At 43.9% G+C, this 51,795-nt stretch carries 66 protein-coding genes and 1 pseudogene (1 of these 67 only partly in view); 8 read left to right on the top strand and 59 right to left on the bottom strand.

The features are described 5' to 3' along the window. Positions 1-298 precede the first annotated feature (298 nt). Positions 299-985 carry a KinB-signaling pathway activation protein gene (locus DP120_RS17055; protein ID WP_112224834.1) on the bottom strand — a complete coding sequence of 229 codons (687 nt, stop codon included), beginning with the start codon at positions 983-985 and terminating at the stop codon, positions 299-301. Positions 986-1,223: 238 nt separating this feature from the next. After that, positions 1,224-2,291, bottom strand: a complete 1,068-nt coding sequence (locus tag DP120_RS17050; RefSeq protein WP_112224833.1) for an Mrp/NBP35 family ATP-binding protein — start codon at positions 2,289-2,291, stop codon at positions 1,224-1,226. 192 nt (positions 2,292-2,483) lie between these two features. On the opposite strand from DP120_RS17050, the gene DP120_RS17045 reads away from it, so the two are divergent. Further along, entirely contained in the window at positions 2,484-2,744 is a 261-nt protein-coding gene (locus DP120_RS17045) for a hypothetical protein (protein WP_112224832.1), read from the top strand. Between the two features lie 90 nt (positions 2,745-2,834). Here the strand turns inward: DP120_RS17045 and rpsI (DP120_RS18840) are convergent. Continuing rightward, positions 2,835-2,894, bottom strand: a pseudogene (rpsI, locus tag DP120_RS18840) (30S ribosomal protein S9); the annotation flags it as partial. A gap of 570 nt (positions 2,895-3,464) precedes the next feature. Between rpsI (DP120_RS18840) and DP120_RS17040 the strand changes: the two are divergent. After that, positions 3,465-4,943, top strand: coding sequence for an RNA-binding domain-containing protein (locus DP120_RS17040; RefSeq protein ID WP_112224831.1), 1,479 nt, complete (start codon positions 3,465-3,467; stop codon positions 4,941-4,943). Between the two features lie 28 nt (positions 4,944-4,971). Here DP120_RS17040 and DP120_RS17035 read toward each other — a convergent pair whose 3' ends face one another. From DP120_RS17035 to DP120_RS16940, 21 genes are all read right to left on the bottom strand, one after another. After that, positions 4,972-5,373 carry a YhjD family protein gene (locus tag DP120_RS17035; protein ID WP_112224830.1) on the bottom strand — a complete coding sequence of 134 codons (402 nt, stop codon included), beginning with the start codon at positions 5,371-5,373 and terminating at the stop codon, positions 4,972-4,974. An 842-nt stretch (positions 5,374-6,215) separates the two neighbouring features. Beyond that, a complete protein-coding gene (locus tag DP120_RS17030; protein WP_112224829.1) occupies positions 6,216-7,217 on the bottom strand; it encodes an N-acetylmuramoyl-L-alanine amidase in 1,002 nt (333 codons plus the stop codon). A 1-nt stretch (position 7,218) separates the two neighbouring features. Continuing rightward, positions 7,219-7,644, bottom strand: a complete 426-nt coding sequence (locus DP120_RS17025; protein WP_420812456.1) for a phage holin family protein — start codon at positions 7,642-7,644, stop codon at positions 7,219-7,221. A 204-nt stretch (positions 7,645-7,848) separates the two neighbouring features. Then, positions 7,849-8,124: a hypothetical protein gene (locus tag DP120_RS17020; RefSeq protein ID WP_112224828.1), complete on the bottom strand. Its 276-nt coding sequence runs from the start codon at positions 8,122-8,124 to the stop codon at positions 7,849-7,851. A 72-nt stretch (positions 8,125-8,196) separates the two neighbouring features. Beyond that, positions 8,197-8,457 (bottom strand): hypothetical protein, encoded by a 261-nt coding sequence (locus tag DP120_RS17015; protein WP_112224827.1) that lies wholly within the window; start codon positions 8,455-8,457, stop codon positions 8,197-8,199. Between the two features lie 87 nt (positions 8,458-8,544). After that, positions 8,545-8,718, bottom strand: coding sequence for a hypothetical protein (locus tag DP120_RS18550; RefSeq protein ID WP_165843824.1), 174 nt, complete (start codon positions 8,716-8,718; stop codon positions 8,545-8,547). After that, positions 8,719-9,024, bottom strand: a complete 306-nt coding sequence (locus tag DP120_RS17010; protein WP_112224826.1) for a hypothetical protein — start codon at positions 9,022-9,024, stop codon at positions 8,719-8,721. It lies immediately after the preceding gene. 13 nt (positions 9,025-9,037) lie between these two features. Next, complete coding sequence (locus DP120_RS17005) at positions 9,038-12,895, bottom strand: phage tail spike protein (protein ID WP_112224825.1); 3,858 nt, start codon at positions 12,893-12,895, stop codon at positions 9,038-9,040. After that, positions 12,892-14,325 carry a distal tail protein Dit gene (locus DP120_RS17000; protein WP_112224824.1) on the bottom strand — a complete coding sequence of 478 codons (1,434 nt, stop codon included), beginning with the start codon at positions 14,323-14,325 and terminating at the stop codon, positions 12,892-12,894. The genes DP120_RS17005 and DP120_RS17000 overlap by 4 nt, the downstream gene beginning before the upstream one ends. After that, positions 14,322-18,416, bottom strand: a complete 4,095-nt coding sequence (locus DP120_RS16995) for a peptidoglycan DD-metalloendopeptidase family protein (protein WP_112224823.1) — start codon at positions 18,414-18,416, stop codon at positions 14,322-14,324. The genes DP120_RS17000 and DP120_RS16995 overlap by 4 nt, the downstream gene beginning before the upstream one ends. A gap of 362 nt (positions 18,417-18,778) precedes the next feature. Next, positions 18,779-19,264 carry a hypothetical protein gene (locus DP120_RS16990; protein ID WP_112224822.1) on the bottom strand — a complete coding sequence of 162 codons (486 nt, stop codon included), beginning with the start codon at positions 19,262-19,264 and terminating at the stop codon, positions 18,779-18,781. An 18-nt stretch (positions 19,265-19,282) separates the two neighbouring features. Beyond that, a complete protein-coding gene (locus tag DP120_RS16985; RefSeq protein ID WP_112224821.1) occupies positions 19,283-20,098 on the bottom strand; it encodes a hypothetical protein in 816 nt (271 codons plus the stop codon). Beyond that, entirely contained in the window at positions 20,098-20,334 is a 237-nt protein-coding gene (locus DP120_RS16980; protein ID WP_112224820.1) for a hypothetical protein, read from the bottom strand. The genes DP120_RS16985 and DP120_RS16980 overlap by 1 nt, the downstream gene beginning before the upstream one ends. Positions 20,335-20,346: 12 nt before the next feature. Beyond that, positions 20,347-20,700, bottom strand: coding sequence for a hypothetical protein (locus tag DP120_RS16975; RefSeq protein ID WP_112224819.1), 354 nt, complete (start codon positions 20,698-20,700; stop codon positions 20,347-20,349). A gap of 11 nt (positions 20,701-20,711) precedes the next feature. Continuing rightward, positions 20,712-21,134 carry a hypothetical protein gene (locus DP120_RS16970; protein ID WP_112224818.1) on the bottom strand — a complete coding sequence of 141 codons (423 nt, stop codon included), beginning with the start codon at positions 21,132-21,134 and terminating at the stop codon, positions 20,712-20,714. Continuing rightward, positions 21,127-21,498: a hypothetical protein gene (locus DP120_RS16965; protein ID WP_112224817.1), complete on the bottom strand. Its 372-nt coding sequence runs from the start codon at positions 21,496-21,498 to the stop codon at positions 21,127-21,129. Before DP120_RS16965 ends, DP120_RS16970 begins: the two co-directional genes overlap by 8 nt. Next, positions 21,495-21,908, bottom strand: coding sequence for a head-tail connector protein (locus tag DP120_RS16960; RefSeq protein WP_112224816.1), 414 nt, complete (start codon positions 21,906-21,908; stop codon positions 21,495-21,497). The genes DP120_RS16965 and DP120_RS16960 overlap by 4 nt, the downstream gene beginning before the upstream one ends. A 1-nt stretch (position 21,909) precedes the next feature. Next, positions 21,910-22,269: a hypothetical protein gene (locus DP120_RS16955; RefSeq protein ID WP_112224815.1), complete on the bottom strand. Its 360-nt coding sequence runs from the start codon at positions 22,267-22,269 to the stop codon at positions 21,910-21,912. Positions 22,270-22,282: 13 nt separating this feature from the next. Continuing rightward, positions 22,283-23,374, bottom strand: coding sequence for a phage major capsid protein (locus tag DP120_RS16950; RefSeq protein WP_112224814.1), 1,092 nt, complete (start codon positions 23,372-23,374; stop codon positions 22,283-22,285). A 13-nt stretch (positions 23,375-23,387) separates the two neighbouring features. After that, positions 23,388-23,795, bottom strand: coding sequence for a hypothetical protein (locus DP120_RS16945; protein WP_112224813.1), 408 nt, complete (start codon positions 23,793-23,795; stop codon positions 23,388-23,390). Beyond that, positions 23,795-25,015: a hypothetical protein gene (locus DP120_RS16940; protein ID WP_112224812.1), complete on the bottom strand. Its 1,221-nt coding sequence runs from the start codon at positions 25,013-25,015 to the stop codon at positions 23,795-23,797. Before DP120_RS16940 ends, DP120_RS16945 begins: the two co-directional genes overlap by 1 nt. A gap of 74 nt (positions 25,016-25,089) precedes the next feature. Here DP120_RS16940 and DP120_RS16935 point away from each other — a divergent pair, with 74 nt between their 5' ends. Continuing rightward, positions 25,090-25,359 (top strand): hypothetical protein, encoded by a 270-nt coding sequence (locus tag DP120_RS16935; RefSeq protein WP_112224811.1) that lies wholly within the window; start codon positions 25,090-25,092, stop codon positions 25,357-25,359. A 33-nt stretch (positions 25,360-25,392) separates the two neighbouring features. Here the strand turns inward: DP120_RS16935 and DP120_RS16930 are convergent, their stop codons facing one another. From DP120_RS16930 to DP120_RS16815, 25 genes are all read right to left on the bottom strand, one after another. Continuing rightward, entirely contained in the window at positions 25,393-27,609 is a 2,217-nt protein-coding gene (locus DP120_RS16930) for a phage minor head protein (protein WP_112224810.1), read from the bottom strand. A gap of 4 nt (positions 27,610-27,613) precedes the next feature. Then, positions 27,614-29,038, bottom strand: a complete 1,425-nt coding sequence (gene terL, locus DP120_RS16925; RefSeq protein ID WP_112224809.1) for a phage terminase large subunit — start codon at positions 29,036-29,038, stop codon at positions 27,614-27,616. Then, positions 29,019-29,600, bottom strand: a complete 582-nt coding sequence (locus DP120_RS16920) for a helix-turn-helix domain-containing protein (protein WP_112224838.1) — start codon at positions 29,598-29,600, stop codon at positions 29,019-29,021. The genes terL and DP120_RS16920 overlap by 20 nt, the downstream gene beginning before the upstream one ends. Positions 29,601-29,676: 76 nt before the next feature. Next, positions 29,677-29,907, bottom strand: a complete 231-nt coding sequence (locus DP120_RS16915; protein WP_112224808.1) for a hypothetical protein — start codon at positions 29,905-29,907, stop codon at positions 29,677-29,679. 93 nt (positions 29,908-30,000) lie between these two features. Further along, positions 30,001-30,186 (bottom strand): hypothetical protein, encoded by a 186-nt coding sequence (locus DP120_RS16910; protein WP_112224807.1) that lies wholly within the window; start codon positions 30,184-30,186, stop codon positions 30,001-30,003. 175 nt (positions 30,187-30,361) lie between these two features. Further along, positions 30,362-30,850 carry a helix-turn-helix domain-containing protein gene (locus DP120_RS16905; protein ID WP_112224806.1) on the bottom strand — a complete coding sequence of 163 codons (489 nt, stop codon included), beginning with the start codon at positions 30,848-30,850 and terminating at the stop codon, positions 30,362-30,364. A gap of 11 nt (positions 30,851-30,861) precedes the next feature. Then, entirely contained in the window at positions 30,862-31,056 is a 195-nt protein-coding gene (locus DP120_RS16900) for a hypothetical protein (protein WP_112224805.1), read from the bottom strand. Positions 31,057-31,144: 88 nt separating this feature from the next. Further along, complete coding sequence (locus DP120_RS16895; protein ID WP_112224804.1) at positions 31,145-31,348, bottom strand: hypothetical protein; 204 nt, start codon at positions 31,346-31,348, stop codon at positions 31,145-31,147. Positions 31,349-31,429: 81 nt separating this feature from the next. Then, on the bottom strand, positions 31,430-31,933 hold the full coding sequence (locus DP120_RS16890; RefSeq protein ID WP_112224803.1) for a hypothetical protein: 504 nt from the start codon (positions 31,931-31,933) through the stop codon (positions 31,430-31,432). Positions 31,934-32,018: 85 nt separating this feature from the next. Continuing rightward, the gene (locus DP120_RS16885) at positions 32,019-32,564 is read right to left on the bottom strand and encodes a hypothetical protein (protein ID WP_112224802.1); all 546 of its coding nucleotides are present in this window, start codon (positions 32,562-32,564) and stop codon (positions 32,019-32,021) included. Then, positions 32,564-32,755, bottom strand: coding sequence for an XtrA/YqaO family protein (locus tag DP120_RS16880; protein WP_112224837.1), 192 nt, complete (start codon positions 32,753-32,755; stop codon positions 32,564-32,566). Before DP120_RS16880 ends, DP120_RS16885 begins: the two co-directional genes overlap by 1 nt. Positions 32,756-32,835: 80 nt before the next feature. Then, positions 32,836-33,003 (bottom strand): DUF6011 domain-containing protein, encoded by a 168-nt coding sequence (locus DP120_RS18545; RefSeq protein WP_165843823.1) that lies wholly within the window; start codon positions 33,001-33,003, stop codon positions 32,836-32,838. Positions 33,004-33,015: 12 nt separating this feature from the next. After that, positions 33,016-33,825: a DNA adenine methylase gene (locus DP120_RS16875; RefSeq protein ID WP_112224801.1), complete on the bottom strand. Its 810-nt coding sequence runs from the start codon at positions 33,823-33,825 to the stop codon at positions 33,016-33,018. Between the two features lie 272 nt (positions 33,826-34,097). Beyond that, the gene (locus DP120_RS18540; protein WP_165843822.1) at positions 34,098-34,454 is read right to left on the bottom strand and encodes a YopX family protein; all 357 of its coding nucleotides are present in this window, start codon (positions 34,452-34,454) and stop codon (positions 34,098-34,100) included. Then, positions 34,441-35,418 carry a DnaD domain protein gene (locus tag DP120_RS16865; protein WP_112224799.1) on the bottom strand — a complete coding sequence of 326 codons (978 nt, stop codon included), beginning with the start codon at positions 35,416-35,418 and terminating at the stop codon, positions 34,441-34,443. Before DP120_RS16865 ends, DP120_RS18540 begins: the two co-directional genes overlap by 14 nt. A gap of 28 nt (positions 35,419-35,446) precedes the next feature. Further along, positions 35,447-36,148 (bottom strand): MBL fold metallo-hydrolase, encoded by a 702-nt coding sequence (locus DP120_RS16860; RefSeq protein WP_112224798.1) that lies wholly within the window; start codon positions 36,146-36,148, stop codon positions 35,447-35,449. After that, entirely contained in the window at positions 36,148-37,128 is a 981-nt protein-coding gene (locus tag DP120_RS16855) for a recombinase RecT (protein WP_112224797.1), read from the bottom strand. The genes DP120_RS16860 and DP120_RS16855 overlap by 1 nt, the downstream gene beginning before the upstream one ends. Position 37,129: 1 nt before the next feature. After that, positions 37,130-39,103, bottom strand: coding sequence for an AAA family ATPase (locus DP120_RS16850; RefSeq protein ID WP_112224796.1), 1,974 nt, complete (start codon positions 39,101-39,103; stop codon positions 37,130-37,132). A gap of 100 nt (positions 39,104-39,203) precedes the next feature. Then, on the bottom strand, positions 39,204-39,560 hold the full coding sequence (locus DP120_RS18730) for a YqaI family protein (RefSeq protein ID WP_240612026.1): 357 nt from the start codon (positions 39,558-39,560) through the stop codon (positions 39,204-39,206). Positions 39,561-39,688: 128 nt separating this feature from the next. Further along, positions 39,689-39,880, bottom strand: a complete 192-nt coding sequence (locus DP120_RS16840) for a hypothetical protein (protein WP_112224795.1) — start codon at positions 39,878-39,880, stop codon at positions 39,689-39,691. Positions 39,881-39,892: 12 nt separating this feature from the next. After that, on the bottom strand, positions 39,893-40,156 hold the full coding sequence (locus DP120_RS16835; RefSeq protein ID WP_165843821.1) for a hypothetical protein: 264 nt from the start codon (positions 40,154-40,156) through the stop codon (positions 39,893-39,895). A 234-nt stretch (positions 40,157-40,390) separates the two neighbouring features. Then, positions 40,391-40,921: a helix-turn-helix domain-containing protein gene (locus DP120_RS16830; protein WP_112224793.1), complete on the bottom strand. Its 531-nt coding sequence runs from the start codon at positions 40,919-40,921 to the stop codon at positions 40,391-40,393. Positions 40,922-40,983: 62 nt separating this feature from the next. Further along, a complete protein-coding gene (locus tag DP120_RS16825; RefSeq protein WP_112224792.1) occupies positions 40,984-41,289 on the bottom strand; it encodes a hypothetical protein in 306 nt (101 codons plus the stop codon). A 42-nt stretch (positions 41,290-41,331) separates the two neighbouring features. Then, positions 41,332-41,568, bottom strand: coding sequence for an ORF6C domain-containing protein (locus tag DP120_RS16820; RefSeq protein ID WP_112224791.1), 237 nt, complete (start codon positions 41,566-41,568; stop codon positions 41,332-41,334). 16 nt (positions 41,569-41,584) lie between these two features. Further along, positions 41,585-41,833 carry a helix-turn-helix domain-containing protein gene (locus tag DP120_RS16815; RefSeq protein WP_112224790.1) on the bottom strand — a complete coding sequence of 83 codons (249 nt, stop codon included), beginning with the start codon at positions 41,831-41,833 and terminating at the stop codon, positions 41,585-41,587. Between the two features lie 160 nt (positions 41,834-41,993). Here DP120_RS16815 and DP120_RS16810 point away from each other — a divergent pair, with 160 nt between their 5' ends. From DP120_RS16810 to DP120_RS16790, 5 genes are all read left to right on the top strand, one after another. Continuing rightward, positions 41,994-42,347 carry a helix-turn-helix domain-containing protein gene (locus DP120_RS16810; protein ID WP_112224789.1) on the top strand — a complete coding sequence of 118 codons (354 nt, stop codon included), beginning with the start codon at positions 41,994-41,996 and terminating at the stop codon, positions 42,345-42,347. Between the two features lie 78 nt (positions 42,348-42,425). Next, entirely contained in the window at positions 42,426-43,154 is a 729-nt protein-coding gene (locus DP120_RS16805) for a PH domain-containing protein (RefSeq protein WP_165843820.1), read from the top strand. A gap of 91 nt (positions 43,155-43,245) precedes the next feature. After that, positions 43,246-43,704, top strand: a complete 459-nt coding sequence (locus tag DP120_RS16800) for an ImmA/IrrE family metallo-endopeptidase (RefSeq protein ID WP_112224788.1) — start codon at positions 43,246-43,248, stop codon at positions 43,702-43,704. A gap of 16 nt (positions 43,705-43,720) precedes the next feature. Beyond that, positions 43,721-43,906, top strand: coding sequence for a hypothetical protein (locus DP120_RS16795; protein WP_112224787.1), 186 nt, complete (start codon positions 43,721-43,723; stop codon positions 43,904-43,906). Between the two features lie 62 nt (positions 43,907-43,968). Then, complete coding sequence (locus tag DP120_RS16790; protein WP_112224786.1) at positions 43,969-45,108, top strand: site-specific integrase; 1,140 nt, start codon at positions 43,969-43,971, stop codon at positions 45,106-45,108. 93 nt (positions 45,109-45,201) lie between these two features. On the opposite strand, the gene rpsI (DP120_RS16785) is transcribed toward DP120_RS16790, so the two are convergent. The 10 genes from rpsI (DP120_RS16785) to rpsM all read right to left on the bottom strand — a co-directional run. Beyond that, on the bottom strand, positions 45,202-45,594 hold the full coding sequence (gene rpsI / locus DP120_RS16785) for a 30S ribosomal protein S9 (protein ID WP_033542771.1): 393 nt from the start codon (positions 45,592-45,594) through the stop codon (positions 45,202-45,204). A gap of 29 nt (positions 45,595-45,623) precedes the next feature. Beyond that, a complete protein-coding gene (rplM, locus tag DP120_RS16780; RefSeq protein WP_112224785.1) occupies positions 45,624-46,061 on the bottom strand; it encodes a 50S ribosomal protein L13 in 438 nt (145 codons plus the stop codon). 196 nt (positions 46,062-46,257) lie between these two features. Beyond that, on the bottom strand, positions 46,258-47,001 hold the full coding sequence (gene truA / locus DP120_RS16775; protein WP_112224784.1) for a tRNA pseudouridine(38-40) synthase TruA: 744 nt from the start codon (positions 46,999-47,001) through the stop codon (positions 46,258-46,260). 11 nt (positions 47,002-47,012) lie between these two features. Next, entirely contained in the window at positions 47,013-47,810 is a 798-nt protein-coding gene (locus DP120_RS16770) for an energy-coupling factor transporter transmembrane component T family protein (RefSeq protein ID WP_112224783.1), read from the bottom strand. Then, positions 47,807-48,679: an energy-coupling factor ABC transporter ATP-binding protein gene (locus DP120_RS16765; protein ID WP_112224782.1), complete on the bottom strand. Its 873-nt coding sequence runs from the start codon at positions 48,677-48,679 to the stop codon at positions 47,807-47,809. Before DP120_RS16765 ends, DP120_RS16770 begins: the two co-directional genes overlap by 4 nt. Further along, positions 48,655-49,503 (bottom strand): energy-coupling factor ABC transporter ATP-binding protein, encoded by an 849-nt coding sequence (locus DP120_RS16760; protein WP_112224781.1) that lies wholly within the window; start codon positions 49,501-49,503, stop codon positions 48,655-48,657. Before DP120_RS16760 ends, DP120_RS16765 begins: the two co-directional genes overlap by 25 nt. 311 nt (positions 49,504-49,814) lie before the next feature. Beyond that, positions 49,815-50,189 carry a 50S ribosomal protein L17 gene (gene rplQ, locus DP120_RS16755; protein WP_112224780.1) on the bottom strand — a complete coding sequence of 125 codons (375 nt, stop codon included), beginning with the start codon at positions 50,187-50,189 and terminating at the stop codon, positions 49,815-49,817. Between the two features lie 45 nt (positions 50,190-50,234). Further along, on the bottom strand, positions 50,235-51,179 hold the full coding sequence (locus DP120_RS16750; RefSeq protein ID WP_084242171.1) for a DNA-directed RNA polymerase subunit alpha: 945 nt from the start codon (positions 51,177-51,179) through the stop codon (positions 50,235-50,237). Positions 51,180-51,308: 129 nt separating this feature from the next. Next, entirely contained in the window at positions 51,309-51,698 is a 390-nt protein-coding gene (gene rpsK, locus DP120_RS16745; protein ID WP_006828953.1) for a 30S ribosomal protein S11, read from the bottom strand. A 25-nt stretch (positions 51,699-51,723) separates the two neighbouring features. After that, positions 51,724-51,795 carry the 3' portion of a 30S ribosomal protein S13 gene (gene rpsM / locus DP120_RS16740; RefSeq protein WP_033542779.1) on the bottom strand. The gene runs 294 nt beyond the window's last position, so only the last 72 of its 366 coding nucleotides appear in the window; its start codon lies off the right edge, out of view; its stop codon occupies positions 51,724-51,726.

Genomic DNA, 51,795 nt, shown 5'->3' with positions numbered 1-51,795 from the left:
ATCGCAAAAGCCGTTCTCGCGCCGAGGCGCTCGTGACGTCTTTCGTTGACGTTTTGCTGTTCAGTTTTCAAGGTTCATGTTTGCCGTCTGTGTTGCTTGGCGACTTTTATTATATTAAAGCATCTTCAATTCACTGTCAACAGATTTAGAAAAGTTTTTTTAAAAATACTTTTTTCCTTCTGTAATTCCTTTCCCGCTCCAGGAACCGTCCATCAAAAACCCCCTTTAAAACTTCCCCCTTTCACTGAAGGTAACACCGATAAAAAAATGCCTGCTTCATCAGCAGGCATTTCACAATCTATGATTTTTTTACAGCCGGTTTAGCATTTGCTTTCCGGGCTGCACGACGCTCTTCAAGTTTTTCCCGATCTGCATCGGACTTGGCATTGTATTTCGGCAGCACCAACAATTGATATGCATTCACTGCCAGGAATGGAAACAGCAGCAACGTAACCCAGCTGTCAGCATTTCCTGCTTGCACCATCAACGCTGGAAGCCATTCGAGCGTAGTTACTGCGATCATAAAGAATAATGCAGAAATGAACGTGGATTTTGTCGTCCACTTTGCTTTGAAATAAGCTGTTACAACAGCTGTTACGATTAAAATCGCCAGAAGCCCTGCATACAGCCAGCCTTGAGCCGCCGTATCAGCATTCGGCATAAAACGGAAAACGATCAGATCAAAAATCACTACCGCGATGATTAATAGTTGCACCCAATTCCACAGTGTAAGGGTACGGAACATATTGATTCCGAACTGATGGATGGTTAAATACGCGAAAAAACCCATCTGCGCGATCAAACTCATCGTCATCCCCACAACTACCAGCCAGACAAAGCCGGCAATGAACTCTCCCCAGGCACCATTTGCGAACGGTGCGGCGAAAACATCATTCCATCTTATAAATAAACCGAGTACCCCGGTTATCGCTCCACCTATCAGCATTGCATTTATAAAGAATTTTACCCAATTTCGTATTGTCACTTTAAAGCCTCCGTTATTTGAAGTTCTTTTAAGATTGTACCAATCAGAAGTGTAAAAATCCATAAACGAAACTGAGGAGATGTGAACAAACCTTGAAGTCACAGTATCTATTCGCAGTTTCGGCACAATTAAGAACAGCGGATATTATCAAAAGGGGTTTCTTTCTATTACAGCCATAGAAAGAAATCCCTTGCCAAATAAAAAATCCGGAACCCCTTTAAAGGTTCCGGATCCATTATTATTGGCGTTTTGCCGCAAATTGCTTAAGAATGGTTTCTGCGATATCACCATATATTTTTCCTGTAGGATGATCTTCAAGATAAACAGAAGGCGCAAAATCCGCTTCATTCCAGTCAGGCTGGCCGAGAGGAATCTGTCCGAGCAACGGAACTTGCAATTCTTCTGCAAGCTTCGGTCCGCCGCCTTGTCCGAATAGATACTCTTTTTTGCCGCTTTCCTTGCTTTCAAACCAGGACATGTTTTCAATAACACCCAATACTTCGTGGTCTGTCTGCAAAGCCATCGCTCCGGCGCGCGCTGCTACAAAAGCAGCTGTCGGGTGAGGAGTTGTAACGACAATCTCTTTGGATGCCGGCAGCATCTGGTGGATATCAAGCGCGACATCCCCTGTTCCCGGTGGCAAGTCCAATAGAAGATAGTCAAGATCTCCCCACTCCACATCGCGGAAAAATTGATCAAGCACTTTACCGAGCATTGGCCCACGCCATACGACCGGCATATTCTCTTCAACGAAGAAGCCCATCGAAATGACTTTGATACCAAAACGTTCGACCGGAATGATGGTATCTCCGCGCACAACAGGTGTTTTCTCGATGCCCATCATATCAGGAACACTGAACCCGTAAATATCCGCATCGATCAATCCAACTTTTTTCCCTAGACGCGCAAGCGCAATCGCCAGGTTGACAGAAACAGTCGATTTCCCGACCCCGCCTTTACCGCTGGCAATCGAGATGAATTCAACTTTATTCATTGGAGACAATAAATCCTGTGCTTCAGATTCATTTGCCGTTCCACGGAATTTCGCCATTGCTTCCGGCGCCAACTCTTCAAAACGAATCCCGACTGAATCCGCTCCTGCACCTTTTAGAATTTCAACCACTTTCATCTGCAATTGCATCTGTTCAGGGGTATTCACTTTGGCGATCGCCAATTTTACACTTACATGGTTTTTTTCTTCTTTTATCTTCACAGAAGTAATACCATCTGTTTCTGCCAGCGATCTATGTAAAAACGGATCTTGAACTTCTCCGAGTAACTCGCGAACTTGTACTTCAGTCAACATATATATACACTCCTTATCACTTTTGCTCAACGTAAAGTATAACATAGCGACATTAGTTTTAAATCAATTCTGTCTTTTAAATAAAATCTGCACAAATCTGCGCTGCGCAAATAAATTCTTCCATATAATATAACTCTTACTGCTTAGCTCAAAATGATATGATGATATAAAATCCAGGTAAAAGGAGCAGTAATGAAAACTAGAGAAATGTTCTATAAAACAGCGGTTATCCTATGGTTCATCACAGCAGTATATCTTGTTTATAAATTCTCATTGCAAGCCGGCTACTGGAAGAACCCTCTATACGCCAATTTATTCTTTTACGGAATGATCCTGATAGCCAACAAGGGATTCAATAAGCTTACTTTATATATGATTTTATTCTACATTGGAATGGGCGTCTGGTTCATCTTCAGCCTGATGCTGTATATGGGGAAAATCCTTGGTGGCTAATAATTGAAATCCGAACACCGCATGCTTGCCTGATTAATAAATAAAAAAAGCCCTTTCTCTGTAAGAGAAAAGGGCTTTTTGATTGATAGATTAACGTTTTGAGAACTGTGGTGCACGACGAGCTGAACGCAAACCTGGTTTCTTACGTTCTTATATGCCCTCATAATATCGTCTAATACAGGTACATATTTCATCCAATATTATTTTTGTCTCATCAAGTACAAAATGAGTTTCTACTATATAATACTATTAACAAGTATTTTTATGGAGGTCAAAAGGTGGTCAAATCTTCTGACCACGAATTGCAGATGAAGTTTTTATGATTTTCTAGACTAGCGGATCTGTAATTTTACTTTTCTTTATCATTCAGAAGTTACGTTTAAGGGTTTTAAAAAAATGAGTTTTTTGATACCGTACTATACTTGATATTTTGTTCTTAAAACACCAATATAACCACTACATATAGATATGCCTTTTTTAGCGCTTTAATTAGGTGCCACTTTATAAACGATTTATAAACGATTTTTCGTTAAAAAAACCTTGTTAAATCTTATTTTATTGTTTACATTCTCCTTTCATAAACGATTCATAAACGATTCGTAAACGATTCCGCTTAAACTATCTACTATATATAGTGTCTATTTTTGAAAATCATAGTTTTTCCCTCTTATATCGAAGAATTAAATATACTTACAATCAACTAGTAATGGAGGTTTTAAAATGGTTTATCAACCAGAAAGTGTAAACATAGAATATAAAAAGTCTACAAATAGTTTATCAAAAGAATTTTGGCTAACCTATTCCGCCTTTGCCAATACGCTAGGAGGGCAAATAATATTAGGAGTAGAAGAGACTAAAGATAAGCAATTTATAGCATCTGGAGTTAATGATCCGGATAAAATAATCAAAACCCTTTTTGATACACTACAAAGTAATAAGGTAAGTATAAATTTAATCACTGAAAACGATGTGAAAATTGAAACTTTAAAAGATAATATAAAAATCATTATTGTTACTGTTCCCGAGGCCCCTTATGCAATAAAACCTGTATATTTGAATGGCGAGCTTACTCATTCATATATTCGCCGTGGTGAAGGTGATTATAAGTGTACAACGCAAGAATTAGCCGAACTGATACGAAATACAAGAGATATATTAGATGATGAAATTATAGAAGGTTTTACTATTGATGATATTGATCCAGAAACTCTCAAAGATTATAGGATTAGGATCAGCAATTTAGATACACAAGAATTCCATGCCCTTCAAAGTGACACCGAGTTTCTAATTTCAATTGGAGCTATGAGAAAGAATAGAAGCACCGGCAAAGAAGAATTAACGTTCGGAGGACTTTTGTTTTTCGGAAAGTATATTTCAATAAAAGAAGAACTTCCTCATTTCCATCTAGAATTTTTAAATTACATAGATGCTGACGAAAAAAGATGGAGTGACAGAATAGCAACAGGAGACATGAAATATCCAAATTTAAACTTGTATAAGTTTTTCATTGAAACCTTACAAAAATTAAAAGGAACTGTTAAAGATTCTTTTGAGTTAGATGAAGATTTAAGCAGAAAAAGTGATGTTGATATAGAAGTCGCGTTAAGAGAAGCATTAGCCAACTCTATAATACATGCTGACTATAGACATCAGAGTCCTATAAAAATTTCTGCATTCAAAGACTACTACGAATTTGAAAACCCAGGAAAAATGAGAGTTAGTATAGAAGAGTTTGCGATGGGTGGGAAATCTTTACCACGAAATCACGTAATAGAATTACTTTTTCGAAAGATTGGATTCTGTGAGAGAGCTGGTAGTGGTGGGCAGAAAATTTTTCAGACTGCAATAAAAAGAAACTATAAAACACCAGATATAGAACTATCCCCATCTTTAACACTACTACGTTTTTGGAATGTAGGATTAATAGAATCTTTTAACGGCTATGATGAAGATACTAAAGAGATACTTGCTATTATGAAAAAGGGCTTTACAAGTACTTCTAGAGCTATTGAAGAACAAACCAACCTTAAAAAAAATAGAATAATAAACATCTTAAATATGCTTATTGAAGATGGAGTTATATTCAAACAAGGCCAAGGTAGAGCAACAATATATATAATAAAGGAAACTCCTACCGAAAGTATCGCCAAGCTGGATCATTTAGTGAGGCAAATTCAAAAATCTATAAGCAACAAATAATATTTTTAAGCTATCAAGTATATTGATTTTATACAGATCCCCAACTATTTTTACGGTTGGGGTTTTCTTCTATCGTTACCTGATGGAAATATACACTAATCAATTCTTCTGTTCGATTCCGCAATTGATAGTGAAGATACTTCCGGTGATCTTCATAGCCGTTGTAGTAAAACACGTATTCAGTGAAAAGCTTATCTTTCGTCCCTTGCAGTATTTTATATTGTTGCCTCTTCATGTAAATCCTAGTATTCCTTAAATCACTTTCTGCACATTTAATCGCCTGGTCTACCAGCTGGAGATATGGACGCTTCAATTTAAAAGGCATATTGTCGATAGTTTCCCGGTCTTTATTCAAGATTGTGAGCAAAAATGGAAGATAGATCATATTTTCGAAATGTAATATTAGCTCTTTTGTCATCAGCGAAGACATGAAATACCCCTCCTTTTTAAGAACTCTTGTTCTTATATTACCCTTTCTAAGCTGCCTGTTCAAGGAGAATTCAAATAAAAAAGCCCCTCTTCTATTTCAGAAGAGGGGTCAAACAAAATAATACGGAGAAAATAAAACTCTTTAATATTATTACCAGAATAATATATTATTAAACATTTTCAGATAATAGACCCCCGGCCATATACGCGCGGGGGGCCTTTCTTACCTTCCAGGAGGCAGGCAAGATATATCTAGGCACCGGCACTAATGTCCGGAACCCTTATTATTTGGATACCATTTTTATATCGAATCAAACTTCTTTTTAATAATAATGATAAGAATAATTAAAAAGGCCTCCCTTCTATTTCAGAAGGGGGGAAAGTATAACTAAGGGAGAATACACTCGTGCAGTATTCATATTTCCCAAACAGAAAAATGTTAAACGTAAATTCTGAAAATTAAAAACCCTCAGTGTTTCCGCACCGAGAATCCCGTTTGCTCCAAGGAGACAAACTAGATACACCTATGCACCGTGCTATAGTCCAGCATAGTCCAGCACACACACTATTTTTATAGCCAGATTAATAAAAGGATAAACCTGAAAATAAAATCTTAGCAATTTCGGCAACCCAGACATGTGTCAATCGTGGATAATCTGCCAGGAGTGTATCTGGGTGCCGAAAAGCTAAGACTGTGAAGGGAAATCAGAAAATAGGGGTAGACCGATTTTTCCCTTCGATAATCATTATATCCTTATTTGATCGAAACGTAAAAAAGCCCCGCAGTTTCCGCTGCGAGGCTTTTTGCGTATTAATACTATGGTCTGCTCTTAGGTGACCATATTATTTTTTCGGTTTTTCAAATCGTGCTTTGCGTGCTTCTTCATCATTGATTAATTCTAACAGGTTCTTGCGCAGCCGGTTATTAGCAACAGCATATTCTTGGCGCGTCATGGCATCATGCGGACGTGTGCCATCCAGATAGCCATTTGCTTTCATTTCTTCCCAGTGTTCCTTTGCCAAGTCAGACGGTTCGTTGGGATCCGTTTTTTTAATTGGATTTACCACTACTTTCACCTCCTTCGGTTTTTCAGCGGGTTTCACAACCGGCTTGGTTGCTGGCTTCCCGACTACCAGAAAGCCCAGCAGTTTAATGTTTTGTTCTTCACTACCTACGTAGCCTTTGATTCCGTATGCTGCAGCCAGTTTGGCTCGAGCAGTGATACTTGAATCCTGCCCCTGGGCATTCAGGTAATCTACAATTGATTGTGGCTTAGATGGCTTTCCTGCAGCGCCGGATTTAAAGGCAGCTTCAATCTTATTCCGGAATGGTAAGAAAGAACCGTACTTATTCAAGATAAGCGCCGGACAATACTTTCCACTCCAATATTGATGCGGGCGGATCCAGTTGATTGGAAAGTCCATTTCCTTCATCAGGAACGCATACAAGGCAATCGCGTTCTCCTCGATTTTTGTTCGATTGGCACCTTCGTGCATGCACTTTTCGAAGCCGATTGTGTTCCGATTCCCTGAATTCAATCCCCACCCATCACCGCAGTGAAAACCAGGTTCGTCAAACGGCAAGTGCTGAATGATATAGTCCTCATCTATTGCTCCATGCCAGGATACATGTGTCGTATCTCTTACCGGCAACTTACCCCAGTTATGCAGCAGTTTGTTGTGTGCAATGGCATCTGCGCCTCTGCCTTTATTTCCAGTGTCGTGATCCGTAATCCCTCGAGCTTTCATCGGAATACCTGGGCGAATCTCCGGATTGCCTTTTGGTACGATATCAACGATAACAGTGGCATGACCAATTTTCATTCCATGTGGTAATAAGCGCATATTAATTTACCTCCTCTTTCTTCGCTTCTTGCAGTTCGTGCTCCACTTTGCTGCCGGTCAGTTCTTCCTTGAATTGGCTTCCCAGCGAAGCTGTTTCGCTCGGTTGCATGACTTTCAATTTATCGGCCAGCTCCTTAGGGACAAGTACGCCGACCTGCGCCAAGTTCTCTATAATCGATAACACTTCATTTGCGATATAGAAAATGACAGTTGCGTATGTGATCGCCCCGTTCAGCCCCAAAATCTGATCGATGATATTGGCGACAATGATCACACCAAAAATAAGAATCTTCCGGGCGTAGCCGAACAGACTCTTTCTCGACCACAGGTTTCCGTTTTTTATTGCCTTGAAAATTCCGGTCAGGATATCCAGCGCCATCAGCAGCATCAAGAAATCCAGGAACTTCACCGGTCCGAATAAATACATACGTGCAACTTCTAAGTGTTCCAAATCAGCACCTCCAACTGTTAGTAAAAATAAAATGTCCATCATGATCTTCCTCTCTTCGTTTTAGGATGGACCCCCTAATGCTTTCTTTTCTCTTATTTGATATATAAAAAGAGCTCCCTAAAGGAGTCCTTACGTTTTATTGCACAGAAAAAAGAGCGCCCAATTGGACACTCTTTAGAATTATTTATAATCTACTACTCTGATGTCTCGATCTAAAATATCGCGCCAACAGCAATTCTCTATAGAGAAATCAGACTGTTTGTCATGTCGCTCTAAAACTACACTTCTTGGATAGTCCGTATTCATATCCTCAAAAAAATTTTCAAAATTCGCCCAAGAAGATTGATACCCTATCCCTATAGCTCCGTAATTTTTATAGAGTGGATCTTTACTATCATCACAGCGTTTCTTCATGTATGACCATATCTTGTGCATTTTCATTCTATTCACTTTCATCTCTCCCTACTCCCATTATACGGCAAGGAGAACGGGAAATCCTGCAAAAAAAGAACGTCCGGGAGGACACTCTCAAATCTCTCTTTCTCTGACGCTACAAAACTTCTTCCATGCTTCCTGTCGTTTAGATATCAAAAATTTCTCTTCTTCTTCGTAAGATTCAAAGCCCATGAAATGTTTTAGTGTATCGTCTAATTCGTCCGGTTCTCCTTTAGCGAAATTAAAAACCAACCTAACCACTAATATTCCATTATAGCGATAATGAATAATCGCACTTCTTTTAGGCAGATCAATAAAGGTTAAACCTTCTTTGAAATTCGGATGAGGGTTCATGCACTATTCTCCTTTCTCCATTACTTTAATTATACAGGAGAGAAGAGAATACCTTTTACAAAAAAAGAGAGCCCGGATGGACACTCTTTACTTTTCGCCTTTTAGCTTTCCGATTTCTTCCTTGTATGCTTCGCATTCATGTGTTTTGGATTCCAGGTTTGCTTGAATGATTGCCTTTTCCAACTCCAATTGCCCGACTCGGGCTGCCAATTGATCAGCAACCATTTGTCCTTGTGACCGTGGATTCATATCTGCTCTCACCTACCTCTCCTCGAATGTGATTTCGGTTTTGAAATCTTTTATCACTCGCCGTTGCTGGCGTTCTTCTTCCGGCATTCCCATTTCTTCCATAAACGCTTCGCTCAATTCCGCTTCCGGTAAATTTAAGTTGATAACCGTACCCATTCCGCAATTCGTGCAAGGCTCTGCGGTGTGATTTTCGTATTCTCCGAATTCCCGGCTGTACTTTATCAGCTGGCCGCGAATGTATCGGGATTCATAAGAGAAACCACACCCGACGCAATCAATCTGGATAGCCGGTTTTCCTTTCAGCAATCCCTTGATCATCTTAATTCCTCCTTTATGCTGTGTATTTACCGCGGAAAAAGACTAGCGCGTTTGTTGTTCCGCTTCCATTCAAGGCAAACATAAAACCATCTGGGTTTATGTCGTAAAAAGAAGGATCGCGGTTCGACGAAATAGTCGTATAGCTTATAGACGCTGGCGTATAGGTTTTTCTTGTTCTGAAATTTGTCGCGCCGAACGTTGTGAAGCCCGTCGTCCCACCGCCCATCGAACCGATTGCCATGAATCCTGTTTCTTTTATATTCGTAGTCGGATCGCTGTTTTTATGGAAAACTAACTGCCCGCCTAGAATCGAATAGCCCCCGTTACTAAGGAAGTTATATTCTGATTCTCCTTGAATCCGCAGCCCTTTTTTGCTTACTAATTGTGCGAAGGCGGATTCGACAGAAAGCAAAGTTTCACCAAGACCAGTGTCGTCTAGAATTAAATGATTCACCGAATATTTCCCTTTATAACCAATGGATTCATAACCCAAGAATACACCGCCAGCCGTAAGGCGCGCAGAATAGTCGACAGTCGCTCCGTCTTTGGCTTGTATTGAAACACCATCGTCGTTTATTTTCGTGATGGTTTGTGTTCCAAGTGCTGTGTCTTCAATGAACGTCGCTGTCCCGCCCGATAGTTCGAATCGCTGCATCGTTCCGTAGCCTGATCTGTACGTCACGCTGTCAATGATGCCCGACGTTATTTTCGCAGCATCCAGATTCGCGATTTTTGCGCTGTCGATTGTCCCGTCTTTTATTTTTGCGTTCGTGATGGAAAGGTCAGAAATCGCGTTTTCTCCGAATCGCTCAAGTGTCCAAGCCCCGCTGACGAAGCGGTTCATTCGGTTTCCGTCGCCAGTATTAAACCATACATCATTTTCTTTTCTACCTACCGCAGAAGGCGCGGTCGACTGGTAGAATATAGTATTCTTGCCGTCTGCAGTCGCTTGCGAAACTTCGACGGATTTAAGAATATCCTTCCCGCTTATTTCAATTTGATTCGTCAAAGTAGGCAAGACCGAATTCGTGGACATTTTCCATCCACCGATCCAATCGTCCGGCGGCACTTGATAAGACGCTTGCATCGATTCGACTTTGATTGAAGGGTATGACCAGCTCGTATTTGTTTCCCCTAAAATCAATACGAATTTTCCAGTGGAATCTATGCCGATCCTCACCCTATTTATAGGGAAGTCGCCTTTGTTTATATAACTATAATTCAGCGCCCCGTTAGTGTAAGCGTAAAAGGAAATGGCTATATCGATAGATGCCTTATCTCTAAGATAATTGTATCCCGTAATTCTCATTGTAATCATTTTGCTAGGCATTATAGGCGTTTCTACAATAAGCGCACCCGTGACGGTTCCGCCTGCGTAATAACTAGCCCCGTTAGGATTGTGAAAGACTTTTCCGTTTGCAATCGGGACTATCGATTCGAAAAGCGGCGACCATGTATAATCAGCCGAAGTTAAGCTTTCGGTTGCTGACAGCTTGTTAAAAGCCATGCCGATATATTTTTTCCCAGTCGGCGAATCGCTCATACCACCGCCGCTTATATCGTCCGCATACTTAACCCAAGTGTATGTCGGTTGCCCTGGATCTCCTTTTGCGCCAGGATCACCCTTCTGTCCGTCTAGTGCATAGTAAGCGGTCGAATATGAAAGCGAAGTCGTGTTGTCTGAATAAGTGATGATCGTTCTTGTCCATAGATAACTTCCCGGAACTGGCGCGGGAACGGTTGCGGACCATGGCCCAGTAGGCGCAGTCGTGCCGCTTGATCCAATCTGATAAGCGACCGCTGTGCTGCTGATGCCTTTGCCTGTTTGTCCATCCGTCGCCAGATACGAAACGGAATAGGTCGTCACCGTCGAATTATCGGTATATGTCGAAATAGTCCGCGTCCATAAATACTGACCTTTAATCGGCGCAGGTATTGTCGAAGACCATGTCCCGCTCGGCGCAGACGTTCCATCCGTATCTAATTGATATGTGACGACTGCCGAAACAATCCCCTTCCCTGGATCACCTGTCTCGCCTTTATCGCCTTTAACTTTGTTCCAAGTATAAGCAGCGACATTTGTTGAATCCGCAACAGTGAAATCCACATAAGTTCCAATCCAGCTGCCCGCGTCTTCTCCGGTACTTGCCGTAAAGGTAACGCCGCCATCGTTCGAATACTTAATGTGTAAGTATGAAGTCTTTCCGTCGCTTCCCGGTTCACCAGGCAAGCCATCCGTCCCTTTGATCAGTGTCCAGCGGTAAGCACTCGGCGCGGTAGGTGCAACGCCTATCTGAGTAGTCGCCACACCGATATATTTGGCGTCGATCGGGTAATCGACCATGCCGCTGCCGTCCGCATTTTGCGAGTAGCGAATCCACAAGTACGACGATGTGCCGTCTGTGCCGTCCTGTCCAGGAGCCCCGTCGAAATAGTCGGTCCCTTTGACCGGCGTATATCCCGGAGCGCCCGGCGGCCCTGGTGGCCCTTGTACTGCATCCCAAGTAGAAGTCGTCGCATTCCACATCTTCAATTCCGCGATTTCACTTGAATTGTCCACCCACTTTTTATGAATGGCCGGGTCAGGTGGCGTTGGCTGTGTCGGGATTTCCGGTTCGGCGCCAATTTCAGCGGCAGTCGTTGGTGCCACTTTCACCCAGTCGTTCAGCTGCGTGCTCCAAACGTGCGGGACTTCCATTGCAGGCTTGCCATTAGCTGCCGGTGCAATCTGAACCCAGATTTTATTTGAGCTTCCTAGCGGCTTCTCAGTTGACCGGATAACACGCATATTATGCTGTTGCTGCAGTCTGCGGAAAGATTGGAGTATTTCATCTTCGTCATAAGTGACTATTTCACCAATGTCATACGTCTTTGCATCCGGATCCGTAAGAGAGCGTTCTATCCGAATAACCCGCGCATCTGCATAAAGTGGCGGAGAGAACTCTGGGTTCTTCAGCCGGACCCCGTCACCTAAACGCACTTTTTCGTGTGGGAACAATTCCTCGAGGGATGCAGCTGTCACAGTGTATTCATAGACGGAAGCGATCCGCTTGTTCAATTCGGTTCTACCGTACTGCTGCAATTGAGCAAGCGTCATGTCTTGCTCAGTGCTCTCAGGCTCGTAGATATCTACAATATGTTCTCCGTCTTCATTCCAGCGCTGAAATGCGTCGTCGTCAAAAATCGTGGTGGTTAACATTGTCCCGTCTTCCCTTTCGGGACCAATGCAAAAAAGACCGGTGACGATTCGGGTGGCATGTTCTTTCTTATTGATTGCCAACAAATCTTTACCCAGCTCGATTTCTTTACGCGTGTCGGCTCCAATTCTCTTGAAGAAGTCAGCAAAGCGGCCGGTTATACGGCTGCCTGCAGTAGTTAGTCGGAATTGCATTTCCAAATTGAATGCCGAAGAGATTTTCTCCAGGAAAGAATACGCTCCGACGTGCCGGTCGATGGTAATCGTCCGTTTATTAATGTCCTCGACTACCCCTACTTCAAACTTCACAAAGGGCAACACCAAATCCGCTAGCTCTTTGGCTGTTCCGATGTATTTCCCAGGAGGCAGAATATACTTCTTGTCCATTTCTTTGTAATAGGGTGTTCCATAAATCGTTTTTTCATCTTCCATCTGCGTGTCCGATTCAAAATGAATGAACTCTTCAAAACCGCCATCCTCCAGCGGTATCAGAAAGCGGGTACGCCCTTCTAAAAGTGCAGCTTCTTCCAAGTCGGCCGGCATGGTGAGTTGTTGGGAATGTTCTCCGTCCAACCCATGAACATGTTTGGCATCCCAGAAGAATTTATCACTTTCGCTGTCCAAGTGGCCGATAAGCTCGCCCGTCTGATGATTTAAGATATGAATGATTGTCATCTGAATGGCTCCTTATACCGTACTTTTCCGACGACTTTTTCAAATGGTTGAACCAGTACGGCCGTGCTGCCCGGAGGTAATTTGAAAAAAGATGCGCCGAATTCTTTCAGGTCTTTCCGCTCTTCTCCGTTTAAACGGATGGAGCTGTCGTTTGTATCAATGACGATTTTGTCTTCTGCAGAAGCGATAATCGGAACCCCCTCTTGCGGATCATTCAACCGCCAAACTTTCAAATCTCGAACCTTCATGACCGCTTCCGACGTACCCGGCCATTTCCGAATCGCCACTTTGATGCGACTGATGGGTGCCATGTACTCTCCAAGATCGTCAGTATATACATAATTTGACGAGACCCAGTCATACTTACCATCAGGCTGAACCAACGCAAAATAAGGACGGATACGATTTCCACTCCGAAATAAACGTAGAATTCCTTTATAATTGTTCCACGCAGGCTTATAGTCTGCGGTCCGGTAATTCTGTACTTTCCGGTTTTCAATATTACCCAACTGGAACTTTGCTTGCACTTCCGAAATTGATTGCATGATGTCCTCAATTCCGACTTTAATAACGGTATTTCCGTCGACATCCATACAGTAGATCTCAATCATCCCCGTCTGCTTGCCTACATTCAGCAGTTCTACAGTTGCCCTCATCTGGAAGTTTTGCACTGGGCCATCCGGGATGGTTCGCTCCTTTGCTGGCCCCTGCCAATTCCTCGGACTTTCTTCAACCCCAAAAGATGTTGGAGTGAAGCCGGTCTGAGTAGCCGTCATTGTACCCGTTACATAGCCATTATCTACATTGAGAACATCAGTCCAACCGGTCAGAGTTTTCATTGAGTCATTCAGCAATAAGGTTTGCTGTTGATAAATCGGGACGTCGATTGGTGTCTCCTCACCTGCACGGATGTAGGCAAAATCGGTATATACATCCAAATGTGTGAGATCTCCCAATACATCGAATTCATAAATCGGCTTCGCATTAGCGGAGCCTTCGTTATTTACGATAGCAGCCCCGTCGACAAAATCTACTGTCCGTTCCTCTCCGTATTTGAATGGATCCGAACAAACAATTGAGATAACACCTTTGCCGCGCATCCACATTTCTGAGAAGACCGGCGCACCCTCTATCTCAGCAAAGAAAGTGCGATTCGGATATTTGGAGAATACCAATGGCTTAGCTTTCTCATGAATAAGCCATTTTGCCATGTCTTCGACAAAAGCTTCTTTTTCAATGAGTGTTTTAGAATCGATGATAATCGGAATATCGAAACGGCGCATCCCTGTCTGCATGCGCTTCGGTATTCCGCCGGCTCGTTGAGGAACCGTTAAGTACTCCCGCTCGATTGGTGCCCAACCCGGGAGGGACCAGTCCCGAGCGATTTTCAGATAAGTTTTGCTAATTCCATTAAACGTCAGTCTGCTCAACTTACTCTCCCTCCTTTATTGGGTTTTTTCATTTTCTTGCGGCGTTGATCTTCAGCATTGAAGTCGTCGATATATTCTTCTGCCATGATTCTACCGTTCGGCAAAACAGTTTGAATGATGACTGGTTGCTTCGCCTGAGTACTGCTAGTTGCTGCGGGTTGGAACGCCTTCGTTATCTTGGAGCCTGCAGCAGACATGCTCTGCATTTGCTCCATGCCATTGCCTGCAAAATTCACGTTGAAGGCATCTGGGTTCATTAAGGCATCCATATTAAAGCCGAAATGCTCACCGACTTTACGCCACAGATCGAGTCCTTCAGCACGGTTTGTTTCCAGAGGGATGATGGCTTCCATCCCTTTTTCAGCAATCCAAGCCAGCTGCTTCATTTTGACGATGCCGCCTTTAAAGAAGCCTGCGGGATTTATAGCCCCTCCGTTTTTCAAGACCTCATAATGTAAATGAGGTCCAGTGGAAGCACCAGTAGACCCTACAGTTCCGACAGCTTGCCCTTTACGGACCGTATCGCCTACTCCTACCAAATTCCGGGCATTATGTTGATAGATCCGTTCCATGATTCCACTCTTAATCCGCACATAATTTCCGCGTAGAGCATGATAAGCCGCTTGGATAACCCGACCCGCTGCCTGGGCAGGAATTCTCGTTCCAGGAGCAGCTCCGTAATCATCTCCTCGGTGCAACTCCCGTTTTTTAGTGATAGGGTGTGTCCGCCATCCGTAACTTGAAGTCTTCCGGAATGCAGCACCAAATCCCAGACCTTTATTATCACCGAAGTCGGCGAGTTTACCTTTCACAAAATTTACTGCCCTGGACTTCACTTTGTTCCAGGTCCCTTTTGCCATATCAGATGTGAAACCTGTGCCTCCGGGTTTGCTGATGCCAAGAGTGCTTAGTGCCACATCGAGAAGCTTGGAAGGATTCTTAATGTAGTCAAAGATGTCGAAAGCCTTGTTGATTACTTTCTTTCCAGTATCTTTTGCTTTGTCCCAAAGATGCGTAGCCCCTTTTTTTGTCTTGTCCCATAAGTTCCCGATACCATTTGCGTATTTCGGTAAACTGGCTAAGAAATCTTTGGTCTTTAATGCAGACAACACTTTGGAGCCTTTTGGAAGGTTTACGACTGTGTCTTTATCCGGACTCAGTGATAACTTACCGTCCGGCGTTTGAATCAATTCACTACCGCTATTCCGGCCCTTACCGTCCCCAACAATAGCTAATCCACCTGGATGGTCTTTCGTACCTTGAGCGTACTGAGGAACCGACCATTTAGGTATATCTGTATCGACACCAATTTTTCCAAGTACCCAGTTGACCCCACCGATGACACCATTGACTCCTTTGCCAAGAGTAGAAGCCAATTTATTGATGACTTTCGTGACTCCCGAAGTGACTTTAGAAGCCATCGCACCAATGCCATCACCGATTCGTTTCGGCAAGCCTTTCGCCAGGTTCACTATGTCCGTGAACTTTGTTTTAATACCGTTGAAAATATCACGGAACGCTCCGGTTGTATTATTTTTTAAAGCCGACCAAGTATCGCGAATCTTATTAAATATTCCCGAGGCTGATCCAGATATGAAATTGCGGATTGTTGTAAAGATTGATTTGAAAAAGTTCCATACATTCGTGAAGACATTTTTTGTCACGTTGAAAATAGAACTCCAAGTCGTGAAAATTATTTTGAAATAAAGAGAAACTGCTCCGGTAATGACATTTTTAATAAACATGAAAATGTCACGGAAGAACTGCCATATACTATTGAACACTGATCGTGTCGATGCAGAAATAGCTGACCATGCACCTTTGATAATATTTAATGCATTTGTTGCGTTTCCTTTGAATAACTGGACTATCCCAGCCCACAAATTCACGAAGAATGTGCGGAATGTCAGAATGAATGCTTTTGCACCTCCAAGTATCTTGCCGTAGAATGTCAGCTGGATAAAATTCCAGATAAATTCGACTGCTCCCTTGAATACTTGAACCAAGCCTTCCCACATCTTTTTAAAATCGCCAGTAAATAAACCGGAGAATATTTTTACTATGCCCATAATGACATTTAAGGCTCCGGAAATGACGCCTTTTATATTGCCCCAAACTATTTTAATGATGCCGAGAACAAGCGGCATGATAAATTCTATAACTGCTAGAATTCCTTTGAATACATTCCCGATCGCTTGCATCAGTTGTTCGCCATCAGATTTCCAAAAATCAGAAATTTTCTTTGCTATTCCAGATACAAATACAAATACTGCCTCTAACGCTGGCTTGATGTAAGGCATTAATAACTTGAATACTGCCACTGCAGTGTCAATAATCAGCGTCCAATACTGCGCCATGTTTCCGCCATGCGTTTTCGCAAGATCGATTAGTTCAGACCATAAGTCCGAAAAGGATTGCTTAATGTCGTCAACTGCATCCATAATTTTTTGAATTTCTTCTGGATTTAAGCCCAGTGCATGAAAGATTGAAATTGCTGTTCCATCCATATTCAAGAATAAAGCGAAGACACCCTCAATTGCTTCTTTCGCTGGAGATAGCGCTGTCTTTATCCTTTCACCGAAGTCTTCGAAAACAGCTTGAACCTCATGAACCGCATCCATAATCGGCTGGATCTCTTCGGGTTTTAAACCCATTTGATGAAGGAGGCTTATAGCTGTTCCGTCTTCATTCTTGAACAATGCAAAGACTGCATCGACGTAAGTCTTCCCATCTTTGAATGAGTCCCAGACTTTTGATAAGGCTTCCTTCATGATGTTTGCCATTTGAATGGTGTCACTAAATTCTTCTGGATTCACACCAAAGCTAGATAATATACTTTCTGCAGATTCATCGCCCTTCAAGAAGTCGCGCAAAGCCCCAAAAGCATCCACGAATTCTCCAACCTTATCTTTGACAGTCCCGACGATTCCACCAACGAATTTAAAAGCTCCGCCAATGTTATCGCGTATCGCCTCAGTATCCAGCCCAGAAACAAGTGCTGTCATGTTCTTCAAACCTGTGACAGCAACGTCAAGAAATGGCTCTCCAATCACAGCTTTAAAATCTGTCCAGGCTTGTTTCATGTTCCCTGTTACGTTTTCCCATCCATCAGATTCACGAGCTGCCTGTCCGAATGCTCCAGAAACTTTGTTGGCATCTTCGACCATCTGCAGGAGTGTCAGCTGCTTCTGTGATTCCGATAAGTCCTTGAAAGACTTCCCGTATAAATCGTTTGCAGCTGCATTCCGGGTGGTTTCAGTAGCTGATAACCCGAGAGCTGCGTCGTTCTCGAAGTTTCCTTTCAAGAACGACTGCAAACTTTCAGTTGTGTCTTCCAGCGATTTATCATAGAAAGCTGCACTGTCTGCGATGGCTCGCATCGACCGATCAGCAAGATTCAATGAATCGGCTGTGTCCATACCGCCAGTTTTGGCGAATGCTGCGATTTTGGCGAAGCTTTCTTTCATACGGTTTTCTAGAATAGAAGCTTCTCCCGCTATTGCGCCTAAGCGCTCTGCAGCTTCACTTTCCATATCTCCGAAAACAGTTGAGAACTGAGCTTTCACTGCTTGCGCAGATCCAGCGGTGGCTGCCAAGTCCGTGGCGAAGTCTTTAATTTTATCGACGGCAAAAGCTGCAATCAAAACTCCACCAATTCTTTTGGCCGTTTCACCAAGTCTTCCGAAAGAACCCTCTGCCTCACGAGATTCACGAACTGACGCATCGCCGAAGTCCTCAACTTCCCGCCTTGCGTTATTCAAAGCAGCATCGACGTTACTTGTGCTGGCTTCCAAGTCATCCATATTGCGGTCAGCAGTGTCCAAGTCACGCGTTAAATCGTCTAGGTTATTCCCGTCTCCTAAGTTATCCAATCCGGAATCCAAGCGTCTTGCTGCATCACGTAGCTCATCCATTTCTCTCGATGTTCGGACGGCATCCCTCTGCAGATCATTGAATGGATCCAAACTGTTCAGGACCTGATTGAATCTTCTTCCGGAGTTTTCGATGTCCCGGAAGAAATCCCCCATCGTTTTCCGCGCTTTCCTGGTATCCGCTGTTACTTCGATATTGCTCTTCCCATTCGTCGCCATGTTCCCCCTCCTTTCCAGGACAAAATAAAAAAGCCGGAATAATTACTCCGACTTCCACCAAGTTCCGCCCACAAAATTATCTTTCTTAGCTTTCACTTCTTTTTTATTCAGTTCTTTAAACGTAGGAAGGATTTCATTAAACCCTTTCCCTTGATTGAACATGCTATCGACCAACAATCTCAGGCCGTTGAAACCTTCAACCGAGCGCTCCCGGCTGGCATTGTATTTTTCTTCAACTGCCTGCTCGTATTTGCGTCTGAGCCAGTCAGCGGTATGCCCGAGAACGTATTCTTCCTTGTAGCCAAAGTGGGACGATACTAAGCCAATCTGTTTGATGAGCTGATCGATGAACTCATCAAAGTCTAACCGACTTCCACCGTCACGGTTTCCGTTTCCGCTGCCGGGAACCGTTCCTGAATGATCGTCTGGAAGTCCGGAATCTCCACCTGGAACATCTTCTTCGCCAGGGTCCGGACTTGGGTAAAAGTTTTGTCTAAATTCGTGTTATCGGAAAGTACAATAAGCACATCCAATATTTCGTTTAAATCCAGTTTCAAGGCTTCTTTATCATCAATGTCCAATATAATTGCGACGACACGGATGAGCTGCTCTTCCTTCAATTCCTCAACGACTGCAATGATTCTCTCGAAGGAAGTGAGTTCGTCGTTTTGAAGGAGCTCGCGGAGGCGACTATAAATCCGGATACCGTCTGTCCCGATGAATTTCACAATCCGTATGATTTTAGAGATATCAAGACGAGGAACGTCAATTGACGTTTCCCTATCCGTTAAAGTGATGCTGCCGATTGTTTCGTTAATATCCAAAGATTTTAATTTATTTGCTGCCATAGAAAAGTTTCCTCCCGATTAGATAGATTCTTCGATTTCGTAATACACGTTCTCTTCGTCCGCAATGCCATCTTCAGGGAATGCAGTAAGTGAAAGCGGCAATACCCGTTTGGATTTATTGAAACTTTGCTCTTTGTCGTCCCCTGTGACCTGAGCTTTGCGGATAACGGCCATATAAAGAGAACCGTCTTTCTTCTGGCTAATCAGTGCATAACGCTGGAATGGCACATCGCGCTTCGTACCATAGCCAATGCGTTTTGTTGGCAAAGAAGTGATTGGAGAAACACTGTCGGTAGTCGCATACGCTTTCTCTACGCCCGATTCCAATACAACGCTAGTCCCATCGACCGATACAATTTTCTTCATTTCCCCACCAGTGAATTGCAACCACCCGCCTGCTTTAAAAGCGACATCCGCTGTTGTTAGCGTGACAATTCTTGCACCAACTGCCAAGGCACCTGCAAGTGCCTGAGCAGCTCCAAGTTCAGCTGGTGTTTCAATGATTTCGCCACCAACCAATGCGAGCTGGCGATTGATAAGCGTGTTCTCCGCCAAACTTGTTGAAAGTGAATGTGTATATCCGGTAACCTCTGTATCCGCTGGCCCCATCACTTGATCCACTTCGAAGTCTTCTGTAGAGAATCCACGTGAAATCGAGATTCCATCATTGGTTGCACCAAGATCCCGCCACCCGTTCTTTAAATTGTAAGGTGTCGTCGTATCCATTACGTCACTGATTTTTGTTGGAGCAGCTATTGCTAGGTCTGCAACCACAAGGCGACCTGGGCCGCCTACAAAGTTTTCTGAGTTTACATTGAAGATATCCGGTGTCATTACTTAACCTCCTCGAATTTCCATGATTTCATATCCAATAACCTTTTTGCTGTTTCTTCTGATACTTCGCGCCCAACGATTAGCGTCTGACCCTCGTAAATATCAAAGGGCTTCTTCTTCGTGCCTTCTTCAGGCAATCGGAGAATTGTAGCGCCGCTATTTTTATCAGCAGGCCCCTTGCAAACAATCTTGCGAGACTCTGTAGCTTTCTTTTCGAGCTTAGTATTATCTGCCATCTTTGTTTCCTCCTATGCTTCTAAGTGTTCCAATCTCATATAAACCCACGCTTCAAAAGCTCCTGTCTCTTCATCTTTCGACGGAACAGGATTCCCTTCACGTTCACACCAGCTGCCTCTCAATCCTGTAATGGCTGCGGCTTCCCGCTCCAGCATATTCATGCAGGAAATAAGCCCTGCCATGGCCGCCGCTTCATCTTTGGAGCGGAAGATCATCTGAATGCGGGTAAAGCCGACGCCGCCTGCAGAACGAACGAGCAGGCCATCCGTGATGTTCGACTGGAAGGTGTTTGCATCTACATGAAGATCGGTGCGTGCTTTAAAGAACCGAAAAACCGGAGGAATTGAATCTATATAATCAATCATTCAAATCCTCCTTAGATTTTCAGTATGGTTTTGATTTGATGGTCCGCTACACGGTTCATCCGTTCTTGCGCCCGGTCCAACCCTCGCGCCATCAAGTTATATCTCTTCTCAAGTACAGGCGCATAACTCACTGCAGAACCGATTTGAAGGGTTGTTTTGCCGCCTTCATCGGTGATTTCATGAACGACGTCGCCTTCAGTTGCCCGCGGACCTTCTGAATTGCCGGCGAAACCCGTCACATATCCGATGGAATTGATGAACAAAGACGTATTAATGTGATCGTCTTCCATGACGATCTCTTTTGTTTCATCTGCCCAAACCATTCCAGCGGCTTCAACAGCCTTTGTACGGGCCTTCTTCAAGTTCGATTCCGAGAACTGTTCCATCAGCTCCTCCGGCATTTTGAAGTTGAAACTCATTGCGCCATTAGCCACTTGAATCACTCTCCTTTTTCAAAGAGACTTCATGATGATGCAGTCGCTTACGTCCATAAGCGGGCTTGCTGTCGTCGATTGTATAGCTGCCTTCCAGAAGGATGTTCCCTTCCTTGTCCCGGATGTTTGAGAAGCGAGTTTGTTCAGTGAAGTCCTCATCCGGTTCCAGGAACAGCATATTTTTCGAAATGACATCTGTTCCGTACATATCCGTAGACTTGAACTGCTGAATCAGATCGGAGCGGCAAGGAACATTTTCTTTCGTTACAGTCCCATAGATGGGCTTGCCATATTCCGTTTCGCCTGTTTTCTGGCCGGGCGTTGTAGTCGTACAGGTATGGATCAATAAGCGGCGCAAGCTCATCGCGTTCCACCACCGGGTCCGAATGTCGAAAAGAACATCGGCTTCAAGTCAGCAGAAGGGCGTAATGAAAAAAGGATTTGATCCAATTCCACTACACCTGTCGCTTCACCCGGCTTCGCATTCTTAGTATAGGAATACGAACCGATTTTCTCGGTCTGAACGTTATCAAATGCCTCTTCCTTCATATCCGGCTGGTCCTGGAACCATAGATACTCAACAAGGAGAACAGTTGCGTGCCGTAAATCCGCCAATTTGTCCGGATCCCTCTCTTCTGAAAAGCTGCGGCCGGTGAATCGCTTGATCCACCGCTCCGCCCGCTCAATTAATACTGTCAGCTTGGCATCATCCATCGTATTGAGTTCTTCGAAAGACACTCGGTCCTTTACTTCAACCGTTGTTGCAAACCCCATATCATTTCACCTCGACAATAAAGCCAGAACGAATATAGCCCAGCAGGAATGAAGAAGGATTCTCTGGCAGCTCCTTTTCCTGATCATCCGCTAATGTGAAGCCGACTTCCTGGTAGGAAGTCTCGGGATCCTTCAGTTTGTATTTCTTTGCAGATTCTTTGGCTGGAGCTGCAGACGCTTCAGGTGCTGGAGTTTCAGAAGGCTCAGAGGTTTTATCCCCTGTTCCTTCCCGCTCCGCTCTCAGGTCTTGCTGAAGCTGATCCAGCTCTTCCTGCGTATTTTCTTCTTTTAGCTGCTCGGCATCGAAGCCTTTATTCGGAAATTCTTCAACGATTTCATTTGCTGTGTCTATCTTAGCCACTAGGCTCTCCCCCTTATCGTACAGAATCCAGTTTGATGATCATGCGGGCATTCTTATCGAATGGCACATAGTCAGAAGTGACAGTGGCGTATGAACCTTCCACCTGCGTCTTCGCGTTGCGTTCGTTTTCAACAGAGAATGGCTTGTATTGGTATTCTGCCAATGCAAAGCGTGTATCAACGACCATGATGCGGTTATCCGGAATAGATTCCGAAATAAATGGCGCCATACGCAGCATATCGGGCATATCGCCTTTTTTCAGCTCGTTCAAGAAGATCATTTGGCCGTTGTCCTCTTTCATCGTCGCCCATTTCTCTGCAGTCGCCAGGTTCATGACAGCGCGGTTATAAGTAAAGCCGTGTTCCTGGTTTCCGTGCTGTGCTGCGTACCAGATATCCGACATCTTCCAGTCATTGGCTGTCTTAACGCCAATTGTCGGAGCGGCATCGGTACCGTCTTTGAAGTAGCCGTTCAATAGGCGGGCAATTGCCAGCTTCTCGTCCGTGCGGCCCATCTGAAGGCCACGTTTGCGCAAGTGCAAAGCGAGCATATCGAAGCGCATTGACTTCGCTTCGTCCGTGATTTCAATACCGCCACCACGTTTGTAAACGAAGATGGTGTGGTTCGTATCCAGCTTGATTGTAACGACTGGAATTGGTGCACCCTGACCGACCAAGCTCAGGTCAAGATCGTCGTTTTCCTTGTTTTCAATTTCGTAGTACTGATAAGACATCTGATCCATTGAAATCGTTTGAGCAACCAGTTCGCTTGCACGGCCGGCAGCCAAATATCCTTCACGGAAGCCATCTTCCAGAACTGCGTTAAAGAGCGGCTTTGTGTTGTCGTTTTCATATAAAGCGCGTGCTTGCATCGGTCCAACATCAGCAAAACCAAGAGAACGAATTGCATCTTTAACCGTAATCGCCTGCTGATCCAGGTAAGCGCGGAATGTCGCTGAGCTGTTTTTGCTCATGAGGTCCTGCGCTTGACCGGCAATGCGGCCATCCGCTCCTGCTGCATCCTTAATGGCTGATTTAAGGTCCGAACCGTTCTTTAATTCAATTACTTCCCCGCGGCTGTTTTTAATCTTGTGTTTGAATTCCATTATTTCCCCTCCATTATGGCAACAGTACTTCTACTGTGCCTTTCGCTGTATTTACTAACGCCACAAATGTTCCATTGTCCACTGCTGCTCCTGCGCCATCGACTGCTGCTTTTACGCCGCCATTAGCGTCTGCCACAATTGAATTTCCAACTGCGACCGCTCCTGAATACTTAAATTCAGCATTGCGTGAGAATCCATAAGCATGTACGCCAAGCGGCGCATCCGGATCCGTTACTGTATGCTTCGCAACAAGCTCTACTGCATCACCATCAGCGCATTTCACCGCGTGATAAGCTCCAGTAGTAGCGAGCTTCAAAGGTGCACCGGCTTTTACCGGAGCAGCTGCTGTCGCATCTTGCGCGAATACTGTAAGTGACAAGCCAAAACTATCGGGTACAACCCCACCACGTTTGTTGATCATTATTGCCCAACTCCTTTATATGTTTCAGATACGATGACATCATCATCGCCGCCCTGCTGGCGGGCTTTAAGTATTTCTGCTTCCGTCTGGCGTCCTGGCGTGAACCGCTCCGCTGCCATCGCATCATAAGACTCAATCTCAGACTTGATGTATTCGATATCTGCAGAACGGGAGAGCATATTTTTGTAAGGCTCTGCTTTGAATCCTTCGCCTTGGGCACGCACACGCGCTTCCACTGCTCTGTCGACTAAATCAGCAAGGTATTGACGGCCCTGCTCCGCTTCTTCTTTCATTTTCTTCACGCCATCAACGCTGGCTGCATCACCAAGTTCATTGCGGATGGCAATATCATCCGGCTGACGGAATTTCTCGCCCTCCGTACCCAGCAACTCATAAACTGAGCGCTTTTCGATTTTGTTTTCTTTAATGGCCGTTCTCATTTGTTCTAATAAATCCATGTTTGACCCTGTTCCCTTCTTCTTTTCTGCAATATAAAAGGAGCGGCTTCCATCGTCCAAACGAACGTTGAATCGCTGCTCCAATTGATGCACTTTGTCTATTTCCATTTGACCTTGCTTCACATACTCCCGCGCTTTGTCGATATACGCTCCTGGCGTTGACCCTTTATAAACGGTCGAGACTTCCCGAAGTCGCGCATCCACGATCCAAGCAAAGGATATGCGGCCATTCTCATCTTCAAGCCCCGGAATATGCGGACAATCCGAATTCCATAAATCCTTTCCGCAGCTGCCGCATCGATATGATCCGCCTGAAAATCCAACTGACATGTCCCGGACAATTCCCGCTTTTATCTGTCTGATGGTATCGTCGGTTTTGTTCCCGTTTGCTGTGACCCCTCGCATGATGTACCAGCTGCCACGGACTGCGTTCGATAGGCCAGTCTCGTCACCTATCGTTTTGACCTCTCCATCATAGGAGCGGCCGTACGGATTCACGTAAACGTTATGCCCTTCCTGCAGGCTGACCCCGTTTTTCAGGTCATCCGCATAATTGCGAAGCGTTGTGAGTGGATCCATCCGCGTAAAGTGCGAATCCATTCGATCATTGGAACAATTCCCGCTGAATGTAAAAATTTCAGCTGCTTCAACCGGCTCCAAGGTATGCCGATTAATCTTTTCGAGATCCACATCCGTATTTGGTGCCTCTTCTGCTGACAGCGTAATGCGTGCCGGCAGATGCAATACTGTACTTTCCCCCAAATTCATTCACCTCCTCTCAAAGGAATTTTATGTTATTTGTGGAATATATTAAATTGAAAGCGAGGTGATATTTTATGACGGTTTATATAATTACGTATGATTTAAAATCTCCTGGGCAAGATTATTCAAAGCTCTACGAGAAAATAAAATCTTTAGGAGATACTAATCACCCTTTAGAGTCAGTCTGGTTCGTAGACACTCCAAAAAGAGCAAATGAAATTAGAGATATAGTCCGTTCTGCGATGGATGCGAATGATAGTGTATTTATAACAAGAGTAACTTCTAATTATGGTGGTTATGCGAACAAATCTCTCTGGACATGGTTAACAAGTAAAGGGTTATAGTCTAAAGAAAAACCGCTTTTTCACAGCGGTTTTTTACATTTCCTCGCCTGCCAAAATTCGTTTATACCAGCACCGGCATTGAATTACGTTAGAAGCGGATGCACCAAGTGAAGAATCTCCTGGATACATCATCTGCTCGATCTCACCTTTGTTATTCTCCACCAGGAAAGGCTCATCAAAGGCAACTGTTTGATCATGCGCTTTTCGATGCCCCGGTCTTGTACGGTCTTGCTTAGCAGAACGCCATATTTTACCGATGACCAGACCACTCTGCCTGTCGGAATCATTCTGGCCTGCTCTTGCCGCTCCAATCATTTCGGTGCGAGCAATGACACGTGCGCGGTTCTTGCTGAAGGCATGGTCCTCTTCCAAAACCTTTGTGGCTTTGGCAATATCATATTTCCCGTCAGCCACGACATCCCAAAGAGACATCAGCACACTTTCGTCTGTAACACCTTGAATGAATTCAGCGGACCTCCTGGAGCGGTCACTCAAAGCCCGCAAAAGAACTTCATCCTGCGAATTAAAGACGACATCCACATCAAACGTCAGGGCATTAACTTCTCCAGCAGTTACGGCGGCGACCGCTATCCAGTCCATGCCAAGTTCATTCCAAAGCGCGAGCTGCTCCGAGCTGTCAAAAAGGACATTCGTTTCCACCCAATCACGAAAACTCTCGATTGCCTCTTGCTCTGTGCTTAGCGGCGTGCCAGCCTTTCTCATCCGGGCAATGTATTCCTCTCGTTGGTATTTCATGAAACGCCCGAAAGCTTCTTCCGCTTGATCCGTCAGTTCTGCCACCTGTTCGGCCCATGGCTCCTCTGTTTCGCCGATGAATGCCGCTGCGCCTTCTTCTATTTCGTCTTCATCGGCTCGGTTCTTTCCCATCATTCGCGCCGAACTTGTCGGCGGACGGAAGGAATTGAGTATCGGATTACTAGGTGCTGGAGCGGGACCGACTGCATCATGGCCCGTAATATCATTTGCGGCTTCGTCGTTATCAATCCATCCTTGCTGCACCTGGATGATTTTCGTATTCGTGCGAGTTTGTTCTGCCTGAGCTTCCTGCATTTCATTTCGAACAGGAATTTCATTGAAGGTCACCTTCGCTCTTCCCTGGAATCCCTGAATCCGTAAGTAAACGTTAAAAGACCGCTCCATTAGGCGCTTAATCGTTCGCTGAATGCTCTTCACACCCGCAACGAATATTTGCCATTGGACGGTCCCGTGCGTTTCGGTCGTTCCTTCATTGCGGCCAAGTAGAATCGGCAGCATCTTCAGAGCGGAAACGATTTGCTCATTAATGACACCAATCACTCGAGTCGCATCCATCGATTTGCCACCCGCTCCACCTGCAGTTTGCACTTTAACGGAATCCGTATGGATGAAGTCGGTGTCCGGCTCCAATTCACTGAAATGCTTTTCAATATCTCCCACAAAAGCCTGGACAAACTCATTCACCTTGGCTGGTTCGTATTTAATTTCATCCGGCATGGCCTTCAGGATGGCCTCTTCTACTATCGAAATATCAAACCGCTCATATCCTTGGTGATGAATCACCCGCTGCAAGTCTTTAAGGACTTGCACCTGGAAGAAGACGATCTGCAGAATCGGGAGGAGCGGCGACCGGCCGTATGGATCACCGACATCCGGATCCAGTGGATAATAAAAAACAGTCTCCGGATTCAACACTTTGAGTGATCCGTCAGACTGCCGCTGTACCATATTCATTTTCTGTTCTTTGTCCCGCATGAAATCGATGGATGTGGCTTCAACGACATGGATGTCCACCACATCATTCAGTTGCTCATTCAATTCGACTTCTGCAGCAAAGCCGCCGCTTGTGTAGCCCGCCAATGTCCAAACGCCTACCAGCTGGTCCATGCCGCCTCCGTAAAGAGGGCCGACACGTTTAGCCAGGTCTTCCAACTTCTCCGTCATAGCGTCGTCGGTCGTTCCGTCTGGCCGCTGCGCGACAACCTCAAAGCCACTGTTCACTAAGCGCTGCAAATTCCAGATAGCCATACTCGCATCCGGATTTAAATCCCGAATTACTTTTAAGCTATCAATGACTTCTTTCGAGCTGTAGGATTTGCGGCTCAACACTTTTTCATAAAGCCCCCACTGCTGCTCCCATTTGAAAGCCGTTTGCTTTGTCTGCTGTCCACGCTTCGCTTTATTAGCAGCTGCTCGGACTTGTTGTCTTAATTGCTCTTCTTTGTTTGGTCTGAGCCAATTGAAGAATTTCAAGCACTCACCCCCTCTTTATTCCGCCAATCATCGGCGGCAATACGTATTTCGATTCTCCCTGCGGTTCATGCCAGCGTGATAATCCTTGTGTCATGCTATCGACATCGTCGTCATTCTTACCGAACGGAAACGTGCTGAATTCGCCTACATAATCGTGAATCCATGGAGCAATCGAGCCATCAGGCAAGTAAACGTTGCCTGCTTCGACTTCTGGAGCAACCGCCTGCGCCCGAACTACTTTGCCACCTTTCGGATTGACCGGAATAAGCCCGGGTATCTCCTTTGTCAGCATTTCGATGACTGCAGTTCCATTCGCTTTATCCTCAATCAGCTTTGCCCTGGCTTGCGGCCACTTGGCCGACATTGTTCGAATGGCCTGCATGGTTGCTTTGATACCCATCTTCTCCTTCACGCGATCCAGGAGATACTTATCCGCTCCAACGCGCCCCCAGACTTGTCCGGAAACAAAATCCGAAGTCTCAGCATCTTTGAAAGTACAGTCCCAGGACTGGATGATTTCATCGAAATGAGCGGGAGCCACTTTATAGAACTTCCACCATTCGCGTTTGAAGATGGTACCGCCTGCAGGAGCGGGACGCTGCTGGAAAAGCGCGTTCCAAGTCCGCGAACCTACTTCGGTCTTTTTATCTTCTGCCCATTTCTCATCAAAACCAAGTTCGGGACACAGCGGCTCTCCGACTTCCCTTCCAAGTAGGTCATCTTCATCTTCTGCGATGGCCGGCATGCGAATCCGCTCCCATGTATGAGGAGAACGCTCGAGTAAACGACCGATTAAATCGTCTTCATGCCAGCGCGTCATAATGACAATGACCGAAGCCCCCTTATGCAATCGGGTTGAAAGTGTCGACTCCCACTCATCCCAAACGCTGTCTCTAATGGTCTGTGAGTTTGCAGCCTGGGCATTCTTGAATGGGTCATCAATAATCAATAAATCCGCACCTTGACCTGTGATGGAGCCCCCGATACCTGTGGAGATCATCCCGCCACCAAAAGCACCTACATCCCAGTTACTTTGAGAGGCATTGGCTTGGGAGAGCGAAACATTAAAGAGAAATGGTCCATATTCTTCGAGCTTTGCCCGATTCAAGCGGCCGAACTTTTTAGCCAATGTATCCGAATAGGAAGCAGCAATAACCCGCTTCTGTGGATTCTTGGATAGGTAATAACTCGGGAAGCTTTCAGTAACCGTCATACTCTTCCCGTGCCGTGGAGGCATTTCAATGAACATGTACTTCTGCTGCCCTTGGGCAATCGGCTCCAACCGGTCAGCAATGTATTCGGTATGCCGGAAGTGTTTGTAATTACCACGATGGACATGGAGCACATAATCGCGATAGGAGCGGCGAGCCAGTTCACTCTGCGCTTCCCATGCCAGCTGCTTCCGTTGCTTATCCGTCAGTTTGAGCAAGCTTCCTCAACTCCTCGACAGAAAGCCCCGTAAGATCCAGCTTGTTGTCCAAGCCGCCACTGTGGTTGATTTCCTGTTTATCCCTCCACTGCTCCGGCTTACGGTTCTTCAGCCAGAAGATTTGAGCCAGTGTCTCTGGTGCCTTATGTTTCGTGACTCGTTTAATCACTACTTCTTTCGTTCTCGGAATGGATGCAATAAACCGAAGTCTTTCTTCAGATGTGGCCTTTGGATTCTGCTGCATGAACAAATCTGCCTCTGCATCAACACGTTCAGCAAATTCATCGCTGCTCATTTCTACAGTTCCATAAGTAACTTCTTCGTAATCATAGCCCATTGCATTTTTGATCATTGCATTCTCTACCTGACGATCAACAACTTCTTTGCCCCTTTTTAGGGTGTCCGAAATGTCCGGGTACTTCTTCTTCCATTCATTCAACGTCGACCGGCTGATGCCCATGTTATGAGCTATCTGTTCATCAGTTAGGCCGTCTCTAGCCCACCCACCCAGCAGCGCCACCCCTTCTTCGGTTATCCATTCAAGATACTTACCTTTTGCCATCCTTCTATCACCCACTCTCGCGCTATTCGCTTTTTTAGACATAATAAAAAGCATCTCTAAGGATGCTTAAACTAGTTCACCAATTCATCGTAGTATTTGAAATAGAAGTAATAGCGATGTAAACGATAATAACCATGCTTACGATTCCAAAGATTTGGCGTAAGACTCCCTTTGGTATTAGCTGCTTTATGATCAAAAGCACTACCGCTGCTATAATCACTGGAATAAGTGCTACTGCAAACGGGCCAAAAGCAATTTGAAAATCACTCCAAATTACATTCCAATCTAACAACTGCATTTCTGGCATCTTTTCACCCCTCCCAGTTATTTTTATCGGCAGGAGTGTCATTTAATTTATAGACATAATAAAAAACCACTCCAAAGAGTGGTTATACTTTCACTATTCTTCTGTAGCTAAAGATTCATAAAATTTGTCGATATAATCTTCGTATTTAATGATTCCTTTTTCATCTAACAATGAAGCTAGCGCAAGTGTCGCTTTTAAACCAAGAATTTCAGAACCCTCTTCTTCAATTTTTTTAGCAATTTTCTCTTCAAAATCTGGATATTTATCTGTTGGTTGCATTTAATCTCACCTCCCCAATTATTACTTCTAGGAAGATTATATAAAATCCTTTATATCCAATTAAAACCACTCGTTTAAACGGGGCTATGGGAGGGACTGTTCGCTCGAACGCATCCCCTCTTTTTCTCCCCTTCATATATAGGGACATCGTACGGCAAACGTACGGCAAGGAGGACTAGGAAACTCTCTTTTTTATCTTCCTTTTGGCTCGTTCAATATAGCTTTGAGCCGTTGACTTTCCTACTCCTAAACCTTTTGCAATCTTTGCTACACTAATCTGCCGGCCGACATGCAAAACGTAACAATGTCGCTCACGAAACGATAAAGAGGAAAATATATCAGCCATAATGATTTTTTCTTCAGCAGACATATAGAGGTGCTTAGGACCTTCCTCAATCTGTTCAGTAATATCAGGGATGAAGTCAATGCTCTGGAATGACTGATACTGATATACACCTTTTCTATCCGCTCCACGATAATTATTAGGATCTCGACCGGTTTCCAACCACTGCAGCACAAAATCCATTTCATCAATCATGCTGTTGTAATGAGTTAAATCGAGTTTGTCCTGCGGATCTTCTTTGTTCATCTTGTTCCTCTTTTTCACCAACTCGCTACGGTGCTTCTTGTACTGCAAAATCAGCTCATCAGCCCATATCTTCATCTTCACCCCTCCTATCTATTGCGGCGGATTGCTCCACCTCTAGCACGTTTGAATGTCTCGCGATTACTGCCCATTAATTCTTGCAGCTCTCTGTGGCTGAGCTGCTCTTTCGGCTTTTTGCTTCTCTTTGTATCAGCAACTTCTTCTTTAACACTCAGACGGACCACGATGCCTTTTGCTATAAGCTGCTCTCGCATTGTTCTCATTTCACCCATCTCCTTTAAAGTAAATAAAAAAGAGGACACCAAAACAGCGGTTAAGCTGTAATGATGTCCTCCAGTTTGCTGGTGCGGACTATCTAAATTCTTTATAACCCTTTGCTCGAATTGATTCTCTTTCCACTTTTTCAGATTCCGCAATTAATCCAGTGAAATACTCCTTGAATTCCATTTCATCATGTTGATCAGAATTCGTTATAGCTGCTAATCGAAATTTCTTTACTTCGGAATATAAACCATCTGGACGTTTAACTTGATAAAGTACTTCGATATTTTTCAAAACTCTTCCCCCCTTCCCCTTTCGAGCTATAAATGACTTATTAATAATATTCAATTCTCAATTGGAGGGAATTTTTATACTTTATGCAATATTTGTTTCTTCAACTGTTTGAATATTTCCGATATTTTCATTTGAATTTATATCATTTTCTAAGGCTACTTCACATATTGATAAATAAAATGTCGCTTGTTTTATTTTCTCTGAAACCATAACTGTAAAGAATACTAATACGAAAGCCACTATTCCTATTCCCCTAATTAAAGTGGACAGAAGAGTGTCAGATTCAGTTTGCTTTCCCAATTTTAAAACTTCTAAATTTAAAGTGTAATAGTAACCAAGAGCTACTGCAAATATTCCAAAAGTGATCGTTATAAATAGAGTTATGATACTATTTGTACTTGTTGCTATAAAACTCCACGTATTTGGAATACTTTTTAAATCTGCAATATAAAATTTCAATAAATCCTTACTATGTGTTTTAGATAAATGCTCAGTAAAAGCCAACCTATCCGAGTGAGAATTTATACCTCCTGTATTCTTGACTTCTTTCTTTAAGTGTTTTAAAGTACTTTCTTCTAGTCCCATCAAAAATCTTCCCCCTCGTTAACATTCACCCTTTTATAATTTCTCTATTGAGCTGTTATAATGTCCTCCAGTTTGCTGGTGCCGGCTAAAAATTTCTAAAGTCATTCATGATTTTTCCGTGTGATTCTTTTAATTTTTCATCAACAGTTTGAATGACTGATATTTTAAGTTCATCAAATTCCTTGTTTTCCATAATTCGCTTTAAGTTTCTACACTCATGCATAAAAGAGCGAATATTTTCCTCAAATTCCTTGAAATCTTTGTCTTTGACCGTCAAATCCATTGATATAATTTCTGTACAATCATCAATCATTCTGCCTCGGCTAAGGGCATTTAACTCTTTTTGACTTGGAATCCACTCTACAGGAAATTCATTTAATCCAGCTATGTTGCTTCCGGTAAATTTGTAAAGCTCAATGTCTCTTCCGATGCTGAAATATTTCGCTGAAATTAAATGAACTGCTTGCTCAATAGAATCTTTAGATTCGCTAGAATTAATTTTCTTTTTTTTCTTGTTTTCCAATACACTCTTAAGCCCAAAGCCAGCTGCTGGCCCCACTACTACCCAAATCGGATTAACTACATCCCAAACAGGCTTTACAGCTTCCCATACACTTCCAATTACATTCACTAAAAATCTTCCCCCTCATCGAAATTAACCCGCTTCACTTTCCCTTTATACGTAACAATGCTCGTTTCAGCATGAGCAGGAAGTGAGGCATATTTTGCTTTCCCCTGAGAAATTACAAGGATGCAACTTTCTGGTAATTCCATTATATCCAATTCCAGAATTCCTGTCTCCGAAATTTTAACTTCTTGCATGCGCAATAAAATGACCCCCGTTCTCTCTGTAATGGCCAAAAGGATAGCGGCTGCTATCCTTTTTTGTCTATGAAATTCTGTTACCTCTTCACTTTTTTCTGATATTCCAATTCCTCTTCCATCGTAATCTGAATCCGAAGAAACTCCGCGTCTGCTTCATCCTGTTTCTTTTTGCAAGTTGGACCATAACCGACGTCGATACTCTTGACGGTCTTCAACTGTCGGTTGCACCGTTTACAAGTTTCCATTGCCTCCACTCCTCATTTAAATAATGAATCCTGAAAGTACCCTGCCTTAGCAGCAACCTGGTTAATCCACAGCACTTCTTGCCGGCGAGCTCCTGCTTCAGCTGCTACATCGAGAGTTTGACGTTCCCAGTCGCTGAGCTTGCTGTCATAAATTTCGTGAGCATAGCCTGACAGTAGGACCGGTCCAGGATGTGCATCCAAAACTTCGAGCAATTCCATGTGGTCCTCAATCGTCATTTCATGCTTATAATGGCGCTTGGTTCTCGTCTCGATGATGTATGGCGGATCCGCGTAAATTAGCACGTTGCTCCGCTTGTAGCGTTCAATCAACTTCACAGCTGGTTGGTGCTCTATCTGCGCTTCCTTCAACCGGTCAGTGACAAGCATTATCTTTTCAGGCAACTTGCTCCATTCCTTCGCCACATCTGGACCATTCGAGGAAATTAAGCTTCGCCACCCTGTTCGGTCGCTTGTTTTTGCTCCGATAGCTTGCCAACAGCGGACCAGGAATCTTCTGGCGTCCTCGATGCTGTCCCCGGTCTCGAATTCGTACGAAGCATAGTAGTCTTCCCTGGAGAAAGGCGTCCATTCGATTTTTCTTGCCAGCTCCACCGGGTGGTCTCTGATGACTTTGAATAGATTCACGATGCTGCTGTCCATGTCATTGATTGTTTCAATTCCTGACTTCTCTTTTTTGAAAAAGACGGCACCGGACCCAAAGAATGGTTCTAAATACGTTTTGTGCTCCTGCATGTGGTGAATAATCCAGTCGCTCATGCTCCACTTGCTGCCGGGATAATGTAATATTCGTGGTACCGACATCCATCCTTCCCCCTAATCCCGTTTCATTTTTTCCCTGGCAATCAATCGACAGAGATCAGCATTATTCATACTGTGCAACGGCTCGTTACTTGGTCCTGAAGTAATACCGAGACTGTGCAAGTCACGAAGGTAAATCTGTTTCATACGCTCGTCCACGGACTGTGATTTATGCGCTGTTCTTCCCAATTTATTCCCTCCTTCAATTGTTTTCCAGTTGGCTATGATTGTGTTACCGAATTAAAAGAATATATTGACAACTTAATTTTAAAAAATTAGACCTTCAGCAATTCAGGGTTTTCGTAGATGTTGCCGATGACTTCAACTACGCTTAAGTGATTTCCAAGCAATTCTTCAGATGCCTCTGAGCCACCACTTAATTGCAGGTCGATTTCGTAAAGTCCAAACTCCTTATTCCATTTCACCGATGTTAATTGAGTGCCATAAAAAGCAGAAAGTATATGCCCCTCAAAAATCTCAACGCCGTTTTTGTCTTTTAATCCGGTATACTGCAAGAACCTTAAATGCTCATGGGTACAAAAGGCGGAAAAATTCAGGCCGACATTTGAATCATTCCAGTGCGTGTATTCTCTGGTACGCGTGTTGTAAAAATTGAATTTAATCTCCCTCATATCCTCGCCCCTTTTTAGCTGCCAGTTCGGCAAGTATCTTTTGCTTTTCTTCTTCAAATTGGCTATTCGACTGCGGCACCGTTTCCGGCACACGTTCCTCTTCGGGTTTCCCAAACCATTCCGGGAGCAATTCTTCCCGCATCGGCTTGTTGCCGTAATTTGAGCGCGGTTGATACCTGCCAGCGCTTTTCTGAGTAGCTTGCTTATTGAATTTGTTGCGTTCATGCGACTGGATCTGCTCGATGGTCTTCAGCTTGCTGTCCGCCCATTCCTTGAACAGGTATTCGACAAAGCCGAAATTTCTTTTATTGCGGTTAGCAGCAATCGATATAGCCTCGATGATGATTTCCGGTTGTTGATTGAAATCGTCAAACCATTTGCCGAACGATTCGATTTGCAAAGGTGACAGCCTGCAAATATTTTCTTCAAAGGTCTGCAGCATATTTCCGAAATCATCAGCCGGCTGGGTGGTAGTTGTAGCTGTAGTAGAATTAAGTTCTTTAGTTCTTAAGTTCTTTAGTTCTTGTTCTTGTTCGCTGTTAGTTCGCAGTTCGTTCGCACTTAGTTCGTAGTTAGTTCGCACTTCCTCTTTTTCACCGTTCGCACTTTCTTTTTTTATGTCTTCCGAATCCTGATACAGCGAGTAGTTAACGATGGTAAACAGTGTTCCTAGTTCCGTTTCTTCAACGTTCACCCTTTCGTCGTCAACAAGTTTGCTAACACATTTCTTAATTGTGCTAAGTGAAAGCGTTTTGAACCCCCTGCCTTCTTTATAAGAGAGGTCATCCGCAAGTTTTCGATAGGATCGAATGTACTGTCCGCGCTTCAATACTCGTCCTTTAATCTTTACGCCATCCTGGTGACTTGCCTTGGCAATCAGAAAAACAAATAAGCGGAAAGTGTTGGCGTCATGCCAAATATCTGAATCAAACATTTCTCGGTGTAATTTAAACCATCCTTGCACATCAGTACCTCCTTCCTATCGAAAATCTTTAGGGAATATAAATCATCTTGCCGGTGAGCTCCGCGACTTCCTGGCGGAACATTTCTTCATTGCTGTTGGAATCAGATAGATGTAGAAGCCAAATCTCCTGCAGCTGTGTCAGGTCATTCGCTTTTAGAAATTCCTTCATGTTCTCCAGTGAGAAATGCGACTGCATCAGCCGCTTTCTCAGGATCTTCGGCGTCCTTCCGGAAGCAATATTATCGTCCAATATCTTCTGCGAGTAATTGCATTCCACCATCAAATGGGTAAGACCTTTGAAGCGGTACCTGATGTAATAGGTGTCTGTCGCGAATAGCAGCTTTTCGCTTGCCGTATTCACCAACAGGAAACCAAACGGCTCGGAGACGTCATGCTGCACGTCAAACGGCAAGATGGTCCATGTCCCTATCTGGAACTGCTTTTTGTTTTCTATCGCTATCAAGCGGTGATGCTCGATGCCTATGGCCTGTTTTGTTCCCGGTGAAAGGTAACAGTCGATGCCGCCTTTCAGGACCTCAGACAAGCCTCCACAGTGGTCCTTATGCTCGTGAGTAATCAGGCAGCCTTTAATGTTCCGTGTTTGGAAGTTCAATTTGCGCTGAATGTCTTTGAACCGGATTCCTGCTTCCAAGAGAAGGGGCGTATGGCCATCCGTAATGTGGTAGCAGTTCCCCTTCGATCCGGTAGCAAGTGTTGTTATTTCAATCATCAGAAGCCAGGGCCTTCAGTTGTAGGCACAGTTTCTTTTACCGGCTGTTCATTTAAAATTTCGCCAGTAGTCTGATCTACATCAATCGTCTCGGTGTCGTCAAAATCAAAATCTTTCCCACCCGATTGCGGCGATTCGATGTCTAAGATTTCTTTATTTGCATTTTCATTGATTTCACGGCGTACTGCCGTTTCTTCTTCCTGGTTTTCAACATAAGCATAAGCAGTGGCATTTACTTTCTTCGGATCCACCTGCAACTTATCCGTCACTCGGTGGACGAGTGTTTTGTATCTCATTTCGACCGGGTGCTTGGACCAAAACGCATCACTTTGTGCCGCCTTTTTGGATTTTTCGAAGTCCTTTTCGCCGACCATAATGAGTGTGTTTTTCTTGGGATCTTCATAAACGATATATCCGAATCCGCCAACGATATCTCCACGATCAAAAGCGTTTTTGATATTGAATTCATAGGACTCGATTTCATTAGAAAATGATTTTTTCAATGGGATAAACTCGTCAGTGCTGTAAACCAGCTCGTAGATGATATCCACTGGTACATCCACAGCAACTTGCTGGCGGTAGTATGCTTTGCCGACATAACCAACTCGTAAATCCAAGTCGTATTTACCTTCTCGCTTGTTAAAATAAGGCACAGGATGAACGTGGTTAGGTACAAGGGCATCAAGCCCTAACTGAACGCGATGCACGGCATCCAGTGCTAATTTACGCATGTTCACGTTCTGCCAAGTGTACGGTTGACCGTATGGCTTTGGAGCAGCCAATCGCTTAGTCTCCAAATCCTTGAGGACATTATCTACTTTTAAGAACAAATGCTGCGCTAATGTTTTTTCATAATCCGAGAACGCCATCGGCGCCCCCGCTTCTGCAGCAAACTGGGTCTCAACATTTTTCAAAAACCGTTCAGACTGCGTAGCTTGTAAGCTTGTATCTTGCGTTTTCAGTTCATTTGGGTTTGTCATATTAAATTGCCTCCTCTAATTTGATGTTTTCGACACGCAATTTCTTATCCGTTTCCGATACGACCAGGCTAATTAACTGCGCTTCGGTATCGATCAATTTCGTCACAGCCTCAGCATTATCGACGAATATCGGTGCCTGGATGCCATGGAATTCGGACAGCGTGTTAATGATGTCCAAACCAACATTGATGCGAGCTGCGTTGTTCAGTCCGGCTGTGTAAGGAACGCCGTCATACAAGGCTTCACACATCTCCTCTAATCCGCCATTGATATTTGTTTTAAACAGTTTGAAACGGGCAAATTGGAATTTGGCGTTGATTCTTTCTTCCATGATTCTGACCTTCGCCCGAATGAATTCATCCGTCAGATAGAGGTTATGTTCGAGTTTTTCAAATTCAGCTGCCAGCTGCTCTTCCTCTTCTTTCAGTACCTGGATGCGCTCTTTCAGCCCTTTTACATTGGCATAGCGGGCAATTTTCGTATGAATGTTATCGCGTCTGATTTTCTTTTCGGCGATTTCCTCTTGCACAGAGCCGATTGCCTCCTCAGCTTTATTATTCAATTCCGCTATATCGGAACGAAGATGCGCAGCTTCCATTTGCAGATTGCTGTATTCTTGGTTGCCTTCGACATCCTGAATGCTGTTCTCAGCAGTATGCAGCTCTTCTTTGATTTTGTTGATGGCCTTTTCTTTGCCGGCAATCGGCTCAATCAAGGCATCGATTTCTTTCTGCAGGCGCTCAATTTCGTTCTGATACTTTTTCTTCTCGGTTTTGCCGCGCTCGCCTTCTTGCGTGATTTTCCGCAATTCGTCAGATTTCCGTGCATTAAACTGAGCCATAGCTTTTTCCTTGGCTGCATGGACTTTCTCTTCCGGCAGTTCTTGTCCGCAAGCCGGGCATTCACATTCCACTTCATGGGTGAATTGTTCGCCGTTCACGTTATGCCACTGATTCCGTAAATCCATTAGTCTAGTTTCAACACGTTGGACATTATCTTGGTTAAACTGCAATTGGCCTTCTGCAGAGCGCTTGCTTGACTGGAACGTCTGCAGATTAGATTGTTCTTCCTGAAGCTTCGCCCGTAAACGGTAAACTTCATCTTTCGATCCGCTTTCCAACTTGCGTTTCAGATTCTGGATTTCTATTTCTATTTTCTGCAGATCACCCTGCTTGGTAAGGACGGCATTGCCATTCTTGATGGCGCTGACCTGTCCTTGCAGGTCCTCGATTTCGTTGTCCAGTTGTGCGACTTCCTTACGCAGCTCCGGAACATTCCCGTCCCCTTCTGGAATGGATTTTTCAATCTCATTGATTCGGATCGGGATGCGGTCCAGTTCGTCATTAATTGCCTTTCTGCGGGCATTGACTGTCATCCGGAAGTCTTCCATCGACTTTCCTTTCAAAATTAGCTCCAAGCCCTTCAATTCGTTATTGGATTTGAAGATTTCCGTATTTGATACTTCCCCGACAATGCTGAGAAGGATCTTGCGGCGGTCTTGCCATTTCACCTGTTCATTAAAGTAGGATGGAGACGTCAACAGCTTGAAGATTTCTTCTTCGACGATGGTTTCAATCCGTTTATTGAATTCGCCTTTCTTCAACGGCGTACCATCCATGAAATAGTCCGTTTCATGACCAGAGAACTCTTTCGTAATGGATCCGCGCTTCTGCGTCCATTTTTCCCGGTACACTTTCTTAAGCGTGAGAGATACATTATCCACAGTTAATCCACATTCGACTTCGTGGTCGATCATGTTCTTTTCCTTGCCATTTTGCAGCGTCTTAATGCCAAAGTCTTTTTTATTCTGACTGTCCTTGTCGAACAGGAGCCAAAGGAATGCATCGAACAAAGTGGTCTTACCAGTGGCATTATCTCCGTAAACACGAACATCCTCTCCATTAACGACTAATTCGAAGTCCTTTATACCTTTGAAGTTTGTAAGCTTCAAGCGATTGATTTTTATTTCCTTCATGACTGTTCCTCCCAAGTTGTGCTATACTGAGCACATAATTTGTTTGTATAACTCATCCCACTCCACATGGGACGGTGAGCCGGTTGCTTATGCAGCCGGCTTATTCTATTGCCCGGCAAAACTCGACTCTTGCCACTTCAATCAGATAATCTTCAATGTTATTCTCCAACACTACGCGGCCTGCTCCATCCTGGAACCACTTATCGCCTGTGCGAATTTCCGAACCGAAATGGTCCTCAATCGGATGATCAACAACATGTTTCAGCGATTCATTCTCTATCAACTCCTGAGAAGAAATTTCGTCTTCCATCCAAGTGCGGGTTATCGGACCATGCCAGCAGATATGACTAATGACATTTGATAAAATGCGATCGTTTGCACGTTCAGAGAGGTTTTTCAAACGCACTTCAAAATCTCTAGTGTCGATGTATTCCTGCATACTTTCTACGTTTCTCATTCTCTGCACTCCCTTTCTTTTTTATTTGATCATTCCGGACAATAATGCCAACCGAGCTTGAATTTTGCTTTTGCCAGCTTCAGCAATCAGTTTCTTCCGGTGAACAGTGTAAAGGCGAAATAAATATTTCATACTTTCGCTCCTCTCAAATCCATCATTTCCTGTTCAAGCCACTCATTTGTAACCGGAGAAGATGAACAAGATTTTTTGATAATGCGCTGGATCAGCTTCACTTCCTCAACCCTCGTCAGGTTGCAAGCCATTGCTTCCAGTCGCTTAATGTCTCGGTGCTGAATGCTTTCTACGGTTTCCTGAGTCACTTCCTGTCCTCCTTACAATGTCACTAAGATACCTTGCTTATGCCATTTCACTTCATAGCCTTCATTCCGAAGGACGGTGGCAATGAATATTCCTTCTCGAATCGTTCCAAGCATTTCATTCACGACGAGAACCACATTAGCCCCAGTTTCCGATACTTCCTGAATGACGCTCCTGATGTCAGCCATCTTTTCCGACTTCTCTAATTCACCTAAAGTGATGGCTGCCTTTCCGTATGCCCGCATGTATTCACTTCCTTTCCGATGGTTGAATCCCATCAATAAACTCAGGAACGATTCATGGGGGAATTGCATTCCCGAGCTTATTGACGAGAGCCAAGGCTCTCGCTATACTGAAATAGCTAACATATTTAATTCGGCAGCTGATGTTCGAGCATCAGTTGCTATTTTTTTGTGCTTTTTTAAGAAAGTAAATGTGCAATACAATCATCAATAAAATCAATCCGATAAAATAAAATGAACCCCAAATGTGTAACGGTTCTCCGTATTCAATCACTGCAACCATCCTTTCGCTTTCCACCTTGGCTTAAGGGATTTGAGGCGATCTTTAATCGACACTTCGTATTCCACTTGTACGCGCATCAGGAAATTGTCGATGTGTACCTTTGATTCGATTAGTTCATCAATCATCGCTATGACTCCGTCCATTTCTAATGCCGTCATTTCGCTTGGCGGCTTTGCCAGAGACGTTACTTCTAACTTTTCAAGTCCTTCTGCGATTTCTTGTTTAGCATTAACCCAAAAAGCTAACCGGTGATCTTCGATATTTTTCCCTCTAAGTACAGGCGACGTATAACCCCCCGAAAATTCGTATAAGATATCCATTGAATACGCAGGGTTGTCGAAACAATTCAGTGATTCCCGAGCAATGTCTGCCTGCATGTTTCGCCTACTATTTTTTATGTTGCTGCCATGCTGAGGGGAGATATTCAGCTTTTCAGCAATCTCTTCCCCGCTCATTCCACTTGCAGCAATTAACCGCTCTAATGCGGGACCAGCTAGTGCAGATTTTTTTAACTCCATAGAATTCCTCTCCTTTTTGAATAATTGAGTATCTGTTTCTATTCAGTGATGTTTTGTAGAATTTAAGATAGGTACTGATTCACATATTCCGTATTGGATTCAATCCACTCAAAAACCTTGTCTCTCGGATATCTGCCTTTCACGGTACCTAATCTCGGAAACTCAGGATGAACAACAAGCTTGTCTACAGTCGGAGCTTTTACCTGAAGAATCTCAACTAAATGTTCCTTCTTCAAAACATGAGGGAAATGAAACTTTGTACGAGCGTCTCTGACTCCCTGCTCATAAGCTTGTTGGATTATCTTCTCCAACTTCAGTTGAAAGAGCTGATCTTCCAGGCTTTCAATCGTTACCACTTGTTTTGCCACGTTTCTTCCTCCTTCCTGGGGGCAATCCTGCCTCCTTCCTTTTCAGGAAACTTTTCTTGGCGCCCATCCTTCGATGTATCGAATCACTTCTTGCAGATCCTCGCGCTTAACTTCCTTATAAGTTGAAACTTCAAAACGGCTTTTTATTTCGCGGTACAGCTTCTTGAAAAGTTCTGGATGAACAGCAGGATTCGATTCCAGCTCGTAGACTTTACCGGCAATGGCTTTTTGTATTCTCCGTTGCTCACCAAGATGCAACGTTTCCTGTTCAACCCCCATTTAATCCCCTCCTTTATTAGACTGCTGCGTGTTTTTTCATTTTAATTTCCGTTTTAGCAACACCGGAGTTAAAAAAATCCGATATTTTGCATTCCAAGACTTTGGCTAACTGTGGCAACTGTTCTGCTTTGAATGCATAAGTACCGTTTTCATACTTCATGTAAGTAGAAGCATTCTTCATTTCCATACTGTCAGCCATATCTTGTAAGGTTTTAGCGAGTTGATTTCTTCTGTTTTTAATAAATGTTAAATCTAAAGATTCCATTTCACCCCTCCTTTAATTTCTGTTTTAGCAACCCCTTACACAAACAATATCATTGCTATTTTAGAAATGCAAGCTTTTTTATTGCTGTTTTAGAAATATATATTTTTCCATTTTAGAAACGTGATAAAATAAGGTTGCATAAGTAGAAAGTGGTGAAAAAATGGATTTAGGTAAACGCATAGTTAAACTAAGAGAATCTAAAAACTGGAATCAGCGTGAATTGGCTAGAAGAGTAAATTTAAATGTGAGCGTTATGAACAGAATAGAGTCCGGCGAACGCCCAGCAAGAGATCATGAATTAGTAGCTATAGCAAATGCCTTGGATGTAACCACTGATCAGCTTTTAGGACGAGAAGAAAAAAATAAAACTGTTACTGATATGGCTGAATTTGAAGAGTTTTTAAATGATCCAAAAATTTCAAAACTGTACAGTGAATACAAAGAAAGCTCTGAAGAACGACGAGAAGCACTTTTAGCTGCCTGGGAATATTTAAAATCTTTGGATAAAAAATAATCCAAGGTTTTACATATAGTACTTTTCAATCTAGTGCTACCATTATTACTAAATCTATCTAACAGAGGAGAGGTTATTTTGGGTTTCTTCAGAAAGAAAGAGATAAGCGCAGAAGAGCAAGAAAGACTTAATACTGAAAAGGCGGAGAAAGAACAAGTGCGTGCTGAAAAGGCGGAAGCTAAAGAAAAACAACGAGCTATAGATAGTGCTGCTCGTACTGAAAAGAAGGAAGCTAAGAAAGCCGCTGAACAAGCACATTTAGAACGATTCTTTGGAACCGATCCAAGTTTTGAAGATAAAATGAACGTAAGTATATATTCTTGGGCTATTGATCGAGTACGGGAAAATTTGCTGGAAGAAAATGAAGTTGTACTTTCTACAGTTCCCGCCGAATTTGACAAGTCCGAAAAGAAGGAAGTTAAAGGCGTATTAATAGCGACTAATCAAAAATTAATTTTTTCATCTAATGTAATAGGCAAAGAATATCTTGAAGTTATGGACTACAAGAGTATGACTGGTATTACTTTAGAGAGCGATGGATTCCGTAAAAAAGAACTTCATGTGATGTCTGGAAGAGAAAAAAGAATCTTTGACGACATTAAAGAAGATAAGCAGTTAGAAAAAATGTTAAGCGGTGTAAGAAAGCAGATATCACTTGCGAGATCAGGGGGAGGCACTACTCAAGCGCCCGTTGTCCCCCAGACTGACAAATACCAGCAGCTGGAGCAACTTGCTAAGCTGAAAGGACAAGGTATTTTAACCGAGGAAGAATTCCAAAGTGAAAAGTCAAAGGTCTTAGCTCAATAAAACATTAAAATTATTCCCTACTTTCCAAAAGTAGGGTTTTCTTTTACAATATAAATAGAACGTGTGTTCTTATCGAAAGGAGAGGCGCAGCATGAAAAGAACTTATAATCATCTGGAGGAATACATCCGCCGACTCTTACAAGGGATTGATATTTATCACCCTCACCAACTCAACATTGAAAATGTTTCAACAAGACTGGGATTATCCGTGCATTATCTTGGAATTGATTCTATGTTTCTAGCTGGGCATATCTTTCTCGATAGCAGAAAAGCAGAAAAATCCCAGTGGCAAGATTTCGGCCATGAATTATGTCACGCTCGTTGGCATGAAGGAGATCAAGCTCTTATTGGTGTGATGATGAGAGAGTATCAGGAATGGAAAGCAGATAATTTTGCTTTACATTTATGTATTCCAACTTTTATGTTGCAAAAACTGAATCTTCCTAGTGATGAAAGAAGAACCGTATGGATGATCCAAGAGACTTTCGGTGTGGAGAAAGAATTCGCCGAAAAACGCTTAATGCACTACTTAAAAAATTACATACATTGAAAAGGAGAAGAACTTAATGAGAACAGTCGAGTACATACATTTAAAAGAATTAGGAAATCACCAACGGAAGAACCCTGGAATTTATCCTGTGTTTAAACGTATCCATCAAATTGAGGGCGAGCTAGTTGGAGAAGTTGAGGGATATAGTGATGGTTTTGGCACAAGAATTGAAGTAGATACCCCTGAAATTCTTCTGAATTGAATAGACCGACATCTGGAACTATTCAAGCTAATCTTTAACGATGGAACAAAGGAGGGATAACAGTGGCTTCATTTGAGAAATACGAGACGAAGCAAGGTGAAAAGTGGCTGTTTAAAATGGATGTGGGAAAGGATCCGGCCACAGGGAAGCGCAAGACCACCACAAGGCGTGGTTTCAAGAGAAAGGCTGATGCACAGCGAGAAGCCGAAAGGATGCTTAGAGAGCTGCAGGCGGGATATTTTAAGCGGGATGACATTACCTTTGAAGAAGTTTTTGTAGAATGGTATGACAAACATAAGAAAACTATTAAGCCTTCTACCCGCTATACAAAGGAGTCAAAGTTCCGAAAACATATACTTCCCCATTTTGCCAAACTAAAAATAAAGAATATCACTTCAGTGTATTGCCAAAAATATGTGGACACGATGGCCGATACCATGGCTTCTTATAGAGACTACACAATTCAAGCCAGTTTGGTATTCAAATACGCTGTGAGGCAGGAGTACATCCCAAACAATCCAATGGATCGGGTTGAATATCCTCAAGAAGAAGAAAAGTTTCTGGCCGATAACGAAACCGTAATAAAATACTGGGAGAAAGAGGTGTTCCAGAAAGTGATCAGTAAAGGCGAACAAGAAATGCCGCTTCGAGACTATGCTATGATTCGCACATTTCTTGTCACCGGCCTGCGCAAAGGAGAGTTGTCAGGTCTGTTTGAAGATAACTTAATTGATCTAAGCAGAAGCATCCGCGTTTCCCGAACGGTTTTCTGGAGAAATAAAGAGTATATTCTTATGACGCCGAAAACAAAAAACTCTTATCGCGATGTGGAAGTGGATGAGCACACCTTTAAATTGCTGAAGCAGCTGGTCAAAATGAATAAAGAGCTGCGTCTGCAGAACGGGAATCCGGAAATTGAAAAGTTTTTATTTCCACGACAAGACCTCAAACCGATGCGATCCGCATACCCTAACGATGTCTTGTCCCGTTTATGCAAGAGAATCAGCGTCGAGGATATCGGAATACACGGCTTACGCCACACACATGCCTCTATGCTGTTTGCATCTGGTGCATCCATGAAAGATGTCCAGGAACGATTAGGACACGCACGCCTCGATACAACCATGAATTTATACACTCACATAACAAAGGAACGGAAACAGGAAACAACCAAGAATTTCGTCGATTATATGACCCTTTAGAAATATGGTGGTCAAATGGTGGTCACAAGCTATTTTAGAACATAAAAAAAGCCCTCTTCTCGGTTAGAGAAAAGGGCTTTAATCGTTGATAGATTAACGTTTCGAGAACTGTGGTGCACGACGAGCTGAACGCAAACCTGGTTTCTTACGTTCTTTCATACGTGGGTCACGAGTTAACAATCCAGCAGATTTAAGTGCTGGACGGAAAGCAGGGTCTACAGTAAGTAGAGCGCGTGCAATTCCGTGGCGTACTGCTCCAGCTTGACCTGTGAAGCCTCCGCCTCTTACGTTTACAAGAACATCATAGCTTCCAAGAGTTTCAGTAGCTACTAGTGGTTGTTTGATGATTTGCTCAAGAGTTTCGTATGGAACGTAATCCGATACGTCGCGGTTGTTGATTGTGATTGTGCCGTCTCCTGGTACTAACCGGACGCGGGCTGTTGAATTTTTACGGCGACCTGTGCCTAAATATTGAACTTGTGCCAAAGGTGTATCCTCCTCTTATTTACTGATTATTAGCCGCGAAGTTGGTAAACTTCCGGTTGTTGTGCTTGATGGTTGTGTTCCGGTCCTGCATATACGTGAAGTTTCTTGAAAGTCTGGCGTCCAAGAGAGTTCTTTGGAAGCATCCCTTTAATAGCCAATTCAAGCATTTTCGTTGGGTATTTCGTGCGCATTTCAAGAGCTGTGCGCTGTTTCAAACCACCGCTGAATTGTGTGTGGCGGTAGTAGATTTTGTCCGTAAGCTTTTTGCCTGTAAGGTGGATCTTGTCAGCGTTGATGATGATTACGTGATCACCAGTGTCAACGTTTGGTGTGAATGTTGGTTTGTATTTACCGCGTAGGATTGAAGCGACTTCAGAAGCTAAACGTCCAAGAGTTTGCCCTTCTGCATCGACAACCAACCATTTACGCTCTACTTCGTGACCTTTAGCCATGAATGTTGTACGCATGTATATTGTCCTCCTAATAAATCGTATCGTTTTTAATGTTAAAAATACAGTGTTCCGCTGTTCCGTTTTTTCGTTATCCCAAGCACTAATAACCTTCCGGGGCATATCGTGGGGGTAATGAAAATACCATACATCATCATATAACGCCAGCCCCAGAAAGTCAAGCGTTTTTCTAAAAACACCTGGAATGGTTGCTTCAGCTTTCGTACTCCACATTTTCAAGGTATAAACCGTGCGCAGCCGCTGTCTTTCCTGCCGCCGCACGATCAGCTGAACGAATGATTTCAGCCACCTCTTCCGGGTTCCGTTTTCCGATGCCCACTTCAAATAATGTGCCCGCGATGATGCGCACCATATTATAGAGAAATCCGGACCCTTCAATGACCATATGCAATTCTTCGCCATGTTCCTCGAAATCCAAACGCCGGATAGTCCTCACTTTATCAACTACCCCTGTATTCGCGGCACAAAAGCTGGAAAAGTCATGGGTGCCCAGGATTGCTTTAGCCGCCTTGCGCATGGCATCGACATCGGGCCTCTGTTTCAGATGCACCATATAATTCCGTGTAAATGGGCTGATGATTGTGCTGCGGTCCCATTTATAGCGGTATGTTTTACCGATGGTATGGTACCGCGCATGAAATTCAGGTGCCGCTTCTTCAATAGAGGAAACGCGGATATCTTCCGGCAACAGCACATTCAGCGCCTTTAACCATCCTTCGACCGGTATATTGAAATCCGTATCGAAATGAATCACCTGGCCAGTGGCATGTACTTTCGCATCCGTCCGCCCGCTTGCCACGACTTGCACATCACGGCCTTTATGGATGTTCTTCAGCACTTTCATCAATTCCCTTTGGATCGTCCGGGCCTCCGGCTGTATCTGGTAGCCCGCAAATCCCGAGCCATCATAAGCGATGACCGCTTTCATTCGTTTCATAGTTTCTCTCCTTACGCCCGGAAATACCATAACACCGCTGTCAGCCCTGCGAGCAGCACCAGGCTGAGCGTATCCGCCAACTGCCAGTTCAACTGGCGATAGCGTGTTCTGCCTTCCCCGCCGCGGTAGCCACGCACTTCCATGGCCGTCGCCAAATCTTCAGCTCGTTTAAAGGCACTGACAAACAAAGGAATGAGCAAAGGCACAACCGCTTTGACCCGTTCTTTCATCGGACCCGAGCCGATATCTGAACCCCGCGCCATTTGCGCTTTTAAAATTTTGCCGGTTTCATCCATCAATGTCGGGATAAAACGCAGAGAAATCGACATCATCAGCGCCAACTCATGCACCGGCAGCTTAATCTTCTTAAAAGGGCCAAGCAGGACTTCAATGCCGTCCGTTATCGAAATCGGCGAAGTCGTCAGCGTCAGGACACTGGTCATGAATACCAATACCAAGAATCTGATGGATATGAATATCCCTTGCCTTAAGCCTTCTTCGTATATTTCAATAAAGCCGAAACTGAATAAGAGATCCCCTTCCCTAGTGAAAAAGAGATGCAGGAAGAATGTAAATATCAATAGGATAAAGACCGGCTTCAATCCGTTTATCAAAAAATACAGGCGAATCTTTGAAAGAAAGACAACCAGCAGCGTGAATCCCAGCAATATAGCATAGCCCCAAGCATTATTGGCTACAAAAACAATGGCGATAAACAGGAAGACAAACAGAATTTTTGCCCGCGGATCCATCCGATGGACCACTGAATCGCCAGGAATAAACCTGCCGAAAATCATTTTCTCCATCATAGGGATCTGCTCCCTTCCGCCATGGCCAACGCAATATTTTTCGCCAATACTTCTTCAGTTAATGAAATCTCGCCCAATTTCAATCCGGTCCGTTCTTCAAAATCACGCTGCAGCCTGACACTGCGAGGCGGCTGAAGGCTGTAATCCTGCAATTGCTCTTCATTCGAAAAGATCGCTTTAGGCTCACCAGTCACCATGCAATGGCCTTTATGCATGATAGCGACGCGATCAGCGTATCTCGCCGCATCTTCCATACTGTGAGTCACCAATACCGTCGTCAGGTTCTTCGTAATATGCAGTTCATGGAATAAATCCATGATTTCTCTGCGCCCTCTCGGATCGAGACCTGCTGTCGGTTCATCCAGTACGAGAACTTCCGGTTCCATCGCCAATACACCGGCAATGGCCACACGGCGCATTTGACCGCCTGATAGATCGAAAGGTGATTTCTCCAATACACCATCCGGCAGCCCCAATTGCACTACAAGTTCCCGCGCCCGCCGTTCAGCTTCCTTTTCAGGAACACCGAAATTCAATGGACCGAACATGATATCCTTTAAAACAGTTTCATCAAAAAGCTGCTGCTCAGGAAACTGGAACACGATTCCCACCTGCCGCCTGACATTCCGCAGATCCTTGGCTTTTACGCCCGCTTCGATTTTGCGGTCTCCGATCATGACAACGCCTTCTGTAGGTTTCAACAACGCATTCAAGTGCTGCAGAACGGTCGACTTGCCGGAACCCGTATGACCGATGATTGCGGTATAGGAGCCTGACGGAATATGGAGATTGACGTCCGTCAATGCCCTTTTTTCAAATGGCGTATCCTCAGCGTAACTATAGCCTACGCCCTTGAGTAATATTTCCACAGTTCATCCACCAACTTATCTTCTGTCATATGTTCTTCCTGAAGTGCTACTCCAGCCTCCTGCAATAAATGCGTCATCCGCATTGCAAAAGGCAAATCCAAGCCCATTTCCGTCAACTCGCTGCCCTCATTGAAAACAGCTGCAGGTGTGCCTTCCACATGCTTCTGCCCACGATTCATGACGATGATACGTTCTGCCAGAGCCGCTTCTTCAAGGTCATGTGTAATGGAGATGACCGTCAATCCGGTCGACTCCCTCAAACGGCGTATCGTCTCAATGACTTCCATCCGCCCCTGGGGATCAAGCATGGAAGTTGCTTCATCCAAAATCAGCAGTTTCGGACGCATAGCAAGTGCCCCAGCTATCGCCACCCGCTGTTTTTGCCCCCCGGATAAATGGTGAGGCTCGTGGTCTTTATAATCTTCCATTTTAACCTGGCTCAATGCTACATGGACCCGTTCCACCATCTGTGCATGGGGAACGCCATTATTCTCTAAAGCAAAAGCCACATCGTCTTGGACCGTCGCCCCGACAAACTGATTGTCCGGATTCTGAAAAACCATTCCCATTTGAGATCTGATATCCCATAAGGTTTCTTCAGACATAGTGTGCCCAAAGACCTTCACTTTTCCTTCATTAGGAAACAACAGGCCGTTCATCAACTTCGCCATCGTGGATTTTCCTGAACCGTTATGGCCCACCAGTGCAATCCATTCCCCTGATTCTATGGAAAAGGTGACGTTCTCCACTGCAGGCCGCATTGTTTCATCTTCTGTATTATATGTGAATGTCACGTTTTCGAATGACAAAATTTCCGTATTCATCTAGGCTGACCTCCTCTTGCTCATCTCATCTCTACTCTACTCGGTAGAAGAAGCATATGTAAAATAAATAAAAAAAGCGCGCACCTCATTCAGAGAAATGCGCTTTTCTGTCTCTATGGCTCCCTGGTTGCTTAAGCCAGGGTTGAATGAGGTGCGTAGAGCTAGACAAGACGCCGCCTGTAAGGGCTCGCTCATCATAACACTCAGCTTTTCATATGTGTCGTATAAATCCTTATGCTAAAAGAAGAGGGTGTGAACCCTCTTCGGAAGAATCGATTATGCCGAGGCAAAATCGACCCAGAAGATAGAAATTAAACTAATTCGATGATAACGATTGGTGCGCCATCTCCGCGACGAGGCCCCATTTTCATGATGCGCGTGTAGCCGCCTTGACGGTCTGCGTAACGTGGTGCAACATCATCAAACAATTTTTGCAAAGCAAAGATTGTGTTTTCGTTGCCTTCTTCGTCAGCAGTTGTTACTAGTTCACGGCGGATGTATGCTGCAGCTTTACGGCGAGCATGAATATCCCCACGTTTACCAAGTGTAATCATTTTTTCTACAGTCGAGCGCACTTCTTTCGCACGAGCTTCAGTCGTTTGAATGCGTTCGTGTACGATTAAGTCTGTTGTAAGGTCACGTAATAGTGCTTTACGTTGAGAACTTGTACGTTGAAGCTTTCTCATTGAAGTTTCCCTCCTTTGTTAAATAGTTCGGATCCGATTTTGAACTCAGTCTTCTTTGCGAAGGCCCAATCCCAAATCTTCCAACTTCACTTTGACTTCTTCAAGTGATTTGCGGCCAAGGTTGCGTACTTTCATCATGTCGTCTTCCGACTTGCTCGCCAGTTCGTGTACCGTGTTGATACCCGCACGTTTCAAGCAGTTGTAAGAACGGACTGAAAGATCAAGCTCTTCGATAGTCATCTCCAAGACTTTCTCTTTTTGGTCTTCTTCTTTTTCAACCATGATTTCAGCAGTTTGTGCCTCATCCGTCAATCCTACGAAGATGTTCAAATGCTCAGTAAAGATTTTTGCTCCAAGCGCAATTGCCTCTTTAGGACCGATGCTTCCATCTGTCCAGACATCAAGTGAAAGTTTATCGAAATGCGCCAACTGGCCCACACGAGTATTTTCAACCTGGAAATTAACGCGAGAAACTGGAGTATAAATAGAGTCAATCGGGATAACGCCAATCGGAAGATCTTCACGTTTGTTCTGATCAGCACGAGCGTATCCACGGCCTCTGTTTGCATACATGCGCATACGTAAGTGACCGCCTTTAGCGATTGTTGCGATATATAGATCCGGATTCAGAATTTCTACATCACTGTCGTGAGTAATATCTGCAGCCGTAACCGTTCCATCACCTTTTACATCAATTTCAATGACTTTTTCTTCGTCAGAGTAAATTTTCAGAGCCAGTTTCTTAATATTCAAGATGATTGATGCAACATCTTCTTCTACACCTTCAACAGTGGAGAATTCATGCAATACACCATCAATTTGAATAGAAGTAACAGCAGCACCTGGTAAAGATGAAAGTAAGATTCGACGTAAGGAGTTTCCTAAAGTGGTTCCATATCCACGCTCAAGGGGTTCAATAACAAATTTGCCGAATTTGGCATTGCTATCGATCTCAACCGTTTCAATCTTTGGTTTTTCTATTTCGAGCATTCATTTTACCCTCCTTCAAAACGTCGGTGTTTTTCGTTAAACCAAGAATTCGATAGTCACAGACTTTCGCAACGATTCAGAACACATTCAGTAAGTCGTGATGTTCAAAAATCCTATTCAGATTAACGATTATACGCGACGGCGTTTTGGCGGACGGCAACCGTTATGAGGTACTGGAGTTACATCTTTGATAGCTGTAACTTCTAGTCCGGCAGCTTGTAGCGCACGGATAGCAGCCTCACGACCTGAACCAGGACCTTTAACTGTAACTTCTAAAGTTTTAAGACCGTGTTCAATCGATGTTTTAGCAGCGGTTTCTGCAGCCATTTGAGCAGCGAAAGGTGTAGATTTACGTGATCCTCTAAATCCTAGTGCACCTGCGCTAGACCAAGATACTGCATTTCCTTGCATATCTGTAATCGTAACAATTGTGTTGTTGAATGTTGAGCGGATGTGAGCAATACCTGATTCGATATTCTTTTTCACACGACGCTTACGAGTTTGTTGTTTACGTGCCATGTTAAGAAGAAACCTCCTTTACTGATTATTTTTTCTTGTTCGCAACAGTTTTACGAGGACCTTTACGCGTACGCGCATTGTTCTTCGTATTTTGACC

Origin of the sequence: Planococcus halotolerans (assembly GCF_003289955.1) — a bacterium.
GTDB lineage: Bacteria > Bacillota > Bacilli > Bacillales_A > Planococcaceae > Planococcus > Planococcus halotolerans.
The sequence above is the reverse complement of the archived record's forward strand: the minus strand, read 5'-3'. Positions and strand labels throughout refer to the sequence as shown.

Bases quoted from the DNA above. Each gene is read 5' to 3' on its own strand.
- DP120_RS17050 (WP_112224833.1), bottom strand. From the start codon at position 2,291: ATGTTGACTGAAGTACAAGTTCGCGAGTTACTCGGAGAAGTTCAAGAT.
- DP120_RS17045 (WP_112224832.1), top strand. From the start codon at position 2,484: ATGAAAACTAGAGAAATGTTCTATAAAACAGCGGTTATCCTATGGTTC.
- DP120_RS17040 (WP_112224831.1), top strand. From the start codon at position 3,465: ATGGTTTATCAACCAGAAAGTGTAAACATAGAATATAAAAAGTCTACA.
- DP120_RS17035 (WP_112224830.1), bottom strand. From the start codon at position 5,373: ATGTCTTCGCTGATGACAAAAGAGCTAATATTACATTTCGAAAATATG.
- DP120_RS17030 (WP_112224829.1), bottom strand. From the start codon at position 7,217: ATGCGCTTATTACCACATGGAATGAAAATTGGTCATGCCACTGTTATC.
- DP120_RS17025 (WP_420812456.1), bottom strand. From the start codon at position 7,644: ATGTATTTATTCGGACCGGTGAAGTTCCTGGATTTCTTGATGCTGCTG.
- DP120_RS17020 (WP_112224828.1), bottom strand. From the start codon at position 8,124: ATGAAAGTGAATAGAATGAAAATGCACAAGATATGGTCATACATGAAG.
- DP120_RS17015 (WP_112224827.1), bottom strand. From the start codon at position 8,457: ATGAACCCTCATCCGAATTTCAAAGAAGGTTTAACCTTTATTGATCTG.
- DP120_RS17010 (WP_112224826.1), bottom strand. From the start codon at position 9,024: ATGATCAAGGGATTGCTGAAAGGAAAACCGGCTATCCAGATTGATTGC.
- DP120_RS17005 (WP_112224825.1), bottom strand. From the start codon at position 12,895: ATGACAATCATTCATATCTTAAATCATCAGACGGGCGAGCTTATCGGC.
- DP120_RS16995 (WP_112224823.1), bottom strand. From the start codon at position 18,416: ATGGCGACGAATGGGAAGAGCAATATCGAAGTAACAGCGGATACCAGG.
- DP120_RS16990 (WP_112224822.1), bottom strand. From the start codon at position 19,264: ATGGCAGCAAATAAATTAAAATCTTTGGATATTAACGAAACAATCGGC.
- DP120_RS16985 (WP_112224821.1), bottom strand. From the start codon at position 20,098: ATGACACCGGATATCTTCAATGTAAACTCAGAAAACTTTGTAGGCGGC.
- DP120_RS16980 (WP_112224820.1), bottom strand. From the start codon at position 20,334: ATGGCAGATAATACTAAGCTCGAAAAGAAAGCTACAGAGTCTCGCAAG.
- DP120_RS16975 (WP_112224819.1), bottom strand. From the start codon at position 20,700: ATGATTGATTATATAGATTCAATTCCTCCGGTTTTTCGGTTCTTTAAA.
- DP120_RS16965 (WP_112224817.1), bottom strand. From the start codon at position 21,498: ATGAGCTTGCGCCGCTTATTGATCCATACCTGTACGACTACAACGCCC.
- DP120_RS16960 (WP_112224816.1), bottom strand. From the start codon at position 21,908: ATGGGGTTTGCAACAACGGTTGAAGTAAAGGACCGAGTGTCTTTCGAA.
- DP120_RS16950 (WP_112224814.1), bottom strand. From the start codon at position 23,374: ATGGAATTCAAACACAAGATTAAAAACAGCCGCGGGGAAGTAATTGAA.
- DP120_RS16945 (WP_112224813.1), bottom strand. From the start codon at position 23,795: ATGATCAACAAACGTGGTGGGGTTGTACCCGATAGTTTTGGCTTGTCA.
- DP120_RS16935 (WP_112224811.1), top strand. From the start codon at position 25,090: ATGACGGTTTATATAATTACGTATGATTTAAAATCTCCTGGGCAAGAT.
- DP120_RS16920 (WP_112224838.1), bottom strand. From the start codon at position 29,600: ATGGCAAAAGGTAAGTATCTTGAATGGATAACCGAAGAAGGGGTGGCG.
- DP120_RS16915 (WP_112224808.1), bottom strand. From the start codon at position 29,907: ATGCCAGAAATGCAGTTGTTAGATTGGAATGTAATTTGGAGTGATTTT.
- DP120_RS16910 (WP_112224807.1), bottom strand. From the start codon at position 30,186: ATGCAACCAACAGATAAATATCCAGATTTTGAAGAGAAAATTGCTAAA.
- DP120_RS16905 (WP_112224806.1), bottom strand. From the start codon at position 30,850: ATGAAGATATGGGCTGATGAGCTGATTTTGCAGTACAAGAAGCACCGT.
- DP120_RS16900 (WP_112224805.1), bottom strand. From the start codon at position 31,056: ATGAGAACAATGCGAGAGCAGCTTATAGCAAAAGGCATCGTGGTCCGT.
- DP120_RS16890 (WP_112224803.1), bottom strand. From the start codon at position 31,933: ATGGGACTAGAAGAAAGTACTTTAAAACACTTAAAGAAAGAAGTCAAG.
- DP120_RS16880 (WP_112224837.1), bottom strand. From the start codon at position 32,755: ATGCAAGAAGTTAAAATTTCGGAGACAGGAATTCTGGAATTGGATATA.
- DP120_RS18545 (WP_165843823.1), bottom strand. From the start codon at position 33,003: ATGGAAACTTGTAAACGGTGCAACCGACAGTTGAAGACCGTCAAGAGT.
- DP120_RS16875 (WP_112224801.1), bottom strand. From the start codon at position 33,825: ATGTCGGTACCACGAATATTACATTATCCCGGCAGCAAGTGGAGCATG.
- DP120_RS18540 (WP_165843822.1), bottom strand. From the start codon at position 34,454: ATGAGGGAGATTAAATTCAATTTTTACAACACGCGTACCAGAGAATAC.
- DP120_RS16860 (WP_112224798.1), bottom strand. From the start codon at position 36,148: ATGATTGAAATAACAACACTTGCTACCGGATCGAAGGGGAACTGCTAC.
- DP120_RS16855 (WP_112224797.1), bottom strand. From the start codon at position 37,128: ATGACAAACCCAAATGAACTGAAAACGCAAGATACAAGCTTACAAGCT.
- DP120_RS16850 (WP_112224796.1), bottom strand. From the start codon at position 39,103: ATGAAGGAAATAAAAATCAATCGCTTGAAGCTTACAAACTTCAAAGGT.
- DP120_RS18730 (WP_240612026.1), bottom strand. From the start codon at position 39,560: ATGAGAAACGTAGAAAGTATGCAGGAATACATCGACACTAGAGATTTT.
- DP120_RS16835 (WP_165843821.1), bottom strand. From the start codon at position 40,156: ATGGGATTCAACCATCGGAAAGGAAGTGAATACATGCGGGCATACGGA.
- DP120_RS16830 (WP_112224793.1), bottom strand. From the start codon at position 40,921: ATGGAGTTAAAAAAATCTGCACTAGCTGGTCCCGCATTAGAGCGGTTA.
- DP120_RS16820 (WP_112224791.1), bottom strand. From the start codon at position 41,568: ATGGGGGTTGAACAGGAAACGTTGCATCTTGGTGAGCAACGGAGAATA.
- DP120_RS16815 (WP_112224790.1), bottom strand. From the start codon at position 41,833: ATGGAATCTTTAGATTTAACATTTATTAAAAACAGAAGAAATCAACTC.
- DP120_RS16810 (WP_112224789.1), top strand. From the start codon at position 41,994: ATGGATTTAGGTAAACGCATAGTTAAACTAAGAGAATCTAAAAACTGG.
- DP120_RS16800 (WP_112224788.1), top strand. From the start codon at position 43,246: ATGAAAAGAACTTATAATCATCTGGAGGAATACATCCGCCGACTCTTA.
- DP120_RS16795 (WP_112224787.1), top strand. From the start codon at position 43,721: ATGAGAACAGTCGAGTACATACATTTAAAAGAATTAGGAAATCACCAA.
- rplM (WP_112224785.1), bottom strand. From the start codon at position 46,061: ATGCGTACAACATTCATGGCTAAAGGTCACGAAGTAGAGCGTAAATGG.
- truA (WP_112224784.1), bottom strand. From the start codon at position 47,001: ATGAAACGAATGAAAGCGGTCATCGCTTATGATGGCTCGGGATTTGCG.
- DP120_RS16770 (WP_112224783.1), bottom strand. From the start codon at position 47,810: ATGATGGAGAAAATGATTTTCGGCAGGTTTATTCCTGGCGATTCAGTG.
- DP120_RS16760 (WP_112224781.1), bottom strand. From the start codon at position 49,503: ATGAATACGGAAATTTTGTCATTCGAAAACGTGACATTCACATATAAT.
- rplQ (WP_112224780.1), bottom strand. From the start codon at position 50,189: ATGAGAAAGCTTCAACGTACAAGTTCTCAACGTAAAGCACTATTACGT.
- DP120_RS16750 (WP_084242171.1), bottom strand. From the start codon at position 51,179: ATGCTCGAAATAGAAAAACCAAAGATTGAAACGGTTGAGATCGATAGC.
- rpsK (WP_006828953.1), bottom strand. From the start codon at position 51,698: ATGGCACGTAAACAACAAACTCGTAAGCGTCGTGTGAAAAAGAATATC.